This window comes from Rhizobium sp. 01T444 (assembly GCF_056398305.1).
In genome coordinates, this window is record NZ_JBFTPD010000006.1 from 112,562 (window position 1) to 167,105 (window position 54,544).

Annotated in this window: 52 protein-coding genes and 15 pseudogenes (1 of these 67 only partly in view); 25 read left to right on the forward strand and 42 right to left on the reverse strand. The window is 58.9% G+C overall.

Annotated features, from left to right (window positions below; translation table 11 throughout):
* Positions 1-1,116 precede the first annotated feature (1,116 nt).
* A pseudogene (locus AC1DTN_RS12160) lies at positions 1,117-1,309 on the reverse strand (exodeoxyribonuclease III); the annotation flags it as partial.
* A 62-nt stretch (positions 1,310-1,371) separates the two neighbouring features.
* Between AC1DTN_RS12160 and AC1DTN_RS12165 the strand changes: the two are divergent.
* A pseudogene (locus tag AC1DTN_RS12165) lies at positions 1,372-1,443 on the forward strand (class I SAM-dependent methyltransferase); the annotation flags it as partial.
* Between the two features lie 19 nt (positions 1,444-1,462).
* Here the strand turns inward: AC1DTN_RS12165 and AC1DTN_RS12170 are convergent.
* From AC1DTN_RS12170 to AC1DTN_RS12190, 5 genes are all read right to left on the reverse strand, one after another.
* Complete coding sequence (locus AC1DTN_RS12170) at positions 1,463-3,316, reverse strand: glycoside hydrolase family 15 protein (protein WP_477921079.1); 1,854 nt, start codon at positions 3,314-3,316, stop codon at positions 1,463-1,465.
* Between the two features lie 721 nt (positions 3,317-4,037).
* Entirely contained in the window at positions 4,038-4,340 is a 303-nt protein-coding gene (locus AC1DTN_RS12175; RefSeq protein ID WP_477921080.1) for a hypothetical protein, read from the reverse strand.
* Positions 4,341-4,743: 403 nt separating this feature from the next.
* Complete coding sequence (locus AC1DTN_RS12180) at positions 4,744-5,043, reverse strand: hypothetical protein (protein WP_477921081.1); 300 nt, start codon at positions 5,041-5,043, stop codon at positions 4,744-4,746.
* Between the two features lie 60 nt (positions 5,044-5,103).
* Positions 5,104-5,319, reverse strand: a complete 216-nt coding sequence (locus tag AC1DTN_RS12185; RefSeq protein ID WP_477921082.1) for a DUF3072 domain-containing protein — start codon at positions 5,317-5,319, stop codon at positions 5,104-5,106.
* 675 nt (positions 5,320-5,994) lie between these two features.
* Positions 5,995-6,723, reverse strand: a complete 729-nt coding sequence (locus AC1DTN_RS12190; protein WP_477921083.1) for an SDR family NAD(P)-dependent oxidoreductase — start codon at positions 6,721-6,723, stop codon at positions 5,995-5,997.
* 95 nt (positions 6,724-6,818) lie between these two features.
* Between AC1DTN_RS12190 and AC1DTN_RS12195 the strand changes: the two genes are divergently transcribed.
* The gene (locus tag AC1DTN_RS12195) at positions 6,819-7,241 is read left to right on the forward strand and encodes a winged helix-turn-helix transcriptional regulator (protein ID WP_477921084.1); all 423 of its coding nucleotides are present in this window, start codon (positions 6,819-6,821) and stop codon (positions 7,239-7,241) included.
* A gap of 46 nt (positions 7,242-7,287) precedes the next feature.
* Here the strand turns inward: AC1DTN_RS12195 and AC1DTN_RS12200 are convergent.
* From AC1DTN_RS12200 to AC1DTN_RS12225, 6 genes and pseudogenes are all read right to left on the reverse strand, one after another.
* A pseudogene (locus tag AC1DTN_RS12200) lies at positions 7,288-7,694 on the reverse strand (LysR substrate-binding domain-containing protein); the annotation flags it as partial.
* 2 nt (positions 7,695-7,696) lie between these two features.
* A pseudogene (locus tag AC1DTN_RS12205) lies at positions 7,697-8,650 on the reverse strand (type II toxin-antitoxin system HipA family toxin); the annotation flags it as partial.
* On the reverse strand, positions 8,643-8,978 hold the full coding sequence (locus AC1DTN_RS12210; RefSeq protein ID WP_477921085.1) for a helix-turn-helix domain-containing protein: 336 nt from the start codon (positions 8,976-8,978) through the stop codon (positions 8,643-8,645). The pseudogene AC1DTN_RS12205 and the gene AC1DTN_RS12210, both read right to left, overlap by 8 nt.
* Positions 8,979-9,466: 488 nt before the next feature.
* Positions 9,467-10,111 carry an HD domain-containing protein gene (locus tag AC1DTN_RS12215; protein ID WP_477921086.1) on the reverse strand — a complete coding sequence of 215 codons (645 nt, stop codon included), beginning with the start codon at positions 10,109-10,111 and terminating at the stop codon, positions 9,467-9,469.
* A 40-nt stretch (positions 10,112-10,151) separates the two neighbouring features.
* Positions 10,152-10,607 (reverse strand): carboxymuconolactone decarboxylase family protein, encoded by a 456-nt coding sequence (locus AC1DTN_RS12220; protein ID WP_477921087.1) that lies wholly within the window; start codon positions 10,605-10,607, stop codon positions 10,152-10,154.
* 17 nt (positions 10,608-10,624) lie between these two features.
* Positions 10,625-11,044 carry a cupin domain-containing protein gene (locus AC1DTN_RS12225; protein WP_477921089.1) on the reverse strand — a complete coding sequence of 140 codons (420 nt, stop codon included), beginning with the start codon at positions 11,042-11,044 and terminating at the stop codon, positions 10,625-10,627.
* Between the two features lie 92 nt (positions 11,045-11,136).
* Here AC1DTN_RS12225 and pdxR point away from each other — a divergent pair, with 92 nt between their 5' ends.
* From pdxR to AC1DTN_RS12245, 4 genes are all read left to right on the forward strand, one after another.
* Positions 11,137-12,549 (forward strand): MocR-like pyridoxine biosynthesis transcription factor PdxR, encoded by a 1,413-nt coding sequence (gene pdxR, locus AC1DTN_RS12230; RefSeq protein WP_477921205.1) that lies wholly within the window; start codon positions 11,137-11,139, stop codon positions 12,547-12,549.
* 239 nt (positions 12,550-12,788) lie between these two features.
* On the forward strand, positions 12,789-13,217 hold the full coding sequence (locus AC1DTN_RS12235) for an ATP-binding protein (RefSeq protein ID WP_477921207.1): 429 nt from the start codon (positions 12,789-12,791) through the stop codon (positions 13,215-13,217).
* 94 nt (positions 13,218-13,311) lie between these two features.
* A complete protein-coding gene (locus tag AC1DTN_RS12240; RefSeq protein ID WP_477921090.1) occupies positions 13,312-13,572 on the forward strand; it encodes a hypothetical protein in 261 nt (86 codons plus the stop codon).
* Positions 13,573-13,649: 77 nt separating this feature from the next.
* Entirely contained in the window at positions 13,650-14,489 is an 840-nt protein-coding gene (locus tag AC1DTN_RS12245) for an SDR family NAD(P)-dependent oxidoreductase (protein ID WP_477921092.1), read from the forward strand.
* 75 nt (positions 14,490-14,564) lie between these two features.
* Here the strand turns inward: AC1DTN_RS12245 and AC1DTN_RS12250 are convergent, their stop codons facing one another.
* Both AC1DTN_RS12250 and AC1DTN_RS12255 read right to left on the reverse strand, forming a co-directional pair.
* Entirely contained in the window at positions 14,565-14,750 is a 186-nt protein-coding gene (locus tag AC1DTN_RS12250; RefSeq protein ID WP_477921094.1) for a hypothetical protein, read from the reverse strand.
* A 117-nt stretch (positions 14,751-14,867) separates the two neighbouring features.
* Positions 14,868-15,087 (reverse strand): annotated as a pseudogene (locus AC1DTN_RS12255) (glutaredoxin); the annotation flags it as partial.
* On the opposite strand from AC1DTN_RS12255, the pseudogene AC1DTN_RS12260 reads away from it, so the two are divergent.
* The 3 genes and pseudogenes from AC1DTN_RS12260 to AC1DTN_RS12270 all read left to right on the forward strand — a co-directional run.
* Positions 15,085-15,159 (forward strand): annotated as a pseudogene (locus tag AC1DTN_RS12260) (Na+/H+ antiporter NhaA); the annotation flags it as partial. The pseudogenes AC1DTN_RS12255 and AC1DTN_RS12260 sit on opposite strands and share 3 nt — an antisense overlap.
* A gap of 174 nt (positions 15,160-15,333) precedes the next feature.
* Positions 15,334-17,160, forward strand: a complete 1,827-nt coding sequence (locus AC1DTN_RS12265; RefSeq protein ID WP_477921095.1) for a sensor domain-containing phosphodiesterase — start codon at positions 15,334-15,336, stop codon at positions 17,158-17,160.
* A gap of 72 nt (positions 17,161-17,232) precedes the next feature.
* A complete protein-coding gene (locus AC1DTN_RS12270; RefSeq protein WP_477921097.1) occupies positions 17,233-18,189 on the forward strand; it encodes an HD-GYP domain-containing protein in 957 nt (318 codons plus the stop codon).
* A gap of 43 nt (positions 18,190-18,232) precedes the next feature.
* On the opposite strand, the gene AC1DTN_RS12275 is transcribed toward AC1DTN_RS12270, so the two are convergent.
* The 5 genes from AC1DTN_RS12275 to AC1DTN_RS12295 all read right to left on the reverse strand — a co-directional run bounded on the left by AC1DTN_RS12275 (position 18,233) and on the right by AC1DTN_RS12295 (position 21,235).
* A complete protein-coding gene (locus tag AC1DTN_RS12275; RefSeq protein ID WP_477921098.1) occupies positions 18,233-19,075 on the reverse strand; it encodes an ABC transporter ATP-binding protein in 843 nt (280 codons plus the stop codon).
* Positions 19,068-20,225: a hypothetical protein gene (locus AC1DTN_RS12280; protein ID WP_477921099.1), complete on the reverse strand. Its 1,158-nt coding sequence runs from the start codon at positions 20,223-20,225 to the stop codon at positions 19,068-19,070. The genes AC1DTN_RS12275 and AC1DTN_RS12280 overlap by 8 nt, the downstream gene beginning before the upstream one ends.
* An 89-nt stretch (positions 20,226-20,314) precedes the next feature.
* Positions 20,315-20,710, reverse strand: coding sequence for a periplasmic heavy metal sensor (locus AC1DTN_RS12285; RefSeq protein ID WP_477921100.1), 396 nt, complete (start codon positions 20,708-20,710; stop codon positions 20,315-20,317).
* Positions 20,707-20,958, reverse strand: coding sequence for a hypothetical protein (locus AC1DTN_RS12290; protein ID WP_477921101.1), 252 nt, complete (start codon positions 20,956-20,958; stop codon positions 20,707-20,709). The genes AC1DTN_RS12285 and AC1DTN_RS12290 overlap by 4 nt, the downstream gene beginning before the upstream one ends.
* The gene (locus tag AC1DTN_RS12295) at positions 20,915-21,235 is read right to left on the reverse strand and encodes an EF-hand domain-containing protein (RefSeq protein WP_477921103.1); all 321 of its coding nucleotides are present in this window, start codon (positions 21,233-21,235) and stop codon (positions 20,915-20,917) included. Before AC1DTN_RS12295 ends, AC1DTN_RS12290 begins: the two co-directional genes overlap by 44 nt.
* 236 nt (positions 21,236-21,471) lie before the next feature.
* On the opposite strand from AC1DTN_RS12295, the gene AC1DTN_RS12300 reads away from it, so the two are divergent.
* The gene (locus AC1DTN_RS12300; protein WP_477921105.1) at positions 21,472-21,897 is read left to right on the forward strand and encodes an EF-hand domain-containing protein; all 426 of its coding nucleotides are present in this window, start codon (positions 21,472-21,474) and stop codon (positions 21,895-21,897) included.
* Positions 21,898-22,092: 195 nt separating this feature from the next.
* Here AC1DTN_RS12300 and AC1DTN_RS12305 read toward each other — a convergent pair.
* A pseudogene (locus tag AC1DTN_RS12305) lies at positions 22,093-22,218 on the reverse strand (ribonuclease activity regulator RraA); the annotation flags it as partial.
* 4 nt (positions 22,219-22,222) lie between these two features.
* Entirely contained in the window at positions 22,223-23,119 is an 897-nt protein-coding gene (locus AC1DTN_RS12310) for an AraC family transcriptional regulator (RefSeq protein ID WP_477921106.1), read from the reverse strand.
* A gap of 175 nt (positions 23,120-23,294) precedes the next feature.
* Here AC1DTN_RS12310 and AC1DTN_RS12315 point away from each other — a divergent pair, with 175 nt between their 5' ends.
* Positions 23,295-24,143 carry an oxidoreductase gene (locus AC1DTN_RS12315; RefSeq protein WP_477921209.1) on the forward strand — a complete coding sequence of 283 codons (849 nt, stop codon included), beginning with the start codon at positions 23,295-23,297 and terminating at the stop codon, positions 24,141-24,143.
* 68 nt (positions 24,144-24,211) lie between these two features.
* Here AC1DTN_RS12315 and AC1DTN_RS12320 read toward each other — a convergent pair.
* The 7 genes and pseudogenes from AC1DTN_RS12320 to AC1DTN_RS12350 form a co-directional block, all read right to left on the reverse strand.
* A pseudogene (locus AC1DTN_RS12320) lies at positions 24,212-24,517 on the reverse strand (alpha/beta fold hydrolase); the annotation flags it as partial.
* A gap of 331 nt (positions 24,518-24,848) precedes the next feature.
* The gene (gene mug / locus AC1DTN_RS12325; protein ID WP_477921211.1) at positions 24,849-25,361 is read right to left on the reverse strand and encodes a G/U mismatch-specific DNA glycosylase; all 513 of its coding nucleotides are present in this window, start codon (positions 25,359-25,361) and stop codon (positions 24,849-24,851) included.
* A 54-nt stretch (positions 25,362-25,415) separates the two neighbouring features.
* Positions 25,416-26,030, reverse strand: a complete 615-nt coding sequence (locus AC1DTN_RS12330; protein ID WP_477921107.1) for a TetR/AcrR family transcriptional regulator — start codon at positions 26,028-26,030, stop codon at positions 25,416-25,418.
* A 47-nt stretch (positions 26,031-26,077) separates the two neighbouring features.
* A pseudogene (locus AC1DTN_RS12335) lies at positions 26,078-26,451 on the reverse strand (nuclear transport factor 2 family protein).
* A gap of 125 nt (positions 26,452-26,576) precedes the next feature.
* Positions 26,577-27,524, reverse strand: coding sequence for an aldo/keto reductase (locus AC1DTN_RS12340; protein ID WP_477921108.1), 948 nt, complete (start codon positions 27,522-27,524; stop codon positions 26,577-26,579).
* A 200-nt stretch (positions 27,525-27,724) separates the two neighbouring features.
* A complete protein-coding gene (locus AC1DTN_RS12345; protein WP_477921109.1) occupies positions 27,725-29,272 on the reverse strand; it encodes an MFS transporter in 1,548 nt (515 codons plus the stop codon).
* On the reverse strand, positions 29,265-30,227 hold the full coding sequence (locus AC1DTN_RS12350; protein WP_477921110.1) for an HlyD family secretion protein: 963 nt from the start codon (positions 30,225-30,227) through the stop codon (positions 29,265-29,267). Before AC1DTN_RS12350 ends, AC1DTN_RS12345 begins: the two co-directional genes overlap by 8 nt.
* An 879-nt stretch (positions 30,228-31,106) precedes the next feature.
* Here AC1DTN_RS12350 and AC1DTN_RS12355 point away from each other — a divergent pair.
* Positions 31,107-31,334: a hypothetical protein gene (locus AC1DTN_RS12355; RefSeq protein WP_477921111.1), complete on the forward strand. Its 228-nt coding sequence runs from the start codon at positions 31,107-31,109 to the stop codon at positions 31,332-31,334.
* 311 nt (positions 31,335-31,645) lie between these two features.
* On the opposite strand, the gene AC1DTN_RS12360 is transcribed toward AC1DTN_RS12355, so the two are convergent.
* The 5 genes and pseudogenes from AC1DTN_RS12360 to AC1DTN_RS12380 all read right to left on the reverse strand — a co-directional run bounded on the left by AC1DTN_RS12360 (position 31,646) and on the right by AC1DTN_RS12380 (position 35,028).
* Positions 31,646-31,828, reverse strand: coding sequence for a hypothetical protein (locus tag AC1DTN_RS12360; protein WP_477921113.1), 183 nt, complete (start codon positions 31,826-31,828; stop codon positions 31,646-31,648).
* 237 nt (positions 31,829-32,065) lie between these two features.
* Positions 32,066-32,188, reverse strand: coding sequence for a hypothetical protein (locus tag AC1DTN_RS12365; RefSeq protein ID WP_477921114.1), 123 nt, complete (start codon positions 32,186-32,188; stop codon positions 32,066-32,068).
* 157 nt (positions 32,189-32,345) lie between these two features.
* Positions 32,346-32,609, reverse strand: coding sequence for a DUF982 domain-containing protein (locus AC1DTN_RS12370; RefSeq protein ID WP_477921115.1), 264 nt, complete (start codon positions 32,607-32,609; stop codon positions 32,346-32,348).
* Between the two features lie 2,023 nt (positions 32,610-34,632).
* Positions 34,633-34,848: pseudogene (locus AC1DTN_RS12375) on the reverse strand (endonuclease/exonuclease/phosphatase family protein); the annotation flags it as partial.
* A gap of 3 nt (positions 34,849-34,851) precedes the next feature.
* A complete protein-coding gene (locus AC1DTN_RS12380; protein ID WP_477921116.1) occupies positions 34,852-35,028 on the reverse strand; it encodes a hypothetical protein in 177 nt (58 codons plus the stop codon).
* A gap of 198 nt (positions 35,029-35,226) precedes the next feature.
* Between AC1DTN_RS12380 and ku (AC1DTN_RS12385) the strand changes: the two genes are divergently transcribed.
* The 6 genes from ku (AC1DTN_RS12385) to AC1DTN_RS12410 all read left to right on the forward strand — a co-directional run bounded on the left by ku (AC1DTN_RS12385) (position 35,227) and on the right by AC1DTN_RS12410 (position 39,293).
* Positions 35,227-36,129, forward strand: a complete 903-nt coding sequence (gene ku, locus AC1DTN_RS12385) for a non-homologous end joining protein Ku (protein WP_477921117.1) — start codon at positions 35,227-35,229, stop codon at positions 36,127-36,129.
* A 12-nt stretch (positions 36,130-36,141) separates the two neighbouring features.
* Positions 36,142-36,954, forward strand: coding sequence for a non-homologous end joining protein Ku (ku, locus tag AC1DTN_RS12390; RefSeq protein ID WP_477921118.1), 813 nt, complete (start codon positions 36,142-36,144; stop codon positions 36,952-36,954).
* On the forward strand, positions 36,951-37,982 hold the full coding sequence (gene ligD, locus AC1DTN_RS12395; protein WP_477921119.1) for a non-homologous end-joining DNA ligase: 1,032 nt from the start codon (positions 36,951-36,953) through the stop codon (positions 37,980-37,982). The genes ku (AC1DTN_RS12390) and ligD (AC1DTN_RS12395) overlap by 4 nt, the downstream gene beginning before the upstream one ends.
* Before the next feature lie 172 nt (positions 37,983-38,154).
* Complete coding sequence (locus tag AC1DTN_RS12400) at positions 38,155-38,628, forward strand: Hsp20 family protein (protein ID WP_477921121.1); 474 nt, start codon at positions 38,155-38,157, stop codon at positions 38,626-38,628.
* Between the two features lie 77 nt (positions 38,629-38,705).
* On the forward strand, positions 38,706-39,005 hold the full coding sequence (locus AC1DTN_RS12405; protein WP_113321160.1) for a DUF982 domain-containing protein: 300 nt from the start codon (positions 38,706-38,708) through the stop codon (positions 39,003-39,005).
* Positions 39,006-39,014: 9 nt separating this feature from the next.
* On the forward strand, positions 39,015-39,293 hold the full coding sequence (locus AC1DTN_RS12410) for a hypothetical protein (RefSeq protein ID WP_113321161.1): 279 nt from the start codon (positions 39,015-39,017) through the stop codon (positions 39,291-39,293).
* 12 nt (positions 39,294-39,305) lie between these two features.
* Here the strand turns inward: AC1DTN_RS12410 and ligD (AC1DTN_RS12415) are convergent, their stop codons facing one another.
* Both ligD (AC1DTN_RS12415) and AC1DTN_RS12420 read right to left on the reverse strand, forming a co-directional pair.
* Positions 39,306-41,969 carry a DNA ligase D gene (ligD, locus tag AC1DTN_RS12415; RefSeq protein ID WP_477921122.1) on the reverse strand — a complete coding sequence of 888 codons (2,664 nt, stop codon included), beginning with the start codon at positions 41,967-41,969 and terminating at the stop codon, positions 39,306-39,308.
* A gap of 228 nt (positions 41,970-42,197) precedes the next feature.
* Positions 42,198-42,788: an SOS response-associated peptidase gene (locus tag AC1DTN_RS12420; protein ID WP_113184124.1), complete on the reverse strand. Its 591-nt coding sequence runs from the start codon at positions 42,786-42,788 to the stop codon at positions 42,198-42,200.
* 51 nt (positions 42,789-42,839) lie between these two features.
* Here AC1DTN_RS12420 and AC1DTN_RS12425 point away from each other — a divergent pair, with 51 nt between their 5' ends.
* Both AC1DTN_RS12425 and AC1DTN_RS12430 read left to right on the forward strand, forming a co-directional pair.
* Positions 42,840-43,349: an SOS response-associated peptidase family protein gene (locus AC1DTN_RS12425; RefSeq protein ID WP_477921125.1), complete on the forward strand. Its 510-nt coding sequence runs from the start codon at positions 42,840-42,842 to the stop codon at positions 43,347-43,349.
* Positions 43,350-43,381: 32 nt separating this feature from the next.
* Positions 43,382-43,559 (forward strand): annotated as a pseudogene (locus AC1DTN_RS12430) (damage-inducible mutagenesis protein); the annotation flags it as partial.
* 158 nt (positions 43,560-43,717) lie between these two features.
* On the opposite strand, the gene AC1DTN_RS12435 reads toward AC1DTN_RS12430, so the two are convergent.
* The 3 genes from AC1DTN_RS12435 to AC1DTN_RS12445 form a co-directional block, all read right to left on the reverse strand.
* Complete coding sequence (locus AC1DTN_RS12435) at positions 43,718-45,904, reverse strand: ATP-binding protein (protein WP_477921127.1); 2,187 nt, start codon at positions 45,902-45,904, stop codon at positions 43,718-43,720.
* A 231-nt stretch (positions 45,905-46,135) separates the two neighbouring features.
* Positions 46,136-47,824: an ATP-binding protein gene (locus tag AC1DTN_RS12440; protein ID WP_477921213.1), complete on the reverse strand. Its 1,689-nt coding sequence runs from the start codon at positions 47,822-47,824 to the stop codon at positions 46,136-46,138.
* Positions 47,811-49,331: an ATPase domain-containing protein gene (locus AC1DTN_RS12445; protein WP_477921129.1), complete on the reverse strand. Its 1,521-nt coding sequence runs from the start codon at positions 49,329-49,331 to the stop codon at positions 47,811-47,813. The genes AC1DTN_RS12440 and AC1DTN_RS12445 overlap by 14 nt, the downstream gene beginning before the upstream one ends.
* A 255-nt stretch (positions 49,332-49,586) precedes the next feature.
* Here AC1DTN_RS12445 and AC1DTN_RS12450 point away from each other — a divergent pair, with 255 nt between their 5' ends.
* Positions 49,587-50,195 carry a TIGR00730 family Rossman fold protein gene (locus AC1DTN_RS12450; RefSeq protein ID WP_113321168.1) on the forward strand — a complete coding sequence of 203 codons (609 nt, stop codon included), beginning with the start codon at positions 49,587-49,589 and terminating at the stop codon, positions 50,193-50,195.
* Between the two features lie 437 nt (positions 50,196-50,632).
* Here the strand turns inward: AC1DTN_RS12450 and AC1DTN_RS12455 are convergent.
* Positions 50,633-50,895, reverse strand: a pseudogene (locus AC1DTN_RS12455) (DUF3302 domain-containing protein).
* Positions 50,896-51,024: 129 nt separating this feature from the next.
* On the opposite strand from AC1DTN_RS12455, the gene AC1DTN_RS12460 reads away from it, so the two are divergent.
* Both AC1DTN_RS12460 and AC1DTN_RS12465 read left to right on the forward strand, forming a co-directional pair.
* Positions 51,025-51,324, forward strand: coding sequence for a type II toxin-antitoxin system TacA family antitoxin (locus AC1DTN_RS12460; protein WP_113321169.1), 300 nt, complete (start codon positions 51,025-51,027; stop codon positions 51,322-51,324).
* The gene (locus AC1DTN_RS12465; RefSeq protein WP_477921134.1) at positions 51,321-51,824 is read left to right on the forward strand and encodes a GNAT family N-acetyltransferase; all 504 of its coding nucleotides are present in this window, start codon (positions 51,321-51,323) and stop codon (positions 51,822-51,824) included. Before AC1DTN_RS12460 ends, AC1DTN_RS12465 begins: the two co-directional genes overlap by 4 nt.
* Before the next feature lie 131 nt (positions 51,825-51,955).
* On the opposite strand, the pseudogene AC1DTN_RS12470 reads toward AC1DTN_RS12465, so the two are convergent.
* Positions 51,956-52,229, reverse strand: a pseudogene (locus tag AC1DTN_RS12470) (Fic family protein); the annotation flags it as partial.
* Positions 52,230-52,233: 4 nt separating this feature from the next.
* Here AC1DTN_RS12470 and AC1DTN_RS12475 point away from each other — a divergent pair.
* A pseudogene (locus AC1DTN_RS12475) lies at positions 52,234-52,689 on the forward strand (UdgX family uracil-DNA binding protein); the annotation flags it as partial.
* Positions 52,690-52,970: 281 nt separating this feature from the next.
* On the opposite strand, the pseudogene AC1DTN_RS12480 reads toward AC1DTN_RS12475, so the two are convergent.
* Positions 52,971-53,255 (reverse strand): annotated as a pseudogene (locus tag AC1DTN_RS12480) (DUF3175 domain-containing protein); the annotation flags it as partial.
* 61 nt (positions 53,256-53,316) lie between these two features.
* Complete coding sequence (locus AC1DTN_RS12485; protein ID WP_113321173.1) at positions 53,317-53,631, reverse strand: plasmid stabilization protein; 315 nt, start codon at positions 53,629-53,631, stop codon at positions 53,317-53,319.
* A 196-nt stretch (positions 53,632-53,827) separates the two neighbouring features.
* On the opposite strand from AC1DTN_RS12485, the gene AC1DTN_RS12490 reads away from it, so the two are divergent.
* Positions 53,828-54,544, forward strand: partial view of a thiamine pyrophosphate-requiring protein gene (locus AC1DTN_RS12490; RefSeq protein ID WP_477921137.1) — the 5' end (the start) only. It continues 1,071 nt past the right edge of the window; only the first 717 of its 1,788 coding nucleotides appear in the window; its start codon is at positions 53,828-53,830; the stop codon falls past the right edge of the window.

The following is a 54,544-nucleotide window of genomic DNA, read 5'->3' on the forward strand; positions in this document are numbered from 1 at the left end:
AAATGCAGGCTTGGCTGGAGTCCGAGGAGATCACTGCCTTTACACAAGGGCCGTGTTGTTTTCGGGGTGGGAGCGATCGACGAGAAAGTGGCGCAAGAGTTATTGAGTTCGCTGATCGGCAGGTCGGCCTCGTCCTGCTGCAAACAAGGCGCAAGTATCTCGCTCTGAACTCCGGCATGGGCTGCCAGGTCAAACCCTCCAAATCAATGGCGTCGAAGTCGGCGGTGGTCCAGAAGCGGACAGGGTCTCGACCCTCCCACTGGTCCCCGACATTCGTGGACGCGCCAGTCCCGGTCGGTATTTGGTGTCCACTACTCGGTTGCTTCCGAGGCGTGATTTTAGCTTACCCGGCGAAAGATAATTTGCCATCCCCTATTTTGCGGCGCACAATATTTTGCACTGCGAGAAAAGGGCAAGCGATGAGGATTTGCATCTACAAATCAGACGATGAACCTCACTTGACGCTATTTTTGCGGGAGGGAGCGCCCGTCCCTGAGAATGCCAGAAAACACAAGTGGCGGCACTTTAAAGCGGTTACGCGAGATGAAGTCCGTGCGGATCTTCTCAAGAAGATTGAGGTCGCAAACGGCTACCTTTTTGTTCAGCTTGGTTCGTCGCTGTGAGATGACATTTAAGGATGCTCCGAGGTTGAAGTAGTTTTCGCGCACTTCGTCGCTGGTTCTGATTAGAGGAAGCTGCCTCCGTAGTGCTCCGCCGTCGCCGGAATTTTCGGATCATTGGCTCAGGCGAAAACTCGCTCCGTTCCGATCTGGCCGTTTCAATAATCCGGATTGGACGATCATAAAGGTGCATATCGCCCAGCCGGCACTGTCGAATACGGTGCTAGCGCTCGAGGTGAGACACCGATCCCCACTCACCCACCCGACGGACTGACAAACGCCTCTGCCAAGGACGAGCAAAAGCAGCGGCAATGGCGCGCTTTCGTTGAAGGCGTTGCACACAATCCTGGCGATCTGACGAACGTCGTCCTGGAGGTAGCCGCATTCTTGATGCAGCACGCTATCGCCGCTGCGACACTCGGAAAATAAACGGGTTTGTCAACAATAACAATTGCTTGATCCTCGAACTCGTCGACGCCACCCGCTTTCCGCGGAAGGAAGGGCTTAGGAGAAAATGATCGATGCGCAGGCCGGCGTCTCGGGCGAACGCGTTCGGACAATACTTCCAGAACGTGTACCCGGTCGTCCGAATGCAGGAGCGGGGTAGCGTCCGTCGAGCCTATGGCGACGAGTTCGGCGTTGGCCGCGCGTACCTTCGGACGGAACAGAGCATCACGGCGCCACCGTTCCGAAGCATTCGGCGAGGTCAATCGGCATGCTACATCGTCGTAGACTTGCCCGCGCGGTAACGGGCACCAGCGCCACCCAGTCACTGCACCGGATTGAGCCTGCGTCCGTTCGCGCAGAGGTCGAGGCGGCCGGCTCAAGCGCCGCTGGGTTGCTTAAGGTCGCCATTCCTGGGCCCTTTTCCCGGCCAGTTCACGATCGAGATAATACGCAGCACTTATCAACGCCAAGTGCGTGAATGCCTGCGGGAAGTTACCTGACAGATTTGAGCGAGCATCGAACTCCTCGGCGTAAAGGCCGAGATGATTGGCATAGTTGAGAACCGCCTCGAAAACACGCCGGGCCTTCACAACATTGCCGGCTCGCGCCAGACACTCCGCGTACCAGAAAGAACAGGCGGAGAACGCACCTTCCTGTCCATGGAGCCCATCGTCGCTTCGGTAGCGATAAACAAGGCCGTCATCGACGAGTGTCGTGCCGATTGCGTCGAGAGTGGAAAGCCAGCGGGGGTCGGTGGCGCTGACGAACCTTACCAGCGGCATCAACAGTAAGGAAGCGTCAAGGCTTTGCCCGCCCCTCGTCTGTACGAAATGTCCTTTCTGTTCGTTCCAGAAGTTTGCCCAGATGTCCTCGTAGATCAGGTTCCGGACGTCGATCCATCGGCTGAATGGGGCCGCAAGTGACCGTTTGCTGGCCAGCCTGATTGCCCTGTCGACTGCGACCCAGCACATTAAGCGTGAGTGGAGGAAATGCTGAGGTTCGCGGCGCATCTCCCATATTCCCGCGTCCGGTTGTTCCCAATGATCACAGACGTAGTTGATGACGTCACGCACGCCATTCCAGGCGTCATGGGAAATCGCATGGCCATATTTGTTGCTGAGATAAACTGCGTCCATGAGCTCGCCGTAGATATCGAGCTGGACCTGTTCCACCGCATCGTTGCCGATGCGGACCGGACGAGCACCGCCGTAGCCGCGGAGGTGGTCAAGGGCGACTTCGTCGGGCGCCCTTCCTCCGTCGACCGCATACATGATGTCCAGCTTCCCATTCCCTTGGCACTTCGTGGCGCGCTTGCTGATCCATGTTGTGAACTCCTGGGCCTCCTGCTGATAGCCGAGGCGCATGAGGGCATAGACAGTAAAGGACGCGTCCCGAATCCAGGTCGCGCGATAGTCCCAGTTGCGCGTGCCACCGGGCGTTTCCGGCAGGCCGAACGTTCCGGCCGCAACAATGGATCCATGGCGACGGGATGTCATGAGCTTGAGAGTCAACGCCGAGCGCGTAACCATTTCTCTCCAACGGCCTCGGTAAGACGATTGCGCCGCCCAATCTTGCCAATACTCGATTGTCGCCTTCTCAAGCTCCTGAATTTCGGGGAGCTTGATCGGATCATCATCAATACCCGCGAGCAGAAAATCAGCAGTTTCACCGGCTGTCAGGCGAGCGCTGGCACCAACGCCGTCGCTGTCGCTTGTCAGCGGCACGTTTGACGTCAGTCGGACACCCTGTACCTTACCTCGCCGCCACATCGCCTCGTTGCCTTCGACATCAGCGGTTGGGTTTTCCCGTGCGTAATCAAAACGGGGGGCGCAGCGCATCGTGAAGCACACCTCGCCACGAGTGACCTTCAGCCTTCGGACAACCGTTGTCGGCGTATCCGCGCTGCCAGCCGTGACGGCCATGAAGTCAGTTAGCTCAGCGCTTGCGTGCTCGCCCATCCAGCGTGTGAGCAGCACGTTCGTGTCTGGGAGATATTGCTGTACAACCCGTGCGTCGGGAATGTCGGGAGCCAGTTCAAAGACGCCGCCACGGTCTGGATCAAGTAGTGCGGCGAAGATGGTCGGGCTGTCGAAGTTCGGCCAACACAGGAAGTCAATCGCACCGTCCTTGGCGACGAGCGCCAGAGTTGCGAGATCGCCAATTATTCCATGGTCCGCAATGGGACGAGGAATTCCCAGGTCTGTACCCGGAATACTGGTCGAATCACCGACTTCTGTCCGAACATCCATATCACACTCCGTCGAATTGCGTGTTTCTGGAAACGTTAGAAACCTGGTGGCCCGACCGTCCAGCAAGCCTCGGGTTTTGCGATCCTGACGTTCTCGTGCGTGCCATGCCGCACGAGGGCCTTCTGGCGACAGGTGGATCTTCGCCCTCACGCATTCTGCAAACTGATTGTGGTCCGGTCTTCAAGTTCGGCCGATCGGTCCTCGCGAGAGACGTTGCCTGTAAGCATTCCGGCGTGGGCACGAAGTCTCTCCGATATGCCTGAGCCAGAGAGTGTCAATTTTCGTTTGGATCACGGGCCGCCCTTGAAGCACTGAGTTCTACCCACCCCGCCGGAAAGATCGCTCTCGCGACCTTCACTTCGACGGAGCGCCGCGCCGGAAAGACGGTCATTCGCGTTCTCCCGTGAGCACACGGCGAGAATTAGGATATTAGTGGAGTACTTCAACCGCCCTATCTTCCTGGCGGATTGGCCGCCACGTGCACGTGGCATACAAGCTGGGCATCCTAGCGCCTCAGATTCGCTTACTCGGCGAACGAAACGAATATTGCATGCCGCCAGGGCCCACCGAGATATTCCCAGAGATCGAGCCACGTAATGTCAATCGGATGAGCGCGAAAACCTTGGCTCAGATTTCGATAGAGGTCATCCGCCTTAGGTTTCGGAACTTTGTTCTGGACCGTGATATGCGGCTGCCATGCTTGCATGTCCTGTGAGCCAAGTCATGACACGCATTCTGCCTTAAGCGTCGCGCGGATTTCCTGCAGCACCTGGCTGGTGATCGTATATGCGACACCTGCACCGAGATGACGAAGTCCGCTGACCTCGACTGTTATCACTTCAAATCCGCCTGCCACCTGTTCGAGCTTTTCGACGATCCTGCCCAGGTATTCGCCCGGTAAGCGTCGGTCAGAATAAGTGGGTGGCGTGTCTTCAATCGATGGTCCTGCTCTGGAGCGCCTCATGTTCAAACTGTCTTGTTTTGGCAGCTGGGCAAACCAATCGGCATACGGTGTGTTCTTCACCAGACGCCGCCATCTGTCTACCAGACAGGTCCGCGCTCGCCACGAGCTACCTTGGCATTATCCACTCTTAAGCGCGCATCTGTAATGGCGTCAGGATTACCCTTTGCATCCCGACGGCCCGCCGCGTCGACATCAGTTCCTTCACCAAATGCTGTCTCGTCTCCTCTGCAGCGCCGAATTGCTCTTGCGCCAGCGGCGCCGAAAGGTAGGTCTCCGGTAAAGTGGTAGGTGGGATAGGAGACCGGGTAATCTTCGAAAGACACCCCCGAGCGTACGGCCGTTGGCGACCATCTGTTTCCCGACGAAGAGTACTCCTAGACGAGCAATGCCTCCCTGCTATCATGCATCCCAGGTTTCCTTCGGCCAAGCTGATAGCCGCGATTCCTGATAGTTCCGAAGGAATTCATAGGCGCTCGATTGGAGTTGCGCGGATGAGGATTTTCTCCTGACGGAAACGGGCCTCCAGTTCCCTGCGGTAAGAGGACCACCAGGAGCGGTCGATATCGTCAGTCATCACTTCGGCCACGACGATACGGTCGCGCTCGATGTCTCCCCCGTCCTCCCACAGACCCTCGGCGGGAGAGTTGATGTGCAGGGTAACCCCGCCGAACTTCTCGGTGAGTTCGTCGCGAACCAAATCGAGGTTCGTCCGGTTCCGACGGCTATGCGTCACGGGAAGCAAGATTTCGACCAGATAGGGCATGCCCCGAAAACTATCAGAGCAACCGGAAGGTTCCGGTTTATGCACCCAGCACATGCCCGATCAGCTAAGGCCGAGCTCCTGTTTGAGTTCGTCGATCCGTTTGGAGGCTTCGGCCTTCGAGATGTCCTCGGCGTAAGCGTTTGGCTTATGCGCCTGGTCCGACAGCGTCTTCAGGTAAGATCGTTGGGCGCCGGTCATTGGCTCGTCGCCGCTTACCCACTCATCTGGATCTTTCTGGGTGTTGGAAGTCCTGTCTGTCTTCGGGTTGTTGGTCATGGCAAACTCCTCTCTTTGTTCCCTGAACGTTCTGGCTCTCGTCAAGTTCCGGTGCCAAACAGCGATCCCAATGGGATTTCCGAGCGCAACCGATCCTCCTTGGCGCACTCTGCTAAGCCCTGCATCTCGGAAAAGACTTCCCCGCCGGATGATGACCAAATGGAGCGCGATGGGAGCACCAAAAATGCCACAGGCCGTTTATTTGCCAACGACCCGATGGAAAGTTGTGTCGCGGTTCGATATCGATCTTCCTGTCCTTGGAGATGCGGAAACTTTCCTTCGACTGACCCGGCCTTAACCGCCGGGTCTCTTTCGATCGCGGCGTGCGAGGCGCCACCGAGCTGAAGCTTAGCTCGTCGCGACAATGAGACGATCATGCATGAAAGCTCTACTCGCAAGGCTTCGTCTGGAGCCGGATGAGCAGATCGCCTTCGTTTTCTAGAAATCAGTCGTATCGCGCAACTCAGGACAAAGGGTCAGGATTTTTAAAGGGCAGCTTCAACCGACCGCGGGACAGTCCGCGTCGTTCTATGGGCTCGAACCCGTGTTCCGAACCTTCGGGGTCTAGGAGTTCGTTATGGTCAGGCCGCTTCACAACATCATGCGGATATGCGGCAGGGTGATGTGACAGGCTTTAGCGCGAGTGTCCTTTTCGACGCCCGGCGAGAGCGGGCGTCAGACCTGAGCCATACCCCCATCAACGGCTATTTCTGCACCGGTGGTAAAACTGCTCTCGTCGCTCGCAAGGAAGAGTGCAGCTGCCGCCACCTCATCAGGTCTGCCCATACGCCCGAGAGGGATCATACTAGACAGTGCGTCTCGAACCTCCTGTGAGGTCCTTGCCATCATCGCCGTATCGGTCGGTCCAGGGCTGACAACGTTGACGCGAATGCCTTTAGGAGCAAGTTCGTTTGCCCATGTGCGTGTGAACGAACGGACCGCGGCCTTGGTCGCACCATAGACGCCATATCCTCTTGTGCCGATATCGCCCGCGATGGAGCCGATCAGCACAATCGTTGCGCCGGGCTGCATGATGTCGATGGCACCCTGTACCGCGAACACAAGGGATCGGACGTTCAGGCCAAATGTCCGATCAAAATGATCCTCGGAGATCTCATCAAGGGATGCGTATTCGGATAGGCCCGCGTTCACGACAAGCACGTCGATGCGGCCTCGTTCCGATCGTATCTGCTCAAAGACGCGCTGAAGATCGGCGTTGTCGCTGGCATCCGCCTGGATCGTCTGGATGATGCCCACACCCGCTAATTCCGATGTGCTCTCCGCGCCCTTGCGGCTGGTCGCGTAGACCTGCGCTCCCTCGCTGGCGAACCTTTGAGACACGGCTCCGCCGATGCCGCCGACACCGCCGATAACGAGGGAGATCTTGTTTGCTAATCTTGTCATGTTAACTCCACCAACACTGATGAAGGTTAGATATATCCTCTATACCTACGGTCAATTACGCACTAATGGTAAAGCAGATATCAGGGAGTATATCCATGTCCGCAATGAAAGAAGGTCCGCTCATCAAAGCTTGCTCGTCTCATCGCCACAAGGCTGTCTCTGCAGAGGCGTTGCTTGACGTTGAGAAGGCGCGGCCCGTGCTTGAGCAGATCGCCAATAAGTGGTCGGTCCTGATCCTGACCGTCTTGTGCACCCGGCCGTCACGCTTTAACGAGATCATGCGGCGCCTGGACGGGATCACGCACAAAGCGCTCGCCGACGCATTGAAGCGCCTAGAGCGTAATGGACTCATTCGTCGTGAAGTGCTCACGACAACGACACCGGTCGGCGTCGAATATACCATCACCTCGCTCGGCCGCTCTCTTCAGCAGCCTTTCGAGGCGCTCTATGCTTGGTCCATGACCTACGGTCCGGAGCTTGAGCGCGCGCAAGAAGAATACGATCGGGTTCGAGACTAACTCGACTGGCATCGGCCGACATTCGATTGCTTGGCCGGGCCGCCCATCACGCGGCCGCGTTCATCAGATGATCCGAGACGGTCGAGATGAACGCACGAAGACGCTGAAGACGTCGCAGGTCTCGGTGATATCCCATCCAGATGTCTCGCGCCGGCGGCGTCGTGGCAGTTCCAGTCTGCGGATACCGGCGATCTGATTGCCGACTACGCGGGGCAGGACGGCGATCCCGACGCCTTGCCTACACATGCGCCCCTGGACGTTGCGGTTATTTGATCGCAGGACTGGTCTCGCGTTGGGAAAACTCTCTATGAGCCAAGCGATATCGGGGAACTGCCCGGTCGACGTATCGTGAGTGATCAGCCGGAAACCAGTCCCGTCGCCATATTTGGGATCGGGCGACTCCTCGGCGATATAGGCGCCGTATTCCAGCCTGAAGAGCCGCCGCTGAATGATCAGCCCGCTTTGCCGAGCCACAGAAAGCCGTGATTTCTCAGGTGGTCATCGACGTTGGAAATCAGCACATTGAAGGCGACGCGGCGATAAAGCGCGTGCGCATCGGTTTTTCCCTGCGCGCCGTGTTCGGCCAGGGCGTCTACGATCTCCGGATAGCTACCACGCTCGCCCTCCTTTGCGCCCGTCATCGCCATCGCAGACAGGAAGGGGATCCGGACAGCACCATCGCGGTCGAAGCGACGCGAGAGCATGACCTTCTTGCCGGCGACGTCGATGAGCTCGTGGAGGGGCGTGACAATGCCGGCTTGTTCAGCCAGTTGCAGAGCAACCTCTTCCCATGTCTCCATGCTGTAGTCGTCGGTTTCCTTAGGAAACTTGGCGATCGAGAGATGGCCATGTTGATCAATAACAGAAGCCTTCGGACGCGCTCCACCAAGCGAGGAGCCAGGCGCGAAGATAAGTTGGAGGTCTTCGTCGGTTTCCTCATCGCGCAGAATACGTTCGGTGATTTGCAGCAGGCGGCCGAGCTCGATGAGGGCGGGGACGCCGGCGCGGATCGGCGCCTGGAATTCCTCGTCGCCGAGCCAGCGGAAGCGGAGCGCACCGAGCCGTGTCTCGTCGGCGACGCCAAGCAGATAGTCGCTTTCGGCCAGCGTGCGAACAGCCCGACTATCGCGCGCAGCCATGCGCCTTTCCGAGCGTTGCATGAGGCGTCGCCCCCAGGTATCGGGCGCTGAGTCGCCAATAGAGCCAAATGTTGCGAGGCCGGCGGGTGGAGCGAACGCTCCCCGGCTCAGAGTTAGAGCGGGCTCCAGCGAGAAGCGGTCGGGGTCCTCAAGCCAGGCACGGTCATACTCAAACACGATCGTTTCGGCACCACGGACGCGATTGCTCCGCGCCAGTCCGATCGGACGTGTGCGGCCGTCAAGGTCGAGATGAATTTCAAAATCAGCCATCGCGTGACGATCCCGCCGATCGCTTTGGGTGAGCGTGCTTGGGCAACTCCGCACTGGCCAGGGCCTGGCCGACGCTGTCGTTACTGATGTCGGCGACTTGGCTCAGCCCATCTAGCAGGCCGAGTGCCTGGAGGACGCCTGCATAGATGCCGATGCTGACATTGGTGTCGCCGGCCTCGATCTTTTGAAGCGTTGAGCGTGAGGTGAAGGCGCGTGCGGCTACTACCGCCATAGGCAGGCGGCGACGTCGACGCGCGTCGTGGATGTCTGCGCCCAGTTTGCGCAGCGCGCGCCGCACAGCGGCCGGAGGGTTATGAGGTGTCGGCATTTGCCACCTTCGCACTACAGATTGGCGGAATATGTAGCACGAAGCTTACAATCGTTCCAAATAGATGGTCGGGTAGAAAAGCAGATTGTTCATGGTGCCCCTAGCATGACTTTGAGCAGGAGCAGATCACATACAGCAATTTGCGCGCTGAGCCGTCATGGTCGGCAGCTAATGACGGAACCAGAAGCAGCGGATGTTTCAAAGTCGCGATTTTATGCCTCAAAATGTATAAGAATCAGTGGCTTAGACAAGTCAGAATAAAGGAGCGGCGGTTCGATCCCTTTCAAGGCGAACAGGGGAAAACGGCTAGCGCGTCAAGCTCCGCCGGTTCGACACCCATCAAGAGCTCGCCCGGATGATGGAGGCAGCTTGCCACCCGATGTTGACCAATTGCATGGGGAAGCTTCCGAGGACCGGCCTATGTGGGCTCGCCCTGAAAGATGCCTTGGATCAGGGCAGGGTGTTCGCAGCGACTTTGACGGTTGCTCTCAGCTCGCCCATTTCGACCTCAGAATGACGCTGCATATATCGACTCGCTGAAACGCCGGATCCTTGAAAGCCAGAACGTCATCATTGAAAGTGCCGAACGTACTGTGAGGCCGGTGCTTCATGCCTTCGTAGAAGGCATCGATGATCCCGCGCTTGAAATCCTCATCGCGAGGAAAGGCGGAGATGACGGCCTCGCGTTCGACGTCGTTGAACTGATCGTACCCGCGGCCGGCGACGTCCATTCCTGCGCCCGCCTGTACCAGCGCGATCTCCGGTCGCATGAACTCCGGTATGCCGGGCGTCGTATGAAGAGCTACCGCGTTCCACACCGTCTCGACGTTGCTCTCGGAGATACCATGGCCGCGCAGGAAATCCCGCGCTGCATTCGCGCCGTCCACTTCGAAGCGAAGCTGGCTCTCGTGATACCGTGCCGTGAGGCCGACGTCGTGGAACATCGAAGCCGTGTATAGCAGTTCCGGGTCGAAAGTCAGCCCCGTCCGATTTCCTGTCATGGCTCCCCAGAAATAGACCCGCACCGAGTGATGGAAGAGTAGGTCGCTTTCCGTGTCCCGAATAAACTCGGTCACGTCGCGTGCCAGCTTGCTGTCGGGGATTTTGAGCCCGGATATATCATGGGTAATCATAGTCGGTACTCCAGTATTTGCGGTTGGGAACGCTAGCGTTTCAGCTCTCCGCGCCCGCCTGGGGCGGGTTCCGGAAGCTGATGGCCATGCGATTGTAGCTGTTCATCAAGCTAATCGCGATCGTCAGATCAACAAGCTGCTTTTCATCGAAAACCTCACGCGCCGCCTTGTAAGCGCTGTCTGGTACGCCGGTCTCGGCGACACGCGTCACGCTCTCGGCCCAGGCAAGCGCGGCGCGCTCAGCCTCGCTGAAGAGACTTCCGCCTTCCGCCCACGCCTGCACAAGAGCGAGTTTCGCTGTCTTCACGCCACGCTTGAGAAGTTCACGGGTATGCATGTCGAGGCAGTAGGCGCAGTTGTTAATTTGCGATACGCGCAGATACACGAGGTCTACGAGTTCTCCGGGCAAGCCGCTCTGCGTCACATAGCCATAGACGCCGCCCAGCGCCTTCGCGCCGTTGGGGGCGACCTGATTGTAATCGAGCCTTCTGGTCATCGTTCGAATTCCTTCTCTCATTTGACGGGAGTGGTAAGCTTCTTGTCGTCGGTATCGACGATGAAGACGGCAAGCAGCTTCGCGGGAACGGTGTTGCTGGCGTTGCGGCTGATGGAGTGGACCGCACCTGGCGCCTCGAACCAACTTTCTCCTGTCTTGTAGCGATGGGTCTCACCGTCGTTCACCTTAGACTCCACTTCACCGAAGAGTACGTAGGCGTAGATGAAGGCGGACTTCGCGTGGGTGTGCGGAAGGGATGCGGCGCCGGGCGCATAATCGACTTCGACAACACGGATCGACTTGTCAGGGATATTGGCAATCGCCCGCTCAAACTTGGCGGTCACAGTTTCGGCTGTAGCGTCATGCGCCGAGGCCGGAGCGGCGAAGATCGAGGCAACTACGGCCATGACAGCAGGGGCAATAATGCGACGTTTCATTGTTCTTCTCCTTCTGAAACGCCCTTAAGATGCGGCTGTTCTGAGCTAGAAAAAAGAACCAAGAACGAGAAGAAATGATGTACCATGGCGACATGAACAAGTCGCTCAAGCTGAACGTCGATCGATCAGACAAGCTTTCCTTGTCCGAGCAGATCCGAAAGGGAATAGCGAAAGCCATCGAAGATGGCGTGATGGAGGCCGGCGCACGGCTTCCATCGTGGCAAGATCTTGCCATCCAGCTCGGCGTGGCCCGCGGAACGGTGCGGACGGCGTATGAGAAGCTTGCTGCCGCTCAGTTGATCGAGGCCTCGAGGGCGACGGGCACACGCGTCGCACAACGTCCCCGCGCCATCACGAAGAACGAGCCGCCGCCTGACGCGGGCTCGTTCCTCGAGACTTATCTTGAGATGACGCAGGGGCCGGCGTTCTTCCAGATGGGCGTGCCGGCAAGTGAGACCTTTCCGGGCAAACTGTTAGCGCGCATCCGGGCGCAAGCCGTCCGTGCTGAGGCGAGCGCTTCTCCTTTCTACCCCGACCCCCGCGGCGAGCTCGAGCTGAGGCGGGAGATCGCGGCCTATCTGGCCGTGGCCCGCGGCATCAATTGCTCGCCATCGCAGGTGATCATCACCGCCGGGTTCGGCGCTGGGCTCGGTTTGGCGCTCAATGTTCTTGGCCTGGGCGGGCAGGCCGTCTGGTTTGAGAACCCAGGTTTTCCATGGACAAGGAAAGGACTTGAGCTGGCAGGTATGTCGGTCGCCCCAATCCCTGTTGATGCGGATGGGATCGATATCGATCATGGGCTGCGCCATCACCCTAACGCAAAGCTCGTCGTGGTGACCCCAGGACAGCAGGCACCACTCGGTCCCACCTTATCGCTTGAGCGGCGCCTTCATCTGCTGGAATGGGCAGCAGCAAACCAGGCTTGGGTTATTGAAGACGATTATCTAAGCGAGTTGCAACTTACAGGAAGGGCTGCCCCAGCACTCGCCTCGCTCGACCGGGACGGGTGCGTGATCCACATCGGCTCGTTCAGCAAGACGATTAGCCCCACAATTCGACTGGGCTTCGTGGTCGCGCCGGTCGGCCTAGCCTCCCACTTCGCCGAAGTTGCCGCATGTCTCGCGCCGCCGCCCGGGCCCGCGGTGCAAATTGCGGTCGCTGAGTTCATCCATGAGGGCCACTATATGCGCCACCTGCGGCGCACCAAGCGCGCCTATGCGTCCAAGCGACAGGCGATTTTGGATTGTCTCCACGCCTCTGTCGGAATGGACCGTGTTGCGGCTCCCGGTCTGGCAGTGCTGCTTAGACTGCCTCATGGAGCACCGGATGTGGCCATTGCACGCAACGTCCTGATGTTGGGCATGTTTCCTGCGCCGCTGTCGCCTTGGTATGCGTCGCCTGAGCGTGCCGAACCAGGGCTTCTTCTCGGTGTCGCCACGGCGCCAACGAAGCGGCTGGCAAGATCCTGTGGCCAGCTCCTGGAAGCGATCGAGCGCTTTCAGTGACCCGTATTGACGCTTGGCATCGCTTTGGCTTGACGGTAGCGTCGCCTCAACTTTGGTGGGGACAGGATTGTCCACGATGGGGCCGCTTTATGCTGCAGTCGACAGGCTGATGGCGCGCCACGTATTCATCGCGGCGTTTCGTAGTCTGCGATGTTCGGCAGCGCTATTGCGGTCGCGGTGAAGATGGAAGAGGTTGGCGATCGGGCCATGAGCAGAGACGAAGCGCTGGCATCTCCCTGATCCGGTCCGCAGAAAGGGAAAGCAAGAGCACTGAAGCCCGTGCTGTTCCGCGCGATGCCGCCCAACGGGTGGGTGCCATGACCGCCCGACAGCAAACTCTTTACACCGAGAACGATCGCTCCGGCGTTCAAGCCAGCGATTTCGTCAATGCAGTGTGCGATAGCGCCAGCCAGGCATTCTCAAATGAGGTCTCGCGTCACGTCGACCTCGACGCAGGCTTCTTGCCGAACGAGGTCACGATGCCCTTGGCCTTGGTCATCAAGGAGCTTCTGACGAATGCTGCCAAGCACGGCTGTGACGATACCGGAAAATGCGACACCTGGATTTCGTTCACCAGGGATGCCGGTGACTTCGTGCTCACCGTCCGGGACAGCGGCCCTGGTTTCGAGTTCGAGGATACAGGTCGACGGTCGTCAGGAACAGCCTGATTTCGGGTCTTGTCCCGCAGCTGCGCGGGTCGTTCACGGTTGCCCAAGGACCAGGCGCGGAATCCACCATCCGCTTTCCAGTACAATACTCAGATTGAAGATTTCAGACGTCATGAATCGATCCGCAGTAGCCAATACTAACTCAGACAGTCCCAAGGCAGGTACGGCTGATCCAGCCAACAAAGTAACGGACGCGGGAAGGGCCAAACGCATCTTGATCGTTGAAGATGAGTTCCTGATCGCGCTCGAGCCTGAAAATCGGCTGTTCGAGGTGGGTTATGACGTGGTGTGGATTGCTGCGACAGCAGGGGGGCGGGACGGTCAAATGCGTTGCTACGAGTTTAAGAAAAGTTAGGGCGCGGCATTGTCATCAGCCACCGCGCACACATAGTTTTATAACCAGATCATTTTGGCAATGCCATAGGGGTTAGCATGGCCCGCCTTTCGAACACGGTCGCGGTCGTAACTGGCGGCGGCAGGGGGATAGGTCGAGAAATCGCTCTACAGCAGGCGAGGGAGGGAGCAAAGGTGGCCGTTCTGGCGCGAACGGTGACCGAGATTGAGGAAACAGTCTCTCTCATCGAGGGAGAGGGCAGGGAAGCGATCGCTATTTCGACGGACATCATCGACCTTGCCGCTGTTGAAAATGCCTTTACCCGCGTGGCGACCGAATTGGGCCATGTTGACATTCTGATCAATAATCACGGCTCGTTTCAGGGCTTTGGTCCGATTTGGGACTGTGACCCTCTTGTGTGGTGGCGGGATGTCGAGATCAATCTGCGCGGCACTTTCAATGCCTGCCGCTCGGTCGCCCCTATGATGTTAGCGCGGGGTAGGGGCCGGATTGTAAACCTCGTTGGTGGCGGAACGGGCAACAGCTTTCCCCATGGCTCTGGCTACGCGTCCAGCAAAGCCGCCGTCATGCGGCTCACGGAATGCCTGAACGACACCACCATCGGCCACGGGGTGCGCGCATTTGCGGTCGATCCGGGCCTCGTTCGGAGTGCGATGACCGAAATGCAGCTTTTTTCAGAAGCAGGGAAAACCTACCTGCCCGGGATCCAGAAGCTTTTCGATGATGGCGTCAACATCGAACCGTCGCGGGCTGCACTCTTGATTGCCGACATCGCCGCCGGACGTTTCGATACTCTAGCCGGCCGCCTCTTGCGTGGTGTCGATGATCGCGATGCGCTTGCAGAGGAGATGGACGCCATAGTCGCGGCAGACGGCAGAGCGTTGCGCCTCAGCGACGTCCAACAAGCCAAGCTCTAAAGTGGTTGGAGATGAGGCTATCACGACGAGGGCCGATGATATCGATCTTCCAATGCACCCAGCCCGCGATCCGCCTCAGGCTGCGGCCGTGTTTTCTTCGCCGGCCTGAGGCGGTGGCCTGTCCCGCGAGCCGAGAAGACGATCTAGCTCAAGGCGATTGGCGCCGAAACTGTTGATCAGCCTTTTGGCTTCGCCGAGGTCTATCTGGTAGCGGTCGTGGAGGGTGGAGGGCGTATATTCTTTATCTGCTGTGGCTGGCATTTGCGTAGTCGCTCCTTTCAAGGGCAAAACGAGTACAAATCGAGGCCGGTTCCCTCAACGCTTGTCACGATCTGAAACCAGATTTGAAATTCGCAGTTTTGTCGTCAGGAGTGTGGCTTAATGACCGCACAGACCGCCACCCGCGACCATCATCAGGTTCTCCGCGAGGCAGATGAAACCCAGCGGAAGGTTGCTGTCGCCGCCGACGCAGGCGCATTTGAGCTCTGCTTGTCTACGTATACCGCTGGAACCACCGGCGACCCACCAATGGCACCGATAAACAAACCGGCGCGGAAATCCACGTCAAGGCTCCGGCAACCATCATGACACCGGCCATAAACTGGAGCACGGCCTTCACAAGCCGGTAGCCTTCCTGATCGTTCCGATTTTCGGATTTTCCAACGCGGGCGCGCCTCGGTTCCGAGAGATGTTCATTGCTGGCGCGAGCGACGATGGACTGAACTGTACGTCGCCGCCAAATCTGAGGTTTGCAGCAGCCAAATTGATCAATATTTAATCGATACGGTAACTTGATCGGAAACTCCGGCTGTTAAAGAGGGCTTCCCTTTCGAGATGCCCTTTCATGATCCTAGAATTGCAGAATGCCATTCTTGAAATGATTGCCAAAGGCGAGCCGCTGGCGACCACGCTTTCAGCATTGTGCTCAAAGGTTGAAGCAGCGATTCCGGGCATTGCGGCCACAGTCCTCAAGTCCGATGGCGTCCGTTTGTCGACGCTGGCGGCGCCGTCGCTCCCAATATCATATTCCGCCGCGGTGGACGGTCTCAAAATAGGGCTTTACGCAGGTTCTTGCGGGACCGCCGCCTTCCTAGGGTCGCCGGTTGTCGTCACCGATATAGGAACGAACCCAATATGGACCGACTATGCTGCCCTTGCTCTCCCGCTTGGCTTGAAGGCTTGTTGGTCAAGCCCGATCAAGAGCGGCGACCGCGTCATCGGTACCTTTGCGTTCTACTACCGGGAGAACCGGGCACCGAGCGAGCTTGAGCAAACGATTGTGGATGCGTGTCTGCATCTGTGCTCGATCGCAATCGAGCGCGAAGAACGGGTAGCGGAGCGTCAGCGTCTGACATACACGGATGGACTTACAGGGCTCTGTAACCGGGCTGCCTTCGATCTCGCTCTTCGAACTCTGGCGCTGCCTGTAAATCACGGCTGGGGCATTATAACAGCCGATGTCGACAATCTGAAGCTGGTGAACGATACGTTTGGTCACGCGGCTGGCGATGCTCTGATCCGCGTTCTGGCGGAGCGCATCGCGGCAGCCGCGGGCAGGGAAAGGACCTATCGGCTGGGCGGCGACGAATTCGCAATCATCGCTGTCGGCGAAGGCGAACTTGATCTGCAGCGGAAAGCGGTTCAGATCCTGAGGGTACTCGAACCTCCAACAGATTGCGCGGGCCACGTCGTCTTTCCTGCGGCGACACTCGGCGGTGCCTTGGCGACCGAGGATATCGATCCTGAGCAAGTCCGACAAAATGCGGACATTGCTCTCTACCACGCCAAAGAGCATGCCCGTGGACAATTCGTCGAGTACCATTCGGGACTCGGGACAGCGTTGACGCGCCGCTTCAGGGCGGTAAGGGACGTCAGCCTTGCACTGTCGGAGAACCGCATCGAGGCTTACTACCAGCCGATCGTGCGCCTTGATACGCGCGAGGCTGTCGGTCTGGAGGCCTTATGCCGGATGAGGACCAACTCCGGCGACGTCATTGCAGCCGCTCATTTTCATGAGGCGACCAAAGACGCTCACGTTGCTTCAACGCTGACGGAACGGATGTTGGCCAAAGTTGCGAAGGACATGCGGACATGGCTCGACGACGGGCTTCCTCTACAGCACGTTGGCGTCAACCTGTCAGCTGCCGACTTTCGCAAGGGAGGACTGCGTGACAAAATTTGCCGAGCCTTCGAAGATGCGGATGTCCCCCTTGATCACCTGATCCTCGAGGTGACGGAATCTGTTTACCTCGGACAGCGAGACCACGTAGTGGCGGATGAGATCAAAGCCTTGCGCTTAGGGGGCCTGAAAGTAGCTCTCGACGACTTCGGGACCGGCTATGCCTCCTTGACTCATCTTCTGACGGTGCCCGTCGACATCATCAAAATCGACAAATCCTTCATTGACCGAACGAGGGTTGGTGACGCCGGGATGGTCATCGTCGAAGGCGTGCTTTCGATCGCAGATAAGCTTGGCATCCGCGTGGTGGCGGAAGGCATCGAGGACGAAGAACAGGCCCGCCGTCTCGAGGCATTCGGTTGCAGGCTCGGTCAGGGCTATCTCTTCGCCAGAGCGTTGAACGGCGTGAAGGCGGGACAGTTCCTAAGCGCGCACGGCCAGCGGCTCGTGCGCAGCGGCTCCTTCTCGGAGCCACTCAGGTACTCCAACTGAGATAAATCCTTCTTCTGTTTCTCCGGCCTCGTTTCATCAATCGATAATGCAAGACTTTCGGGAAGATCATAAATGCTCAAACGCATCCCATTGAACCAGCTTCGGGTCGGCATGTTCATCAACGATATGGAATTTACAACCCAATTGGATGACGCCCGGTTCAAGCCTTTTCTGCTCTCCAAAAGCGATGATGTCAGAAGGCTTGCCAACGGACATGTAAGAAGCGTGGTCATTGACATCACGAAAGGCGTAGATGTCGAAGGAACGCCCCAATTCAATGCTATGGCAAGCTTTGAGGCGCAATTGCTGACCATCTTTTCAAAGGCTGAGATCAGCCGCGCGAGACAATCCATTCAGGAGGTCGGACCGCATCTTCGTCATGTGCTGGAGGATGCTCGCGCGAACGGTTGTTTTGCAGACGAGGCAGCAAGCAGTGCAGTTGAGCGCATCATGTTGGAAACCCTGGACAACACCGGCGCGCTGATTGCTGTTGCCAAGCTGAAGGAGAAGGATGAAACCACGTTTCTTCATTCGCTCGCGGTCAGCGCCTTGATGATCGCGTTCGGGCGCGTTCTCGGTCATGGGCAAGAAGAAGTGCGTGTTCTTGGCCTAGGCGGTCTCATACACGATCTCGGAAAGATGATAATTCCCGATGAGATCCTGAACAAACCAGGGAAACTAACCGCCGAGGAAATGGATCTTATCCGCGCTCATCCGCAAAAGGGTTACGAGATGGTGGCAAAAGCGGGCTCGTCGCCGCATGAAGTGCTCGATATCTGCCGTTTCCATCATGAGCGGTATGATGGCGGCGGTTATCCCGATCGCCTGTCGGGCAAGAAGATCCCTTATGTTGCTCGCGTTGCTGCCATTTGCGACGTATACGAGGCGCTGACAACCATCCGCCCGTACAAGCCGGCTTTCTCACAGGCTGAGGCAATCAACATGATGATGAACTCTCCCGGACATTTCGACCAGAAGCTCCTGTCAGCGTTCGTCTCCAAGATGGTCATCAGTGGAACGCTGCACTAGCTTTCCTGCTTGGTCTTCTCCTTCTGATCGGAAGCGCAGCCGCTCATGATGGATCTGTGGTTCGTCCTTCAATTGAAACGGATTTGCGAGTTAGGCCGTCTCCGGGCTCCCCAGGGCGCGGGACCTGCAGTTGAGCCCTGAGCGTGCGGATAAGGCATTCTTCGAAAGCGCCAGGTGTTGCCCGCATTTTGGCAAGATCATCACTTTCCCATGATTGCGAGACTTTGCCCTTGGCAAGGAACACGGCTCGATTGCAAAGGCGGGGTATGGTTTCCACGACGTGCGTGGAGATGAGGACGGCATGTCTTCCGCTGGCGGCGAGCTCGATCAACAGCGACTTCATCTCCCAAGCGGCGAGCGGATCGAGGCCATTCAGGGACTCGTCGAAGATCAGCAGCGGTGGCGAGCCGATCAGGGCTGCTGTGATTGCGATCTTTGCGCGTGTGCCAATTGAATATTCAGCGATTGGCCGATCAAGCCAGGCCGTTATACCCAGTCGTGCCGGCAAGTCACGGTCTCGCCAGTTGGTGGGGGCGCATGAACGAAGCGAGGCGACGAGGTCGAGATATTGCCGTCCCGAAAGCGATGCCGGCAAGTCTGTGACGTCGATGGCCAGCCCGAACCGCGCCTTGGCCCGCTCCGGCGTCCGGGCGAGATCGATGCCGTCGATGGCGATGGCCCCGGTCCGCGGACGGAGCTGCCCGGTGATGGACTTGATCAGCGTCGATTTGCCCGACCCGTTGGCGCCGAGAAGTCCGAGGATATCGCCGATCCGCATCGTCAGATCAACGCCGGCGATGACTGCGCGGCCGCCGTAACCCACGCTCAGATTGGATAGGCGCAGAAGCTCCTTCATGTGCGTGAATCCATGGGCGCTGTCATCCATAATAGAACCTCCGACGCGTCCGGTAGAACAGCCATATGACAAGGGCGAGAAACCCGAGAACGACCGTACGGCCGTACTCGGAGAATTCGTAGGTGGCATAGGCGATCGCCGCCAGGAAGCTGAACGCGGCGATCAGAGGTTTCGCCATGAAATAGGCGGCGAAAACCGCATAGGCGCAGTTCAGCATCAACAGCCATACGGCGCTTGCCGCGAGTACCGACCAGGAAGAAGGTTCGGCCGCGAGCGCGGCGCCCGCTGGTAGCAGGAAGAAGGCGACCGAGAACTGCAGCGGAAGCCACAAGAACCGCAGCCATGCCCGCCCGAAGCCAATCGGCGCGGTGCGCAGCACAGGTGAGCCAAGCGGGTGATAGCGCATTGCGAGCATGAAGACGGTGAGCCCACCTACCAGACCGGTGATCGCGCCTGGGGCGGCCCGATGATAGACGAGCCCGCCGACGGCCGAGATCAGAACAGCAAGGCCCATCACTGAGCCGGCTCCGAAAATGCGCCATGACAGCATCACAGTGCCGGCGCGCAGGTTCCAGGCCCAGGCGGCGGCCCAGCTCGGCCGGGCGCGGTCTAAGCGGTTGAGCGTCACTAGCGGTCTGCCCCCGCCGGTTTCATGATCGCCATTGCGCGCTGGCAGAAAAGAGCGGACGCGAAGCTGCGCAGCAACTGCTGCCGCAAAACCGGCGGCAAAAGGAGGCGCGGCGACAACAGCCCACATGAGCGAATCCGACTTGGCGATCAAGACGCAGGCCAACGCGGTAAAGCCGACGACAAGCACTGCCAAACCGGTTCCGATGCAGGCGGCCGCCAAAATCGCCATGCGCCGCCGCTCCCTGTTGGAGACGGGAAGAGCCGCCATGAACGGCGCATAGGCGCGCGACAAAGCGAGATGGATGGCCCCGAGACCGGCGAAAAACCCTAGCAGCAATGCTCCAGCCGGAAGGCCAGCGAACCAAAGCCATGGCGAATTCCGCAGCAACGGGGCTGCTTTATGCAGGGCCACAACGGCATCGGCTGCGGCATAGGCCATAACCGCGCCACCGCCCAGGACAATCCACGCGAGATCGCCGCGGCGCAGCGACCGGAGCGAGCCCAGCACTTCCTGCTGCAGCAAGCTCAGGACGAGCCTGTCGTGCTTCATTGATCATCCTCCCTGCCTGGCCGGCTCGCCGTGCCCTGCCGCACCGGAATTCAGCGGCGGATTGTGTTCGTGTCATGGCTGGGCGGGCTTCAGGACGCGGATTTGCTCTTGCTGCGTTTGACCGCTGTCAGAAGATAATCCTGGATGACGGCCTGCAGATTGTCGGTCGCCTCACGAACGTCCTTCATCGCGGCCTGGACGGCAACCTCGTCGAAGGGCGAAGCGGCGATCCTTGCGGTCAGACTGGTGCGGGCACGACGAAGATCGCGCAACGCCGCGAAGGTACGCGGCCGGTTCTCGCGCATGACGCTGCGAAATTCCTGCCTGACGTCGGGCGGGTAAATGCTGGCGACGTTCTCGACGAGGCTGCGGGCTGACGCTCCCTCGCGCAAGCCGTGAGCGGCATAGCCGATCAGGAAAACGTTGAGCGCGACCGAAAGGCCAAGCAGGATGAGAACTACTGTCCAGATCGATCGCCGCGTCATAGCGCATTCTCCGTGCCGTCATCGGGGGAAAGATCAAGAAGCCCGGTGTCTGCCGGTGAACCCGTGGCCAGCGCCAGTAGCTTCGCGTCGAGGGCATTGCCCTCAGAGGCTGCCAGCTGATAGCCGCCAGCAGCCAGTGCCAGGAACATGCCGTCGCCGTTGCGGTCGGTGAGATCGAAGCGGGACGTGTCTGCTCTGAACTCGTCAGCCGAGACCTTGCCGTCCCCATTGGTGTCCAGACGCCGCATCCCTATTGCCGAGTCGTGCTTCGGCTGTCTCCGCCCGCGCCATGATGGCATCGCGCGCGCCCTCGCTTTCGTCCCTGTCGATTGCGCCGTCGCCATTGCGGTCGAGCTCGGAAAACAGGCGTTGACGGGCAGCAAGGGTCTCGTCCGTTGAGATCACGCCGTCGCCGTTTGTGTCGGCCTTGCGGAAGACGCCGTCGCCGGTCGCGTCCTGCGCATGGGCAACGGAGAGCGAGGCAAGCGCCATGAGCAGCGCCGCAACGATGGTCGAAGTCTTCATGATAACGATCCTTTCGTATCGGTTCGGCCGCACTGTTGGCGACCTTATCTGCCGATACGTCATCCCGTCCGTCCTCCTACGCCGTCGACGAAAAGAAATTCGTAGGTCGTTCGGCGCGGACGGCTTCGGTGCCGGTCAAAGTTTGACATCCCGCGTAGGAGCCGGGCCGTCGGTGCGTAGAGGCCTGCAGAAGGACGGCCCGCGGTGGGCCATCTGTCTTTGGAATGGAGACGAGAATGAAAAGAACGATCGCAATCCTCGGATCAGTGCTGCTTGGGAGCTGCAGCGCTATGGCCTCCGAGCGGGAGCGCGCGGGGGACATGTTTCGCGAGTTGGACACGAATGGCGACAGGAAGCTCGCATTCAGCGAGATCGAAGCGGGCAGAGCGAAACTGTTCAATCGGTTGGATGCCAATCGTAACGGCGTTCTCGATCCGCAGGAGATCAAGGCGGCGGTCGACCGTGCAAAATCCGCAAGGGGCGGCGATGCCGGTGCGCAGATCGCCGACCTGCAGCAGCGCAGGGCCATGATGGACAGGAATGGCGATGGCAAGATCTCGCGCGAGGAGTTCGCCAACTTCATTCCCGACCGGCTGGTCAAGGCGGATATTGATGGCGACCAGGCACTGTCGCTCAGGGAATTGCGGTCGCTGCGCCGGTGACACGCGCGTTTCGTATTGGGACAGGATCAAGACCATGATGAAAATTTCAACGATGATCGGAGCGGGTCTTCTGACGCTCGCGACCACGATACAGCCGGCCGAGGCGATCCCGATGCAGCCGATCTCCGATGCCTTGATCGGCACGGACAATGTGACGGCGGTTTACTTCCGCCGCGGTTTCTATGCGGCGGGCGGGTCTCCCGGGAACACGGCGACGTCGCGGCACGCGATGGGCACGTTGATGTCGATCGCTTCGTGCAGGGTGAGGTTGGTGGGAGCGGACGGTCTCGCGTGATAGGCGGGCATGTCGAGTGCGCCGATACTCCTATAAGTCCGGTGCGGAGCGCGACTTCACACCTCTCAGATGAGCAGTATCTGCTGCAGGCGGACGTCCAAAGAGGCGTTTGTACTCCCGGGTGAACTGTGTCTGGCTGTCGTAACCGACATCAAAGCCGACCCGACGAGCATTCGCCCCGCCAATCAGAAGCCGCCTGCGTGCCTCCTGAAGCCGGATAGCCGTCCTGTATTCAAACGGCGACATCGTCGTCAACACTTTGAAATGACGATGTAGCGAGGTACAGCTCATTCCGGCTCGATCAGCGAGATCCGATATGCTCATCGTTTCAGCGAAGTTGTCTTTGATCCAGGATGTGACCTTGCCGATCTTTGCAAGCATCGCGCCGTTGGTCGCGAAATCCCGCAGCAATGCTCCGTGCTCGCTCTGAAGCAAACGGTAGTACAGTTCAAACCTCACCGCGTGAAGAAGCACGACCTGGTCGTCTGGCCTGTCGAGAAGGCTCAAAAGCCGGAGCGACGCTTCCACCATATCGGTTGATTGATCGCCCACAGTCAGTCCGAAACCCTCAGAAGGCCGCTTGGCGGGGCTGAACCTTTGCAGCACTTCCACGACATCTTCTCGACTGAGTTCAAGGGACCAGGCCAAGTGCGGATTCGCTTCGGACGCAGCGGTAATGCTGGCCGAGACTGGCAGGTCGACCGTGGCAATCAAGTAGTGGCCTGCACGGACGTCGAAAGTTCTGTCTCCGGATGAAATCCTCTTTTGGCCTTGAAGGACCATACAGATCCGCGGCGTATAGACGCTCTCAACGGGCAAGGTCGGCTCCATGACGTTGAAGATCGACAAGCCGTCAATCGATGTCGATTGTCGGGGTGACCTGGCATGCCGACCGATGATCGAAATCACTTCCTGTCGTGCCGTCATTGACGATCTCCCTATGGACGATGCCAAAATTTAGATCCGGATGCCGACTTTGGTAGGATCGTAGGAAACATAGGTAGCTTGGCTCTATCGTCTTGCGCCCGCGCTTTCCATCTCAGTGACGACCGGCCGCGATAATGGCCGCGGCACAAGCCTTCACATAACAAGGAGTTTTGGAATGTCTATCACACCCGTGTGGTTCGTTACGGGCGCATCCGCCGGTTTCGGCCTGCAGATCGCTAAGCTTGTCTTGGAGCGAGGATATCGCGCAGTCCTCACCGCCAGAGATCCGTCGCGGCTTGCCGATATCGTTGAACAACATCCCGGCCGCGCGATTGCGCTAGAGCTCGACGTCACCTCGAAGCCGACGATCAGATCAGCGGTCACGAAGGCTCTGCAAAGCTTTGGCGGGATCGACGTCCTCGTTAACAACGCCGGATACGGCTACCTTGCGGCGATTGAGGAAGGAGAGGAGGACGGCATCCGCAAGCAGTTCGACACGAACCTTTTCGGCCTCATCGATGTGACGAAGGAAGTTTTGCCCGGAATGCGGGCGCGGAAAAACGGTACGATCGTCAATATATCTTCGCTTGGTGGCCTGGTGGCATTCGCGGCGACCGGATACTACCACGCGACTAAATTCGCGGTAGAGGCGATCTCTGAGTCTCTCGCGCAAGAAGTAGCGCCGCTTGGTATCAAAGTGATCATCGTCGAACCGGGAGCATTTCGCACAAACTGGGCCGGGAGCTCTATGGAGGAGTCGCCCGTCGTTATTGCCGATTATGCCGAAACTGCCGGCAAGCGCCGGGAGAGCACAAAAGCAGGTTCAGGCAAGCAGCCGGGCGATCCGGCAAGGGCCGCGCTCGCTATCCTCAACGCTGTCGAAGCTGACGAGCCGCCCCTGCGTTTGCTTTTGGGAGAGCCTGCTTTGGGTCTCGCCCTCAACCGCCTGGAGTTCCTCAAGAACAACTTTGACCAGTGGCGTGAGGCAACGCTGAGCGCGGACTTTCCTGAAGCCGAGCGCTGAGGGATAAGGTTCTGAAAGAGTGATGGCTTGGTCGCCAGGCTGGAAATCGAAGCAAGAGAAGCCGCGATGTCGGCGTCAAGATCGCCTACGGCGGCTTCAAAATGTGTCGTGTAATAACGGTAGTGGTCCCACTGACCGTCCGGAAAAGCATCTTGGGGGTAGATGCCTCGGTCTACCAGAGAGACAAGTGTCTCGAGATCGTTGGAGGTCGGAAAATATGCCCACGACACCAAGGCGGCGGCCAGGCATCGTTGCGCCTCATGGGCGGGCAACGCTCCAACCGCGTTGCTTCCCCAGTCGTGGCCAACCCAAATCGCTGGCTCGCCACCAAGACGGTCGTGAAGTTCCGACAGATCATTGACGATCTCCTCCATTGAATAGGCGGTGCTGTAAGACGGCGTGAACGAGTCCCCGAAACCACGCAAGTCAGGCGCATCGATGGCCCCGACCGTTGCTGTTCCCTGTGAGGGGCAGGGGCGAAATGAATACGTTTCGCTACCTCCTTGACCCCTAGCGCCGCCGCCTCAAACTCCCGAAGTCTCTGGTAACTTCTGGCAAAGCCTTGAGCAGACCCGCCCAATTCTTCGAGGATCGAAAAGACTGGTGCGGTTTCTAGGTCATTCCTATCAGCTGCCACTACAAGTCACATCGTTTTCCAGCTCACAGATCTCCATGCCGGTCGGTGGGCCCAATGTCCGCTCTGAGCTAAAGGTACCGCGCTTTCAGGCGGTCCAGGCTGAAAGCTCTGTTGAGCCCGCTGGGGTTAGGCAGTACCCAGGTTTGTGCTCCGGCAAAAAAGTCGCGTTGCTTGCCCCAGTCGCAGTCGGGCTTGGATGTGATTGCTGAATAGGCAGCCGTACCGAGAAAGGCGAGATTCGCGGGCGCGAACTTCGTCATCTTTGCTTCAAAGAGAGGTGCTGCCTCTTTGTAGTCGCTCGTCGTTATCTCAATAGCACTTCTGGTCGCGCGGGGGACAACGGCGGTAATGCCGCATCCGTGCTGGAGCAGTTCCTGCTCTTCCTCGGCCCGTAGGAGCCGCGGCGTAAACCCCGAAAGATGCAACACCCTCCAGAAGCGATTGCTTGGAGACGAGAGGTTGCGCCCGTCCCGGACAGCCGTCAAGGCGGGGTTCAGGCCGCAGAAAACGACCGAAAGACGGAAGTCAAGAACATCAGACAGCCCGACTGCTGCCTGCTCCGCATTCTGATGACGAACCATATCCGAGGACACGGTGACGTGCTCCTGTCGATTGGTTACGCCGATTAATGCCGATCATTGCTTCGGGCGGCTGGAAAGGCCGGCAATCTGCATCATGATCGGGCTTATAACCTCCTCCCTATGGAGTTCGCCAATCAGCAGTTTGAGCCAGCTGAAGCCGACCCATAACGAAATCTTGTCATCAACCTCGTGCGCCTGCAGTTCACCCCGGTTTGCGGCGTCGGTCAAAATTCGTCTGACGTCGGCCGTCCGTTCGGGAAGGAACCTGTCACGCAAGGCGCTGAGGGCTCCCGGAGTACCTTGCGCCTCGGCGATCAGTCCGCGCAACGCGGCCCCTGCCGGGTGCGTCGCCCAGAAACGCCAGAGGCTTGTGGTATATTGCACGAGATCTGCGATGAGGTTTCCGGTGTCGGGAACAGGCACGGAAGCCGACCGTTCGGTCGTATAGATGGCGATGAAGAGGTCGGCCTTCGTTGGGTACCAGCGATAGATGGTGGTTTTTCCGGCGCCGGCGCGTCGTGCGACCTCATCGACCGAAAATCCCGCATAACCCTTCTCCGAAATCAGGTCTCGGGCGGCGGCAAGCACCGCCGCTTCGGCGTCGGGGCTGCGGCGCGATCCGATCGAGGTTCGTTTCTTTGCTGTCGAGGTCTTTGTCTTCGTGGTCATCGCCAGCACCTATCCCAACTCGCCACTTCCGATCAATGGCGAGTGGTCTATCTTTCAACCAAATGTGCCCGGGAGGGCGAGGGGTCGAACCGCTCAGTGAAGTATTGCGTCTCTTTAGCGACGAGCCTGTCGTGAAATTCCATGATGCTCACCGCATAAGAGGGTTCGCCGTCGTAGTCAGAACGAATTCTGTGACCCATAGCCTACCGCTGCCGGTAATCCGGCGAACGCTAAACCGCTTCTTGTTGGGCTGGGCGAAGCGGCTTTCCTGGATCTTGCGGCGACCATGGATCCGCTCGCCGGACTGCGGGTATTCAAGCAATGCATCGTCCTGATAGATTTCATGCTCAACGTCAAAATCGCCGGCGTCTGATGCGGCCCAATGCTGCTCGAGCGCTAATCTCCCTGTTTGATCCTCCATCTTGGCCTCCTATAAGTGCCGTCGTACGCACTGAAATTGGAGCTCCGAGGGCGATCGAAGCCTGGCGGCGCGCCGGAGAAGCATTGACGGTCGCCTTACCCGTCCGGGAGAACTTAACTTACGGTCTACTTTGGTTTCACCTGAGGGATGAAACCGGGAACGCCTGTCTCGACGACGCTGTTGAACCGAACGTTCGTCGATATGTCGGAACGGATCCGTACCATTTCCTGATCTGGAAGCGCCGAGATTGCGAAATTTTCCTCGATGCGAAGCGGTTTGATCGACGTCGTCAGGAAGCCGGTACCGCGCTGGACGGCCCAGGCAAGGGCCACCTGCGCCGGCGTCTTGTTGACGCGGTCGGCGATCCCAGTGATGACAGGGTCTGCAAGCAAGTTGGGGTCCATCGCGTGGCCCAGTGGCGCAAATGCCAGCAGCACGATCCCATTGGCCTGGCAATAGTCGAGCAGCTCCCATTCGGGTAAGTAGGGATGGGATTCCACCTGTACGATGGCGGGCATGACCCGCGCGTTCGCGACGATCTCCTTCAGCTTGTCCAAGGTGATGTCAGATAAGCCTATCGACCGACAACGACGGCTTTCCACAAGCTCTTCGAGCGCGCGCCAGGTTTCGATCAAGCTGATCCCGGCATCATAGATGACCTGACCGTTCTCGTCTCGTGGATCCAGTTCCTCGCCCGGAAGAAAAGCATAAGGCGTATGGACGAGATAGGCGTCCAGGTAGTCGAGCTTAAGGCGTCGAAGGCTTGCTTCAAACGACGCTTTCACCCGTTCCGGGCGGTGATTTGTATTCCATAGCTTCGTTGTGACGAACAAATCTTCGCGCTGAACCGTCCCATCCGCGATCGCCTCGGCAATTGCCTTTCCGACCGCCTCCTCATTGCGATATCGTTCCGCGCAGTCGAAATGGCGAAACCCAACAGCTAGGGCCTTCGCGACGGCCTGCTCCGTCGTAACAGGGTCAGGGATGAGGGTACCGAACCCGACGGCAGGCATTTCTTTGCCGCCTGTGGCAAGGGGGATTGTCTTGTAGCGCAGCATATAGGGAGCTTCCATCGGCCTACTCCTTCGACTTGAGAACAAAATTAGATGGCTGGGATCATTTGCCGCTCTGCAGGAGCTGATCAAATCGCATGTTGACATCCTTTGACTGGACAGCGATTGGCTATTGGCCAACTGTAGCACGATGGCGACAGGCTTTGCGTCACGTTCGAAAGCGGGGCGCTGCGCGATCGGCACATTGTCGCGACCTTACATCACGCGGTCAGCGGATGCGAAGGGGAGGGCTTCATGAGGGCAACCACGATCAACCCGGCGACCGCGGCCGCGAACGTAATCCAGTACCCGTCGATATAGGCTGCGACATTGGCTTCGCGTTGCACGATCGTGGCTAGAACGCCGATCCCGCGCTTGGCAACGTCTGCTTTCGATTCCATCCCCATGCTGGACGCAAGTTGCGACAGCGTGGTTCCCCATCCGGGCGTCGTCCCGCTGACGTGGAGGCCGATAAGATAGGAATGCAATTGCTCGCGCTGTCTGATCCAGGTCACCATGATCGCGGCAACGGTTTCCGAACAAATCAATCTCATAACCTGCACGTAGGCCGTCAACGATATGGCTCGGGCGGGGTCTACGTTACTGAAGAGGGTTGCGACGGCTGCAAGGAAGACGATTTCTTCTCCGAATGTCTGGAGGATCATGATCAGCCGAAACTCGGGCAGTGACCACTGGCTCGTCAGCTGGGTTCCAATCCAGGCGGACAGCAGGAAACAGGTAAAGCCAATCGTCAGGGCGGCGCGCTGCTTGAGTTTCCTCACGAGCGTCACCGCAGTGAAGGTCGCGCCTGCAAGCAGAAGGATCGCATACGGCGCCTCGAAATCCCCAATCTGCTCAGGCCGCAGTCGCGCCACCGAAGCAAGGAAGTTCGGCTCGATCAACGAACTGCCGAGGCTTGTTGTCATGAAACATGCAATGGCGGCGAACCCGAGCGCTATGTTTCGCGTGCGAAGAACAGAGACATGGGCCCAGGGGTATTCGATCCGAGACTCGTGCCACAGAAACGCGCACATCAGAAAAGCAGCCGCGGCAAGCAAGGATACGATGAGGCCAGACTGAAACCAGTCAAGCCGATTGCCTTGATCAAGCACGAAATACAGCGTCGTGAGCGCCGACCCGAACAGTGCCATACCGCCCCAATCAGCACGCCTGAGAAGGACATGGTCGATTGCAGCCGGTTTGGTCCCATACCAGAAGAGAATGCCGATCATCGGGGAGACAATAGCGCCTTGCCAGTACAGCCATTGCCAGCCGATCGTCTGGGAATAGCTGCCAGCCGTATAGAGGCCGAGATTTTGCGCGAACGGGATTCGCAAGACGTAGAAGGAAAGAGCGATGATCCAATACTTGCGGTCAAGATTGCGGAAAGCAGTCAGCAGCGTCGCGCCGACGAACATGCCAAGGAAAACGGCCTTTAAAGCATGCAGCGCGACCAGGACATTGAATCCGTGGACGAACGGTATGACCACGGAGATGACCGAATAGAGTATGGTCGGACCGACCATGACCCGCTTCACCCCGAACACTGCAATCAGCCACCCGATCGACGGGGCCACAAGGATCTGTGGCGCCGTTGCGAAGGTGCTCAGCCACGCACCCTCATCGAAGCCAAGCCCGAAGGCGCCACGCAGATCCGAGAGCCCAATGCCGGCAGTCCGGACGTCGAACGCTGTCAATATCGATGCCATGATTATCGCCACGGCGATGTAGCCCTGGCGAGGGAGGTCGCGTCGATGCAAGTCAGACATGGTCTTCGTCCTTGGTGGCGATGCGCGTCGTCACCGACATACCGGGCCGCAGCCGATCGAAATTTGGCTGATCCGGGTCGAGTTCGATCCGAACGGTGAGACGCTGCGCGACCTTTGTGAAGTTGCCGGTCGCGTTGTCAGCGGGCAGCAGAGCAAAGGTTGACCCAGTCGCAGGGGATATTTTCGATACCGTCCCATGAAATGCCGCACCCGGCAACAAATCGACAGAGATACCGACCGGCTGCCCCTCGTGAACCATGGACAGCTGGTTCTCCTTGTAATTCGCAAGAATGTAGATCTTCGGAAGCGGGACGATCGAGATCAGGGGCGTGCCCGCAGCAACGTAGTTCCCGACCTGCGCGTTTCGTCTGGCAACGATGCCATCGACTGGCGCCCGTACGTTCGTGTATCCGAGCTCCAGTTCGCGGGTAGCAAGATCTGATCCTGCGGTATCGAGATTTGCTTTCAGTATGTCGCGCTGTCTGGCGAGGATGTCGAGCTTGACCCTCTGAGCGACGACGTTGGCACGCGCTACATCCAGGTTTGCAAGCGCCCGCTCGTGCGCGGCGGTCGCCTTTTCGAAGCTCTGGACCGTACTTACCCTCCCATCGACGCCGAGCCTCGTCTGTCGCTGGAGCTCCTTCTCCGCCGCGACCTCATCGGCGGCAGCCGCCTGTTGCTGGGCAATGGCCACGTCGATCTGCGTCAGCTGAAACGCGCGCTGGGTGTCGTTATCGTCAAGTTGAGCGTTGGCGGCAGCGAGCCTTGCTTTCGCGCCACGAAGCGCGACCTCATAGGGCTTTCGGTCGATGGAGAATATCGGATCGCCCGCCTTGACCTGGGCGTAATCTTCGACCGAGATGGTCTCGACAGTGCCACCGACACGAGCGCTGACGGCGGAGATGTCCGCGTAGACCGCAGCGTCGTCGGTGGATTGAACGCTTCTTGTCGCCACCCATGTATCCCAGCTCGTCGCCGAAGCACTGACCGCAACGAACGCGACGATAATAGCGGTTGCAGGGACAATTAACGCCCGCAAGTTTGCCTTTTGCTGCGCAGCGGACGGCGGTGCGCTCGCTAGCGAGTTGGCCGCTGTCGTCATGGCCCGCTCTTCCGGCCGTTCATCTGCTTGGTTCCTATTCAGCAACCCGATCATATTGTCCACCATACCCCGGCCCATTGTCCGCTATAAAAACATCACTGCATGCTTAGCCGTTGCGCCTCTAGGCGACTGACATGCAAGCGTTATATAAACGATACGTATCGTTTATACAAGGAACCCATCGGATATTGGTGCGGGTAAGAGGTCCAATATAACGCTGATCCGACAAATCGGACCCAGGTCCGTGGCGATCCCATTAATGCCGCAAAAGCGTTTTGTACGCTTGGGGCTGTGGAGCTTCACTGCGAAACGAACTACAGCACGTCGATGATTCTGCCAGGCGACCGTATCTGCCGTCACGCGGAGAAAATCGCTGATAGCAACAGGCGTGAGGTACGCCGCCCTCTCATCATTTGCCTCGCAAAGAGGCGACAGGCTATTAATTGTTGGGAAACAATCGAGCGAAAAAAGCCCCGCGTAGGGCGGGGCTGGAGAGCGGACTGGAAAAACGGGAAAGCGCGCGACATGCGTACCTCCCCACGTCTTCGTGAACGCAAAGTTCAAGGAAAAGTTCCCAAAAAATAAAGAGGTCGCTGCGATCGAAAAAAGAGCCCGCCGAAACGGCCGAGTTTTTGGGGCGGTAAACAGGGATCGGACGCCTGATGGGCAGGTTGACTGGCGATCTGGCCGCGCGATCCTTGCACTCAGCTTTGGGCGACCTGCAAAGTTCCGATGATGGAGCTAATTTTTGTGTCAATCGCCTGGTTCATCCATCATTGCCGGATTGGGAACAAGCGCGAAGACCGTTGGCGCATTACCGTGGATCTCAGGGAACTGATAGATCAACTTCGCGACCTCAGGTTTACCTATCCCGTCCCTGGCGATGGGCCTGTCGCCGATAAGGTTGCCACGCTGTTAGAGCAGGCTATTGCAGGCAAAGGCGCCATTGAGCACGATTGATCCCCAAGGGCGCGGCGGCAAATTTGCTTAGTCCATCGCAGCTCTCAACTAACTGCCCGCGTCAGAGCGTCGGCCCAACCTATCAAAAATTGAGATGGGTGGAGAAGGACCCTGAGTTAGGACGAAGGGAACCTTCTCCGGCTGATGGTGCAGCATCAGCGAGGCCGGACATATAAGCGGTGGATGTCAATGAAATGACAACCAGAGGCTATCCCGCCACCGCACCATCATCGTCTGATGGGCTTTTGTCGTGATAGATTGCCAACAAGTCCAGCGTGGGATGATCATGGCCTCTACGGCGAAGACGCGCTTCACGGACTGAGTGCGGACTTGAGAGCATCCATAGGATTGAAGGGCTCGTCGTCTGGTGCGATATCCACCGGAACGGTGATGCAGGAGACGGTGAAGGCAAGGCCGATCACGCCGGGCACCTCGATGATTTCCTCGTCGCTCAGATGGGATTTCGCCTCCCGCACCAACGCACCATCGGCCACTGCCGGCAGTCCAGCGGCATCGACGAGGGCCAGAATGCTGAGCTGGCGCGGCGAAAAATGTGCGGGGGCATGGCCCGGTTTGTAATGCCTGCATTTGCTCGCTTGTCAGCCCGAATTTTTCTGCGCCATCGTGGTGGTTGTGCAGAATATAGCCGGCGCGGTGCATGAGGGCCATGCGGATGAAGATCAGCTCGCAATCGACTCGGGGAAGCGCCGAGCGCGTCATCTGTACGATGCCTAGTCTGACAAAGGCTTCGGCCCAAGGGGCACATTGAAGATGGCGCGCAGCAGATTGGCGGTCTGCGGAGCACCCAGGATTTCGGTGTAGACCGAGTCTTCCACGTAGTCGGTTCTTGCCATGGGGTCCTTCCGCGGCAGTCCGAGAGCACGTCTAAGACATAAGAGGCGAGCGGGCTCAGCGATATTCGACAACTCGTGACAGTGGCCGATCGGTGTTTTCAACTTGGGCCCGCCAGTCGGGTCCGGCTCGGCCAGCGCCTCAATGCGGTTGCAGATTTCAATGGATGACTGCGACCGCGCCGACACCGGCTTCACTAGCTGCTCGAAGGATCGCACTTCTCAGCTCGTCGCTGCTGGCTTTCCCGATCATAACGTCGAGACACGCTTTCACCGCGGTTAGAAATTCCTCGCCATCATCTGATGGCCACTCCGTGATCAAAGCGTTGGCAGCCTCAAGAGCGGTTCGAACTATCAGCCGGCGGCCTGGATCCTCGAAGATGAGGATGACTTGATCAAATTCGGTCGACATGTCGATTTTCATAACGCAGTAACTCCACAAAACGCCTGGCTAACCCGTTTCGCGCGAAAAGCTAAACGTGAGGATGCAGACTGTCGCGTGAATACCGCGTGACATGTGCCGGCGGTCACAGCGTCGCGCTCTTGGCCTGATCCAGGATCAATGAAATCGTTACGGTCCATCACAGTTGGAACGATGCCGTTCCAGTGGATGAAAATGACAGGCCAATGCGTGCTGTCGAGCTGTACTGGGATATCTTGGACCTGCCTCCTGTTGGCCAGGAGAACAGCACAGCCTTGGCAACAGGTCTAACCACGCCTCTAGGAAACGGTTACGGTACAAAGGAACGCTGCCGCCCAAATATGCGTTTTCGTAGCAAACAACGCGAGCGGAAGTAAATGGCCCACACACCCAAGCCAGCGATACGAGGGATGCTCATCTATCTGGCCGCACTCATTGCACTCGGTTTAGTCGTTGGCGCGATCTATACCGTCTACGGTCGCCCGGCAGACCCTTCCGAACGTTCAGCATCAGAAGCTATCCCAAAGGCACCAGCCACCCCAAATTAGCGGATACATAGCAGGCCCAATGAATGTCCAGGTAGCCCTCGATAGGGATGTTCATGAGGGTGGGTTTCCCAAATGGCCAACGAATTCGGATTGGATGCATGCTTTTCCTGGTCATGGCCCCATGAACCCCGAGCAGCTTGAGATCAAAGGGACGAAAAGAGGTCGCCAAGCTGAAGATTAACTGAGCAGCTATATTTTATCTCTGGTGGGGCCGCGCGCTGGCCCGTAGGGGCCCGGGTCTAAGAGGGCCTAAACCCCTTCCGCGATCCCGCTATGTAGACGTGAAAATATCTCGATTGTTCCGGGAAACGGGGCGTGCATAACTCAACACGTCCCGTGACAACGGCATGACACCCACAGCCGTGATGATGCCGGGTGGTGGATCGCGCGGCACCCCATGGCTTGCAATCTCCCAGTGGTTTCCTCGATCGATAAAACACCACCGTACGAGGTGCTTGTTTGGCAGGCCGATCTCGTCAAAACGTTTCATGTGTTTCTTGGGATGACGTTGTGATCAAGGTTGAGGGCCGCGCAATGCTGCTTGGTATCGAAACAAGGAGGTCACCGCGCGGCCCACTTACCTTGCAAGATGTTCTTATTATGTTCTCATTGTTTCGAGAGTCAACAGTCGCAGGGCGCAGGCTCGGGATGATTTGGGGAACTTAACTCTTCGTCGCGAGTTGCATGCGCGGACCGTGCAGCCGGGGGATTGAAGCCTTGACCCCACTAAAGTCGGATGTGCGGTCCACCCATCCTTATCCAGCCCCGTCCGCGATAAGCTCTAGGGATATCAGCTTCGTCATGGCGCTGCGCAAGCGTCCCAGCCATGTGGCCAAACCCGCCGGCACTTCAGCATTCCCTGCTTCCGTCCGCTTCCACCCCACATTGCGCCAAAAGTGGTCGGGTTACTGGGGACGTTAGGAACGCCGAAGCGATACGGCTTCGTGTTCAGTTTCTTTGCCAATGCTCCTCGCTCACGTTCTCAACGACAAACGCGAGGAGCGGGAGCTGCCGGGGTTGCTTGTCTTATTCAGTTAGTCGCTTCGAGCGTTACGGTGACAGATCCTGGGCGGTCGAAGATGGAGACATCGCCCGTGACCTGCTCCAAGGAGACGATGCCGGGGAGGGAAAGCGACCGCTGCGATAGTAGATTACGAAATGATCGGCACTCCACAGGCCGAGCGTGCCGACCGAGAAGTCTCGCTGCCGTTTGAGCTCAGGGAGGGTGGAGGGCAGGTTGCCAAAAGCGCTTCGGCGGGATCCTGCGGCGGGCAAATCAAGTCCAAATTTCGAGGCAGAATTCGAGGAGGAATGGGGCCTTCGTAGGCCGTGATCGGACTGATTGGCCAATGAAGCACGCGAGCCTTGACCGCCTGGCCGACGATCGTCAATTGCAGCACCGGTTCACCTCGCATCGCATCGCGTCTGACCAGTCCAGGGCCACTCGTCGATCGCCGCTTCGATAACCGCTGTCGCTACCGAGGGGTCGCCTGGACCGCAACGCCATTCCAGGATTTCTGGCCGTGCCAGATAGCACCGTACCCGGCACGCTCGATCTCCCGGCGGGGAAATTTCTCGTCCGGCGCGTTCAGTTCCTGCAGGCAGACGACGTCGGGCTTCGCCTCGTCCAGCCAGCGAAGCAGCACGTCGAGCCGTCCGTTGATGCCGTTGACGTTGTACGTGGCGAGCTTCATCCGTCAGTGCTTGCGATCGCCCTTGTCGCCCTGGCCCGGCTTCGCGTCGTGTTTGGCATCGTGGCGCGCATCGGCTGACAGTGACCTCGAGACGTCGACGCTTTCCTTGAACTTGCCTTCCTTGTCACGACGGACATAGCGTTTGTCGGTACTGGTGTCGATCAGTTCGCGTTTGCTCATGGCAGGACTCCTTCGTGGTTGCTGCACACTAAAACGCGCATGGCGTCCAAAAGATGCATGCGAATCAGGACTCTACGCAGGACTCGCAAAACGGGCGGGCCTAATCGCGCTAAGTCATTGAAAAATGATTCGTTTCGACTCGGAACAATTCCATGCCGATTCGCTTGAATCGCCTAGGTTGTGTAAGGAGACTGCATCATGGGTGCCCCGCGAGCGAATTGGAAAGGTTTCATCAAGTTCGGAGAGGTTGCCTGTCCCGTGGCTCTCTACACCGCCGCATCATCGTCGGGCCGCATTGCCTTCAACACGCTGAACCGCAAGACCGGCAATCGTGTGAGGCGCGAGTTCGTCGACAGCGAAACGGGTGATCCGGTCGAGCGGGACGATCAGGTCAAAGGCTACGAGATCGAAAACGGCCAGTACATTATTCTCGAGCCGGATGAGGTCGCCGCCGCCGTACCCGAGAGCGACAAGACCCTGAAGATCGACGCGTTCATTCCGTGCAACGAAATCGACGACGTCTATTTCGACAAGCCCTATTACCTTGCACCCGACAAGATGGGGACCGATGCCTTTGTGCTGCTGCGCGATGGCATGAAGAAAGCAAAAGTCGCGGCGATCGCGCGCACGGTGCTCTTCCGCCGTATGCGCACGGTACTGATCTTGCCGCATGGCAAGGGCCTGATCGCCACCACGCTGAACTTCGACTACGAAGTCCGCTCATCGGCGGAAGCCTTCCAGGAACTCCCAGACCTCAAGATCGAAGGCGAGATGCTGGAGCTTGCCGAGCACATCATTGGCACCAAGAAGGGAAGCTTCGACGCCCGTACATTTGAAGATCGCTACGAAACAGCCGTTGCCGAGCTGGTGAAGGCCAAGATCGAAGGTCGTTCGCTGCCGAAAAAGAAAGCGCCCGCAATATCGAAGCAGAGCGATCTTCTCCAGGCCTTGCGCGAGAGCGCCGGTCTGGGCGCGAAGAAAGCGGAGCCGAAACGCACCGCCGCCAATGCCAATAAGGGCGCTGGGCGGCAGAAGGCCACCAAGCCTATTGTGGCTGCGAAATCCAAGTCGGCTGCTGCGCCGACGCGACGCGCGAGCTGATCGGAGGAGGAAATGGCTGTCCGCCCGTACTGGAAAGGCTATCTGAAGCTCTCCCTCGTAACCTGTCCCGTGCACATGATGCCGGCGATCTCCGAGAACGAGAAGGTGCGCTTCCATACCCTGAACCGCGAGACCCAGAACCGCGTGGTCAGCCATTACGTCGACTCCGTCACCGGTAAAGAGGTGAAGGACGAAGACGAGGTGAAGGGCTACCAGCGCGGTGAGAACGAATACGTCATTCTGGAAGACGAGGAGTTGGAGAACGTCGCCCTCGAAAGCACCAAGACGATCGACATCTCGACGTTTACGCCGCGCGACAGCGTCGAATGGATTTGGCTCGACACCCCCTACTATCTGTCGCCCAACGACCCGGTCGGGCAGGAAGCGTTTTCGGTCATCCGTGACGCGATGGAAGCCCAGGACATGGTCGGCATCTCCCGGCTGGTCATCTCCCGCCGCGAACGCGCCGTCATGCTGGAACCACGCGGCAGGGGCATTGTGCTTTGGACATTGCGATATGGGGATGAAGTCCGTGACGAGGATACCTATTTTGCAGGCATCGGCGATGAGACGGCGGATTCCGACATGATTCCTTTGGTGCAGCAATTGATCAAAAAGCAGACGCAGCACTGGAATCCGAAGATGGTGATCGATCCGGTGCAGGACCGGCTACTCGATATCATCGCCGAAAAGAAGAAGGCGCTGAAGAAGCCATCGAAGACCAAGGTCAAGACGCTGGCCTCGTCGCCCGCGGCGAGTAACGTTATCAATATCATGGATGCCTTGAAAAAGTCGGTAGCGGCCGAAACCCGGAACGGCAAATGAGCAAACGCGCCAAGCCGTTGCTGCACGACGACAGCTTCACCGCGAAATCCCAGCCGCGCCGTAAGCGCGATCCGGCGCAGCCGAACCTTCCCTTCGATCTAATGCCCGATCGGGTCGAGCCATGCCTCGCACTGTTAAAGTCCGTCCCACCGGCAGGCAACAACTGGGCCTACGAAATTAAATGGGATGGCTATCGCCTGGCAATTCACATCGAGCCAGGCGGTGTTCGGATCATCACCCGCGGCGGTCACGACTGGACACACCGGTTCCCAACAATTGCGGCTGCAGCTAAGGAGCTTGGGGTCGAGACAGCGATCCTCGACGGGGAAGCTGTCGTCCTCAACGGTGAGGGCCGCTCCGACTTCGGAGCGCTGCAGCGATCGCTAGGCGGACGCGGCGGCAAACGGGCCTCGACAGAGTCCATCCTATTCGCCTTCGACCTCCTGTATTTCGATGGGCACGATCTGACGAAGACTGAGCTGTCGCTCCGCCGGCATCTATTGGAAGATCTGCTCGATGGCGCGGTTGGTGCGATACAGCTTTCCGAAGAGCTGCAAGGCGACGGCGCCGAGCTTCTGGAAAACGCCCGCTTGCTTGGGATGGAAGGTATCATCGCCAAACACCGAGACAGCCCGTACCGCTCCGGCCGGACGGGAGACTGGCTGAAAATCAAGTGCGTCCACAGCGAAAGCTTCATGATCGTTGGGTACGAGCAGTCAGCCGCCGCGCGAGGCGGGATTGGCAGCCTTTTGCTTGCGGCTCGCCGCGGCCATGACTGGGTCTACGTCGACGCCGTCGGCACGGGCTTCAAGGAAAAGGACGCGACATACCTGAAGAAGACGCTCGATATGTTGAAGACCAGGACGCCTGTCGTTGCGCTGAAGGGCAAGAACTATATCTTCGCCCAGCCAACGCTGATTGCCGAGATCGAGTTCCGGGGCTGGACCGACGACGGCAATTTGCGGCACGCGTCCTACAAGGGACTTCGGGAAGTTCAGGATAATGCGGCGGTTTACGCGCTAGATTGAGTGGCGGGCCGGCGCACGCAAAAAGGCCAGAATTTTTTCTGGCCGCACTCTTGAATCAAAATATGTCAAAAACCAAATCGATTACGTCAGCCGCTGATGACAGGGCTGGCTTTGCTGGAGGAGTCGTCTTTCGGCCCTCCCGTACCCATGTTGCTTCAAGGAGGATATGGCTATGGCAACATCTTACGACTATGCACCGCTCTTCCGCTCGAGCGTTGGCTTCGACCGGGTCTTCAATCTTCTTGAAAACGCCCAGCGTGCCCGCTCGATCAGCGACTGGCCGCCCTATGACATCGTCAAGACGGGTGACGACAATTACCGCATCTCGATCGCCGTGGCAGGTTTTGTCCAGGACGATCTCGACATCACCTTCCAGTCAAACCTTCTGACCGTGACCGGCAAGAAGCAGGAGACAACTGCGGATGGCTACCTGCATCGCGGCATCGCCGGCCGACCGTTCGAGCATCGGTTCGAACTTGCCGATCATGTCAGGGTGAACGGGGCCGACCTCAGCAATGGTCTCTTGTCGATCGATCTGGTTCGCGAGATCCCCGAGGCACTGAAGCCGCGCAAGATCTCCATCCAGAGCGCTCCCGCACTGACGTCTGTTGCTCCAGCGCAGATCGAAGCGCAAAAGGCCGCGTAAACTGCGTTATCCGCAGGACAGGGCGCCGTCGCGACGGCGTCCATCCATCAACATTCCGGGTTGGGAAGGAGAGAGCGATGAAACCCGATATGTTCAGACAGCCAGTTTTCATTCTTGTCGGCCTCGGCTTTCCGGCAGAGGTTCGTGGCGTGATGGACGCCTACCGGCATCTCGCCGAATGGCCGGCCTCGCTGCGGGACGCGGCGCACTCGGTGGCGCTCAGGGCATGCAGTGCCGCGCTGCGCGGTGAAATCGAAGCGGAGACCGCGCGTGGGCTCTTCGCCGCCTTTGCCGAGAAACATGATCTGCTGGCACCGGAAAATAACGTGATCCCCGCGTCGCGCCTGCGGCGGGACAAAGATCCGCACGTGCGGTGAGGTGGTCCGATGATACACGATATGTTGCAGCAGGCGGCCAGCAACGCTATGGCCCTGGGGCCAGCGATCCTGCTTCAGGGTGCGCAGCTTCGGAGGCCAATCGATGTGGTGAGAGCGCCGTCTCTCTGCGTCGATGACAAGCGAGCAATCCTCGCGGCCTGGGCATCGGATTTTTATGCGGTTGATTCAAAGCCAGCCCTCCGCAAGGTGCCAGGAACACCAGAGCCAATCTCGATCGATGAAGTGCAGTCTGCCCTTAAAGAACTCGACCGGCGCTATGGCATCTGACCGATCGCGCGTTCAGGCGGCGTGCTTCATCGACTTGGCAAGGCGCTTGATCGCCTGTTCGAGCGACCGCTGCCCATCGCAGTAGTCCTGCCAGGCACTCGTCTTCGCCAGGAGTGCCGGCACCGTGCGGATGGTAAATCGCTTCGGATCGAGATCCGTCTTCACCTGGCTCCATGCGAGAGGCATCGACACCGGAGCGCTGGGCCGGGCGCGCGGCGACAGTGGCGCCACGGCAGTCGCCATACGATCGTTGCGCAGATAGTCGAGGAAGATGCGGCCGTTGCGTTGGTTCTTCGCCATCTTGATCAAATAAAGTTCTGGGTTCTCCCGCGCCATCTGCAGGCAGACGTCGTGCGCAAAACCTTTTGCCTCGGGCCATGCCAGTTTCTTGTCCTTCGCCACCGCAAGCGGCGTGACGACATGCAGCCCCTTGCCGCCCGTGGTCTTGCAGAAACTGACAAGGCCGAGTTCCTCCAGCCGGTCACGCAACTCTCGGGCTGCCTCGACGACGGTGGAGAAGGCTACGTCCGGACCGGGATCGAGGTCGAAGACGAGCCGACCCGGGACCTCAGGCTGTTTCGGTTCGCAATTCCAGGGGTGCAGTTCCACGCCGCCGATCTGGGCGATGGCCGCCAAGCCCTCGACGCGGTCGATCTGCAGGTAGGGCTTCTTATCGCCGAAGACGGTCACCAGTTCCAAGAGGTTCGACGTTCCGGGCATGGCATGGCGCTGGAAGAACTGCTCACCGCCGATGCCATCGGGCGTCCGGATGATCGAGCACGGCCGGCCTTTGATGTGGTCGATGAGCCAAGGTCCGACGACTTCGTAGTAGTTCGCAAGCTCAACCTTGGTGACCGGCCTGTCGTCGCCAGCGTCGGGCCACAGCGGTTTCTCGGGATTGGAGATCAACACGCCCATCACATTTGCTTTGCCGCCCTTCCGGAAGGATTTCGCCGGCGCTGGCTTTTCGGCCTCTGCCTCAGGATCAGGCACATCGGCTTCTACGGGTGAGGCAGGCTTCTCGGCGACGACTTCCCCTGCTGGTTTGTCTTCCCGCAGGCCCTTAAACGCCGCCTGGCGGACAAGGCCATCGGCGGTCCAGCCCGCGAACTCGATCTCCGCCACCAGGTCCGGCTTCACCCACACGACGTTGGCATCCTTCTTCGGCGACCCGATACCGGTGAACGGTGACTTGGCCGTTTCCAGCGCGCGCAGCTTGGGTAGCAGAACATCGACTTTGCCGGCGCCATAGCCCGTGCCGACACGGCCGACATAGACGAAATGGCTGCCGCGGTTGACGCCAACCAGCAGCGACCGGAACTTGCCGTTGGTCGTGGCATATGCGCCGATCACCACCTCATGGCCTGCCCGGCACTTCGATTTGATCCAGGTGTCGGTGCGGCCCGATTGATAGGGAGCGTCGGCCTGCTTTGAGACGATCCCTTCGAGCGAGAGCTTGCAAGCAGACTTCAAGACGGCGTCGCCGCCGGTTTCGAAATGCTCGACGAAACGCAGGCGTGGATCGTCGCCTGCATCGCTCAGCAATGTCTGCAGCCGATCCTTGCGCTCCGTCAGCGGCAGCTCTCGAAGATCCTCATTGCCTTCAAACATCAGGTCGAAGGCGAAATATACCAACGCATCCGTCCTGCCTTCCGATAGCGCCGCCTGCAGCGCGGCGAAGTCCGGCGCCCCGTTTTCATCGAGCGCGCAGATCTCCCCGTCGATGATCGCGTCGGGCAGGTTTGCGGCCGAAGCCGCGATGGCCGAATATTTGCCTGTCCAATCGAGGCCCTTGCGGGTCTTGAGCGTCACCTCGCCGTTCTCGATGCGCATCTGGATCCGGTAACCGTCGAACTTGATCTCGTGGATCCAGCCATCCGCCGTAGGTGGACGTTCGCGCGTTTCGCAGAGCTGCGGCGCGATAAACTCCGCCATCGCGGATTTCGTTAGCTTTGTCGGCGTCGGCTTCTTCTTGGGCTTGGTTTCTGCTTTGCGTTCTTCCGCTGCAAGGCCGTGGTTGCTGTCCCACACGGCATCCGCCTGCACGTCGCCACTTTCGATCATGAACGGTTTTGGCTTCTTGCCCTTGCCGGCAGCGATCGCTTCCATCGTCCGGCCGGAGGCAACAGAGGTTGCGTTCTCTTCCAGGACTGCCGCGCCGTTTTCCTCGACGGAGAAATCATCGTGGTGTTTGATCAGCAGCCAGTTGGTGCGTTTGCCGCCGTCACGGTCATTACGCATCCGCACGAGGACGAAGCTGCCATGCAGTCGCTCGCCTTCGAGGGTGAATTTGAAGTCGCCCTTGGCCAGAGCCTGCTCGGGGCTCTTGCTGCCTTCCGGCTCCCAATAGCCGCGATCCCAGAGCATCACCGTGCCGCCGCCATATTGGCCTTTCGGAATCGTGCCTTCAAAGTCGCCGTAGTCGAGCGGATGATCCTCGACCTCGACGGCAAGACGTTTGTCGTGTGGATCGAGAGACGGGCCTTTGGTCACCGCCCAGGACTTGAACACACCATCGAGCTCAAGCCGGAGATCGTAATGCAATCGGGTCGCGTCATGTTTCTGGATGACGAAGCGGCGACGGTTCGACGCCTTCAACTTCGCCTGGCCGCTCGGCTCCTGCGTTTTCTGAAAGTCGCGCTTCTGCTTGTAGGTTGAGAGCTTGTCGCTGGCCATCGCGATCCCCGGTACACTTCCTCCATCCGCGTCGAATGACGACGGAGCTGAGGCGCAGGCCGGACAGGTGGGACGCTCGGCTGCCGTTTCGTTGGCCGCAAGGAGCGCGTTCATCATCCCTGTCACGTCCGGTTTGCACGGCACGCGACCTCGCAACTGAGAAGCCTCCAGCCCGCATTTTGTTCCAATTCGGCCTGTCGAGATGCGGTAATGGAAACAGAAAACGCGTCAGCCGACCTGTTCGACATTGAGGGTGCCGGCGGGAAGCGGCCTAATCAGAGATTTCGCCGAGACAGATGGATCGAGCCAGTCTGCCCAGGCGTTCCGCTCAAGGATGGCGATCTGCCGGTCATGGTAAGGTGCGATATCCGGGCCAGGCTCCGTCGTCAGCATGGTGAAGGCTTGCCCGACGTCATCCGTGTCGCGCCAGATGCCGGCGACGCAGAAGATCGGTTCGTCCTTCTTGGTGAACAGCCACTTGTCCTTGCGCTTTTTGCCCTTTTCCCCTGGATCGGTGAACTCGTAGAAGCCGTCTGCGATGATCAGGCAGCGATTGGAGTTGAACTCGCGTCCGTCCGATCGAAAGTTATACACCGGCCGCTTGTTCTGCCCCGGCCAGCTCCAGCGCCGCTGCACTAGATCGCCTTCACCCCGCTCGCCCTCGATCGTGCGGACGATCGGCGCCATGTCGGTGATCTTGATGTCCTCGCGTGCATCAACGTTCGGTGCACCTTCACCAAAACGGATCTTGATCTTCAGGTGGGCGAAATCCTCGACGATCGAAGCCACGTCCACCATCAGCCGATAATCATTGCACATGTGTTCCTCGCAGTTCTTGTTGTGAAGCTGAGTTCTTGCTATGTTCTACATATGATGAACGCGAAGGTTTTCCAGTCCGACGCCCCGCTCGACGAGCGTCGCGTTATCATAAGACGACGGGACGGCGATGTGGAGATGGTCGAGCTGCCCTGGGGGCTGCGTCCGCTTGATGGTGGGTCGCGCGCGGTCAATGTCGTCCGCTCTGAAGGAAAGACGTTTTCAACCCACCGCTGCCTGGTGCCGGCATCCGAGTTCCGTCATCGCAGTGGGGGCGAGAATTTCATTTTCTCGCTCGCCAACGGCGACTGGTTCTATTTCGCAGGGATCTGGCGGCCGGGCTCTTCAGATTGGCCCGAGGCCTATGCCATCCTGACGATCGAGGCGAATGCCGACATCGCGCCCTATCATGACCGGCAGATGGCGGTCCTGACGCGCGATCAACGGATGGATTGGCTTGACCGGCTTGTACCCGAAGATGAAATCCTGCGGCCACTTCCCGTCGGCACCTTCCGTGTCAAACCTCTTTCAAACGCTTTCTTCCAGCCAAGAGTTGCGGTCTAAATTGCGAGCCGCAACGACGGCGGCAACGGGTTATTTCCGACCTGCGCGAGCGCATCGCCTCGCTGGAGGGCGTGTCGAAAGGCTGGCTATCTTTCCTCTGGCGTGCCGGAAATCGACGCGGTCCTGCCCGGCGGTGGTCTTGCCCATGGCGCCCTGCAGGAATTTGGCGGCGGCGGAGCGGGCACGGTTGATGGCGCGGCTGCAGCGCTCTCTCCGAGCCCCGGTTCAGGTGTCGGTTTCAACCGTGCCAAACACCTCGCTCGGTGCTCCATGTTCCTTGTAAACTGCTGCCCGCATCGCACGGTGGGCAGCAGCTCCGGCAATCACTGGAAAACTTGGCCGAAAGGCCCGGTCGTGAGATCGAGCCATCAGTTACGGTCGAGGACATCCCGGACGCGTACGGCCAGATCCTCGAAGGAGAATGGCTTGGGCAGCAAATGCACGCCCTTGTCGAGCCGGCCATGATGAACGATGGCGTTGCGGGAATAGCCTGTCGTGAACAACGCCTTCAGCGTCGGGTCTGTCTCACGCGCTTTAGCTACCACGTCTGCGCCGCTCATGCCGCCTGGCAACACCACATCCGAAAAGATCAGATCGACTTTACCGTGGGTCGACAGCGCCTGCAGAGCCGCTGGGCCGTCCTTGGCTTCGAGTACATGGTAGCCGAGTTCGCGCAGCGATTCGACCGAATAGGCACGGACGTCCGGATCGTCCTCGACGACAAGAATGACCTCGCCGGGCGCAGCGTCGGGGATAGCAGGTGCCTCTACCACATCTTCATCGGCCCCGTCCGACAAGAGCCGCGGCAGGTAGATCTTGACCGTCGTTCCCTCTCCGACTTCCGAGTAGATCTTCACATGGCCCTTCGATTGCTTGACGAACCCATAAACCTGGCTGAGGCCAAGCCCGGTGCCCTTGCCCTGGTCCTTGGTCGTAAAGAATGGCTCGAACACGTGCGACAGCGTATCGGCGTCCATCCCCGACCCAGTGTCGGAGACACTGATGGCACTATACTGTCCGGGGATCACTTCTGCGTGCGCTGAAGCATAGGCTTCGTCCAGATGAGCGTTGAATGTCTCGATGGTCAGCTTACCGCCTTCAGGCATCGCGTCGCGCGCATTGATTGCGAGATTAAGAAGCGCGCTTTCCAGTTCGTTGGGATCGGCTTCCGCCTTCCAGAGGCCGGCGGCGAGTACAACTTCAATGTTGTAGATCTCGCCGAGCGTCCGGTGCAGGAGCTCGGACATGCCGCGGATCAGGCTGTTGGCATCGATCGGCTTGGGGTCGAGCGGCTGCCGCCGGGCAAAGGCGAGAAGCCGTTGCGTCAGGGCCGCTGCCCGCCTCGCGCCGTTCATCGCCTGCGAGGCTGCCCTTCGCAACCGCCCCGCTTCCGGCGGCAGGTTCCGCGTGAGCGTGTCGAGATTGCCGACAATGATCTGCAGTAGATTGTTGAAATCGTGGGCGACTCCCCCCGTCAACTGCCCGACCGCCTCCATTTTCTGCGCTTGCCGCAGCGCCTCTGCGTTCTGGGTCAGCTCCTCCGTCTTCTGCTTGACGAGATGCTCCAGATTGGCGTTCAGTTCCTTGAGTGCTTCTTCAGCGCGGCGTCTTTCCTGCAGCTCACGTTGTGCGGCATCGTACAGCCGGGCGTTGTCGATGGCGACCGCAGCTTCGCCGGCGAGGCCAGCGAGACCGCTTTCTGACGCCTCGTCGAACACGCCGATGTCAGCATGCCCGAAGAACAGTCCACCAATTACCTCGCCCATTCGCGAGATGACTGGCACGGCCAGATAGCTCCGTACGGGAAGATGACCTTCCGGCATCCCTTTTCGCGGCTCATTCCTGCCGTACCGGCTGTCCTGGGTGATATCGGCGGAACGCACAATCCCCTCTCCGAGAAAGGTCGGTGCAAAGACAGCCGTATTGCGTGGCATGGGAAACTTCGAGAATGCCTCGCGAGGTACACCGGATAGCGTGTAGAGCATGTAGCTCTCGCCCGATGGATTGATGACGTTGTGGAAGAATGCGCCGAACTGCGCTCCGCTAAGCTCGACACCGGCATCCGTTACCAGTTGGACAACCTTCTCCAGGTCATTCTCGCGCGCGAGGTCTGCTCCGGCTCGATTGAGGATCTCGAGTGCGCGGGTACGCTCTCGCAGCGCGATCTCCGTCTCGCGCTGCTCGGTGCGATCACGCAGCACTTTCACGAAACCGACAAGCTTTCTCTCATCATCCATTATCGGCGTTGTCTCACCGACGGCCCAGATGCGGCCACCGCCCCTCTGCAGCCGCCATCCTTCGCCGCTTCCCTTTCCCCTGGTCCTGGCGTCGGTCAGTTCCGCCTCGAGCAGCGCGGCGGCTCCTCCTTCCGGCGGAAAGATCGCCACCAGAGTTTTGCCCAGCATTTCGTCCTGCGACCAGCCGAGGAGAGCTTCAGCGCCCTTGCTCCAGCCGGTGATTATGCCATCGACGTCGAGCATGATGATCCCGGTATCGACTGCGCTGTCGAGGACCTGCTGGATGCGTTCGGCGGGGAAATGGGAAGCAGTGTTCATTCTATGGCCTGCTCGTTGAGGTGCAAATGGCGCGGCGCGATGCAATGCGATGGATTTGCATTGGAGGGATATGGCCAGAAGTTAAGCAATCGGCGAGCGACGGAAGACGGCGCGCGATCGGCGTGCTCCCCATCTGCGCACTCCCACACACATGACTGGCGAAAGGACACACGGTCCTTCTTGGATGAGCAGATACCCGTCGAGCCGCTCTTGCTGTTGTTTGTTGCACCCTCAATTTCCGTCTCCCCCGGCCATGGTTCGCCGAAGGGCCTCTTCGAGCTCCGCCAGTTGATAGGGCTTTCGGAGGATCTTGATCCCCTGTGCCTCAGCGTCCTGTTTTGCCGCCTCGGAATAACCGCTAGTGAGCAGGACGGGCAAATCGCTCCGGCGGAGCCGGATCTCCTTCGCGAGCTCCACACCGTTCATCCCGCCTGGCATCATGATGTCCGAGAACACGAGGTCGACGCTGCGGCCGTTGGCCAAGGCGCCAAGTGCAGCTGCAGCCGATGCTGCCCGCACCACCTCAAATCCGAGCTCGTCGAGCATCTCAGCAACGAGCGCCGCGACTTCGTCGTCGTCTTCGACCAGCAGGACGTTACCGGCAGCTTCCGCTCGCCGCCTTGCGACATGCAGATCGACCAGGTGGTGCTGATCAAACGCTGGACGGTTCGGGGAGCGCGGTAGCAATAGCGAGATCGTGGTTCCTTTCCCAACTTGACTTTCTATCTCGACCGTTCCGCCGGACTGCTCAGCAAAGCCGTGAACCTGCGCGAGACCAAGACCCGATCCCTTGCCGATATCTTTCGTCGTGAAGAAGGGCTCGAATACTCTCGCCTGCACCTCAGGTGTCATTCCGGAGCCATCGTCAGCGACGACGAGGCGAACAAAGTCGCCGTGACCGTCAGCTTCTGCCCCTGCCGCTTTATTCTCGCCGGTAATCTTGATCGTGCCCCCCTTCGGCATCGCGTCGCGCGCGTTGACCGCGAGGTTCAAAACCACGAGTTCGAGTTCGCTGGCATCGACGTCGACCGGCCACAAGTTTGGTGAGAGATCAATGACGACGTGGACGTCGCCCCTCAAGCTACGGTCCAGCAACTCGCGCATGCCGCCGATCTGGCGCGCCAGGTTGATGGTTTGCGGCTTGAGCTCCTGACGCCGGGAGAAAGCCAGCAGCTGGCGTGTCAGGCCCGATCCTCTTTCAGCAGCTTGCCGCATGCCGTCCATCAGCCGCTTGCGCCTCGCCGGGTCCGCCTGCCGATCGAGCATTTCCAGACCACCGGAAATGACCATGAGAAGGTTGTTGAAGTCATGCGCGACGCCACCCGTCAACTGACCGATCGCTTCGATCTTCTGAGCCTGACGAAGTTTCTCCTCGACCTCCGCCCGGACGCGTATCTGGTCCCGCAGAGCCGTGTTAGACGCTTCCAGCTCCTTGGTGCGAGCAACCACCTGACGTTCCAATTCCTGCGCGGCTTGCTCGCGTTCCTCAAGCAGCGCGCGCAGCTGCAACTGCCGTTTCCTTGCACGAAGTGCTGATTGCAAGCTGCTGACGAGCGTGAGCGCCTGGACCGGCCGCTCCAGAAGCGCGACATTGCGCAGCTTGGCGATCACGTCCTGCCGCCACCCTTCGATGCCCATCTGCTCCTGGCGGCTGGTGAGCAAAATAAAGGGAAGGTCCGACCACGGTGGCTGGTCGGCGACCCATTTGTATAACGAGCTGGCATTTGTTCCAAACAGCGCTTCCTCGGCAAGAAACGCTGCTGATGCGCCGGTTTCAAGTTCTCTCACAAACGCGTAAAGATCACGGCATGCTTTGGCAGCGATCCCGTTGCGCACGAGCAGCTCGACCGACGCGGCCGCATCCCTGCCCACCGGAGCAAAGACGAGAACGGGTTCGGGCTCGAATTCACTTAACGCCATCACGTCCGTCAACTGAATTTATTGCTGGAGCTGCGGTAAAATAGGGCGATCCCGCCAGCACGCCAATGAAGCCGGCCGTCGGTGGCCCAAGCCGAATGCCCTTATCCGACAGGCTGAATTCGCGAACGCTATGCTCGTGCTGGCCGCTTCGCTTTTTGACGACCGAGATCGCGCGGCGAACCGTGCCGTGCACCTCGAAATAACGCAACATCACAACGGCATCGCTGAGGTAGCTCAGGTCAAGCGGCGCTTCGAGAGGACCGACGAGCCCGTGTTGAGCGAGAACGAGAATTGTTATCACGCCGCGCTGGCCGAGGTAGGTCAGGAGTTCGTGCATCTGCAGGATCAGGAAACGCTCGTCCGGCATTGCATTCATGTAGCCGTTCAAGCTGTCGATGACGATGACGCGGGCACCGTCGTTCTCGACGCTTCTCTGGACGTTGGCGGTGAACTCTCCCGGCGACATTTCCGCCGGATCGATCTGCTGCAAGCGGATCATCCCGCTTTGCAAATGTTTCTGCAAATCGAAGCCGAGAGTCCTGGCTCGCGCCTGCAGGGTTCCCCGCCCTTCGTCGAAAGCGTAGATGACGGCATGCTCGCCGCGGTCGGCGGCCGCCAGAGCATAGGTCAGGGCGAGCGACGATTTTCCCACCCCGGCCGCGCCGAGGAACAAGGCGTTCGTCCCGCGCTCGAGCCCGCCACCCAGCATCTGATCGAGTTCTGCGATGCCGCTCGAGGTAAACTCCTCCTCAAACGCAAGATGGTGATCTGCTGCGATCAGCCGGGGGAAGACGTGGAGCCCGCCCTTCTCGATGATAAAATCATGGTAGCCCCCGCGAAACTTGATCCCGCGCATCTTTACGACGCGAAGGCGGCGACGTTCCGCGCCATAGTCGATCGCGGTCTGCTCCAGCAAGACGACACCATGCGCAATGGAATGGAGCTGAAGGTCGTTTTGCTGAGACGATAAATCGTCGAGAAGAATGACCGTACACTGTCGGCTGGTGAAATAGTGCTTCAGCGCGAGCACCTGCCGCCGGTAACGCAGAGGACTATGGGCCAGCAGACGCAACTCGGACAGGCTGTCGATGACGACCCGCTTTGGGTTGAGCTCGGACACCCGGTCGAGGATGAGCTTCGTCGTCTCGTTCAGTTCCATCTCCGCCGGATGAAACACCGTCAGCTCGCGATCCGGATCGAGCGTCGTTTCCGGGGGAACAAGTTCGAAGAGGCTGACGCCGTCGAGCGACCAGCCGTGGCGTTTGGCGACGAGCTGCAGTTCGCGTTCCGTCTCCGACAGCGTTATATACAGCACCTGCTCCCCTTGCCGAGCGCCTTCGAGAAGAAATTGCAAGGCTATCGTGGTTTTGCCTGTGCCGGGGCGGCCCTCGTAGAGGTAAAGCCGGTTTTCGTCCAAGCCACCTTCAAGGATCACATCAAGGCCCGCGACCCCGGTGGAAATGCGCGGCGTGTCGATCGTCTCCACTTCATCTGATGTTTCAGACATGTCCTACCTATGCAGCATGAATAAGCGGTGAGATGCATATAGATCAGCGTTGTTGGGGCTCAAGTGGCCGAATAGCGAGCTTTGGCTGTGACGGTCGGTCCCGGGACGCTGCATAAGAACGGTCTCGTCGTCGCTCCCTTCGCTCTAGTGTTCCGAGGGTCTCAGCGCTCGCCGAGTGACGAGGGGAGGGCGGACGCAACGCGGCGGAACATCCCGTCTCTTGACTAGAGCTTCTGCCTTACCGTTTATGATGCAATGACAAACATTCATTCGATTTGCGTATATTGTGGTTCTTCACCGGGCAACGATCCTGCGTTCGTTGAAGCCGGTGAAAAATTAGGTGCTGCCATCGCCAAGGCGGGGCTGGAACTGATCTACGGCGGTGGCACCAACGGCGTGATGGGCGCCGTCGGCCTCTCAGCGCTGAAAAACGGCGGCAAGGTCGGCGCTATCATCCCCAAGTTTCTGACAAATCGCGAATCGACCGCTGATGCGCTCAGGATTTTCGATGATTTGACCATTACCGAGACGATGCATGAGCGTAAACACGCCATGTTCCAACGTTCCGACGCTTTTGTCGCGTTGCCGGGTGGGATAGGCACTGTCGAAGAGATCGTTGAAATCATGACCTGGGCGCAGCTAGGACAGCATCGGAAGCCTATGGTCTTCGCCAATATATTGGGCTTCTGGAATCCGATGCTCTCCATGATCGAACACATGGAAAAAGTTGGATTTTTGCATAGCCGCCATCTGATCCAGCCAATCGTTGTCGATCGGGTGGAGGACATTATACCGGCCATCCAAAATGCCGCACGACCTCCCGAGGTCTTCGAAGGTGTGCCGTCGATCATCGACAATATGTAAAGCGGTATCGACCAATCGATTTTGTGACGGTTGGCGCATGACCTTGCCCCGTTGAAGTAATGTATTTTGAAGTAAGCTCTGGCCTATTGAAACGACCAGGGAATGAAGGGCAGGGGCGAGGCGGACCATCCCATTAGTGGTGAGCCAAGCAAGGTAAGCCCGCAACGCTGATGATGGAGAACCGTGACCGACAATTCGAGGAGTGGGCATACCGCATCCTTGATACTGCGGAAGACTGGGGTACTTTCACATCAAGAAAGTCTTACCGGTCTGCTTCGACCCCACAAACCCTTGTTATGACGAAATGATCACCGCCAATATTGGCCGCTCGTCGGTTCACCTCTCCTCAAGAGCTCGGACCGTCTGGCGGTAATCCATCCTTTAGTGAACATCCCTCGATGACGAGGACCGTGGCAAAGGGATACCGTCGATCCCAGCTAGGATGTGCCGGACAAGTTACGGAGAGCGGTCACGACATCGCCATCAAGCCATCCGACATAGGCCCAGATGAGCACCAGGGGCCAGAGCGCACAGCCCAGGAACAGCGTGACCCATCCTCCGACGGTCACTGCCTGCGCCCATGGATGGTTCCGAGTGTGGCGATCATGCCTGGAAGCATGGCGAGGAAGACAGCGACTGCGACCGTGCTGAGGACGAGCACGACGAGAACGATCCAGGCGGGGATGTACAGCACACCGATGTCGTCACCTTACCTGAGCTGGACCTCGACCCCGAAACACGAAGGCGGAACTTGTAACGACATCATCTTTACGGCGCTTGTGAAGATGATGTCGTTACGCTATATGATTGGTGGAGACAGGAGATTTCTATGCCCACCCCCTCGCGTACAAGTAAAAGCCAGGACGCCAGCGTGCCGTTGAATATGCGTATCAAGCCTGCGACCCGCAACTTGATCGACCGCGCGGCCGAATTGCTCGGCAAGACGCGCACGGATTTCATGCTGGAGGCTTCAGAGCGCCGTGCCGAGGAGGTGCTGCTCGACCGTACCATATTCACGGTTAGCCCCGAAATTTATGCCGAATACCTTGCCCGACTGGACGCACCCGCAAAGCCCAATGAGCGTCTGAAACGCACGATGTCCACCAAAGCGCCGTGGGATGAGGCGTGACTCTCAGTGTACCCATCCCACTGGCCGATCATCACGAGCTGTCAGAATTCAATTCCCGTGTCCCCGAATTGGACGACTGGCTGCGTCGCCGCGCCCGCGCCAATCAGGCAGGCGGCGCATCGCGCACCTTTGTCGTGTGTGAAGAAAATCGCGTCATCGCCTATTACGCACTCGCTTCCGGGGCAGTGAAACAGCCGGAAGCGCCAGGCCGTTTTCGGCGCAACATGCCCGATCCAATTCCGGTTGCCGTGCTTGGTCGTCTCGCCATTGATCAGTCCTATCAAAGGCGCGGGATCGGCAGAGCATTGGTGCGCGACGCAGGCCTACGCTTGCTCAATGCCGCTGACATCCTCGGCATCCGCGGCCTGCTTGTGCATGCGATTTCCGATGATGCGCGAACCTTTTATGAGGCGGTCGGCTTTCTGCCTTCGCCATCTGATCCCATGATGCTGATGGTCGGGCTGAATGATCTCAACAGCGCGCTGAACTCCCAACCGTAGTTTATCGGCATTGAGCTCAGCGCGTTTGCAGCCGTTTCTAACTTGCTGAAGCCAGTGTTGAAGCCATGCCGTGTCGTCGGTCCGGCTCCCATCAAGACGAACGATGCGCATAGAGGCTGCGCCGCTGAGATGCGGGCAAATTCCAGCAGAGGCGCGACGCTGCGCGCAGGGCTGCGACGTAGCGAGCGCGCAGTTCACCGCATCGGCCAGACGGCGCCCAACTGAAACGCCGGAGCCAAGGCGTCCGATCAGAAGATCGGCCGCCAAACGAGCGTGACGGCCGTTTCCGTTTGGAGACGGGTGGATCGCGACCAGGCGATGATGAAATCTGATCGCAATTTCATCCGGCGGAAATGTCTGGTGCTCAACCCAATAGCGGACGTCGCCTAACAGGCTCGCGGGCTCCGCTCAGCCGGGAGATCATGAGGACATCGCCGGCAAGCCTTCATCCGCCCCGCCGGAAGGCTGCTCGACAAATGTCTGCCGGAAGCCGGCGTCGATCGTTCGCTTGTTACGTGACCAATGCGGTTAAGCACTTCAAGTTCGAACAGCGCGGCAAGCAGCGTCTTCACACGAAGCCGAACGCCGGCGAGATACAACTTTGCATGTGGTGGCTGGACGGCGAACTGGATCTTCTCCGGCCTGATCCGGCGCTCGGCGCGACAGCCGCTTACGTTTTGATGGGTCGATCGGTCGGACTGAAAAAGGAGCGGGGCCATGTCCTGCAAGCGGCAAACATCATCCAAATCCTTGTCACGATCCATGCTTCCTACCTTCTTCGAATTCGCGATCACGATGATCACGAAAGCCGCGGCAGCGCTTTATCGGCGACCTCAAGCGCATTGGCGACCATCTGAATCCCTAACTGATTAGGGCAAGGCGAAACCCCTATGGATCGAAACGGCCGACCCCCGGGAGTTCCGCCCGCGGTCCGAACTGCTCTTCATCGGTCCAAAGGTTATCGGCGAGATCGCCGAGCGATTGAAGCACCAAACGACGGGGCCAGCCGGCAGCGGCTTCCTCAATGATCGACAAAAGGACGGTTCCAAAGCCTGCTGGCGTTTGAGATCGTCGTCGCGCGGATTGTCATTCGGCCGTTTTATCAGCGGCACGAATAATGTCCTCCCGCATCCGATAAATGGCGCGTCAGCGCTTCGGTTGCTTGCCGAAGTCCTTGCGCAATTCGTCCTTGGCGCGATTGAGCGTCGCCAGGCGTGATTGCGACAGCTGCTTGCCGGCGCGATTTATGTAAAAGGTGAGCATCGACATCGCAGACTGGAAAGGGCTGGCTTTTCGCCGCGGGCTCTCCTCCGCTGAATGCTTGAGCGAATCCGCGATCTTCTTGGCGCTGCGCTGCTTAAAGATCCCGCCTTCGAGGTCCATCGCATCGCTGTTGTCGGTCACGTCCTGCGACCATTTCTGTTTTGATTTTTTTTCGGCATAGGCGGCTCCTCAGGGGAAAGGCGCCATCGGTCATGGCGCCATCGTCAGGCTAGTGATGAGCGTGGTGCTCGTTTCGCTTTCGGGTGGCCGCCGCCTTTTTGGCGGAAGCCGAACGCTCCTCCTTAGTTCGCGATGCAGCCGAAGCGCCGCCCTTGCGTCCACCTTTTTCGGAGGAGGCATGGTTCTCGGCATGGCCGCGGCCGGAGCCGGACTTCTTGCCACCCCCGCTTTCCTTGTTGACGGTGGCCCAAGCTCGGCGCTGGGCTTCCTTCTCGGAAACGCCATGGTCTTCGTAGCCTTCCTCGATGTGCTCAGCCTTGCGCTTTTGCTTGTCGGTATAGGCGGACTTGTCACCTTGGGGCATGGAACATCTCCTTAGCTGATGTGAAGCAAGGAAAACTGCGGTTTAGCGGCAAAGTTCCGGTGACGGTCCACAGGGCGGGCGCAGCCGATGTCACCGCCTTGCGTTTTGACCAGCTCCTGTTCGCGAGCGGAACCAACATGGCCAGGCAAGGGTTTGTTGACACAGACCCTGACCATGACATCGAAAGGCATTTTCCATGGCTCAGACAGTGGGTGATTTTATTGTTTCTCGCCTTCACCTTTGGGGCGTCAGGCGCATGTTCGGGTACCCCGGCGACGGTATAAACGGCGTCTTCGGAGCGTTGAACCGGGCAAGCGACAAAATCGAATTCATCCAGGCACGTCACGAGGAAATGGCTGCCTTCATGGCCTCTGCCTACGCAAAGTTTTCCGGCGAACTCGGCGTCTGCATCGCGACCTCAGGCCCAGGGGCGGCACATCTCGTCACCGGCATGTACGATGCCCGGGCCGACCATCAGCCGCTTCTGGCGATCGTCGGACAACAGGCGCGCGGCGCGCTTGGCGGACACTATCAGCAAGAGGTCGATCTTGCCGCCCTGTTCAAGGATGTCGCTGGGGATTTCGTCCATCAGGCTTCAACGCCTGCGCAGGTCCGACATCTTGTCGATCGCGCCGTTCGCATCGCATTGTCGAACCGCACAGTGACAGCACTGATCCTCCCCAACGATTTGCAGGAACTGCCCTACGAGGAGCCGGAGCGCGTTCACGGGACCGTTCATTCCGGCTTTGGCTATCGAGCCCCCAGAATCGTGCCATATCAGGAGGACCTGCAGGCCGCGGCCGATATCCTCAATGCTGGTGAGAAAGTTGCTATCCTGGTGGGTGCCGGCGCGCTTGGCGCAACCGAAGAAGTGATCGCCATCGCCGATCGGCTTTGCGCAGGGGCCGCGAAA

Excerpts from the sequence above, each read along its gene's own strand:
- AC1DTN_RS12170 (WP_477921079.1), bottom strand. The coding sequence starts at position 3,316 with ATGGATGTTCGGACAGAAGTCGGTGATTCGACCAGTATTCCGGGTACA.
- AC1DTN_RS12180 (WP_477921081.1), bottom strand. The coding sequence starts at position 5,043 with ATGCCCTATCTGGTCGAAATCTTGCTTCCCGTGACGCATAGCCGTCGG.
- AC1DTN_RS12185 (WP_477921082.1), bottom strand. The coding sequence starts at position 5,319 with ATGACCAACAACCCGAAGACAGACAGGACTTCCAACACCCAGAAAGAT.
- AC1DTN_RS12190 (WP_477921083.1), bottom strand. The coding sequence starts at position 6,723 with ATGACAAGATTAGCAAACAAGATCTCCCTCGTTATCGGCGGTGTCGGC.
- AC1DTN_RS12195 (WP_477921084.1), top strand. The coding sequence starts at position 6,819 with ATGTCCGCAATGAAAGAAGGTCCGCTCATCAAAGCTTGCTCGTCTCAT.
- AC1DTN_RS12210 (WP_477921085.1), bottom strand. The coding sequence starts at position 8,978 with ATGCCGACACCTCATAACCCTCCGGCCGCTGTGCGGCGCGCGCTGCGC.
- AC1DTN_RS12215 (WP_477921086.1), bottom strand. The coding sequence starts at position 10,111 with ATGATTACCCATGATATATCCGGGCTCAAAATCCCCGACAGCAAGCTG.
- AC1DTN_RS12220 (WP_477921087.1), bottom strand. The coding sequence starts at position 10,607 with ATGACCAGAAGGCTCGATTACAATCAGGTCGCCCCCAACGGCGCGAAG.
- AC1DTN_RS12225 (WP_477921089.1), bottom strand. The coding sequence starts at position 11,044 with ATGAAACGTCGCATTATTGCCCCTGCTGTCATGGCCGTAGTTGCCTCG.
- pdxR (WP_477921205.1), top strand. The coding sequence starts at position 11,137 with ATGAACAAGTCGCTCAAGCTGAACGTCGATCGATCAGACAAGCTTTCC.
- AC1DTN_RS12245 (WP_477921092.1), top strand. The coding sequence starts at position 13,650 with ATGGCCCGCCTTTCGAACACGGTCGCGGTCGTAACTGGCGGCGGCAGG.
- AC1DTN_RS12250 (WP_477921094.1), bottom strand. The coding sequence starts at position 14,750 with ATGCCAGCCACAGCAGATAAAGAATATACGCCCTCCACCCTCCACGAC.
- AC1DTN_RS12265 (WP_477921095.1), top strand. The coding sequence starts at position 15,334 with ATGATCCTAGAATTGCAGAATGCCATTCTTGAAATGATTGCCAAAGGC.
- AC1DTN_RS12270 (WP_477921097.1), top strand. The coding sequence starts at position 17,233 with ATGCTCAAACGCATCCCATTGAACCAGCTTCGGGTCGGCATGTTCATC.
- AC1DTN_RS12275 (WP_477921098.1), bottom strand. The coding sequence starts at position 19,075 with ATGGATGACAGCGCCCATGGATTCACGCACATGAAGGAGCTTCTGCGC.
- AC1DTN_RS12280 (WP_477921099.1), bottom strand. The coding sequence starts at position 20,225 with ATGAAGCACGACAGGCTCGTCCTGAGCTTGCTGCAGCAGGAAGTGCTG.
- AC1DTN_RS12285 (WP_477921100.1), bottom strand. The coding sequence starts at position 20,710 with ATGACGCGGCGATCGATCTGGACAGTAGTTCTCATCCTGCTTGGCCTT.
- AC1DTN_RS12290 (WP_477921101.1), bottom strand. The coding sequence starts at position 20,958 with ATGCGGCGTCTGGACACCAATGGGGACGGCAAGGTCTCGGCTGACGAG.
- AC1DTN_RS12295 (WP_477921103.1), bottom strand. The coding sequence starts at position 21,235 with ATGAAGACTTCGACCATCGTTGCGGCGCTGCTCATGGCGCTTGCCTCG.
- AC1DTN_RS12300 (WP_477921105.1), top strand. The coding sequence starts at position 21,472 with ATGAAAAGAACGATCGCAATCCTCGGATCAGTGCTGCTTGGGAGCTGC.
- AC1DTN_RS12310 (WP_477921106.1), bottom strand. The coding sequence starts at position 23,119 with ATGACGGCACGACAGGAAGTGATTTCGATCATCGGTCGGCATGCCAGG.
- AC1DTN_RS12315 (WP_477921209.1), top strand. The coding sequence starts at position 23,295 with ATGTCTATCACACCCGTGTGGTTCGTTACGGGCGCATCCGCCGGTTTC.
- mug (WP_477921211.1), bottom strand. The coding sequence starts at position 25,361 with ATGGTTCGTCATCAGAATGCGGAGCAGGCAGCAGTCGGGCTGTCTGAT.
- AC1DTN_RS12330 (WP_477921107.1), bottom strand. The coding sequence starts at position 26,030 with ATGACCACGAAGACAAAGACCTCGACAGCAAAGAAACGAACCTCGATC.
- AC1DTN_RS12340 (WP_477921108.1), bottom strand. The coding sequence starts at position 27,524 with ATGGAAGCTCCCTATATGCTGCGCTACAAGACAATCCCCCTTGCCACA.
- AC1DTN_RS12345 (WP_477921109.1), bottom strand. The coding sequence starts at position 29,272 with ATGTCTGACTTGCATCGACGCGACCTCCCTCGCCAGGGCTACATCGCC.
- AC1DTN_RS12355 (WP_477921111.1), top strand. The coding sequence starts at position 31,107 with ATGATGGAGCTAATTTTTGTGTCAATCGCCTGGTTCATCCATCATTGC.
- AC1DTN_RS12365 (WP_477921114.1), bottom strand. The coding sequence starts at position 32,188 with ATGGCAAGAACCGACTACGTGGAAGACTCGGTCTACACCGAAATCCTG.
- AC1DTN_RS12370 (WP_477921115.1), bottom strand. The coding sequence starts at position 32,609 with ATGAAAATCGACATGTCGACCGAATTTGATCAAGTCATCCTCATCTTC.
- AC1DTN_RS12380 (WP_477921116.1), bottom strand. The coding sequence starts at position 35,028 with ATGAGCAAACGCGAACTGATCGACACCAGTACCGACAAACGCTATGTC.
- ku (WP_477921117.1), top strand. The coding sequence starts at position 35,227 with ATGGGTGCCCCGCGAGCGAATTGGAAAGGTTTCATCAAGTTCGGAGAG.
- ku (WP_477921118.1), top strand. The coding sequence starts at position 36,142 with ATGGCTGTCCGCCCGTACTGGAAAGGCTATCTGAAGCTCTCCCTCGTA.
- ligD (WP_477921119.1), top strand. The coding sequence starts at position 36,951 with ATGAGCAAACGCGCCAAGCCGTTGCTGCACGACGACAGCTTCACCGCG.
- AC1DTN_RS12400 (WP_477921121.1), top strand. The coding sequence starts at position 38,155 with ATGGCAACATCTTACGACTATGCACCGCTCTTCCGCTCGAGCGTTGGC.
- AC1DTN_RS12405 (WP_113321160.1), top strand. The coding sequence starts at position 38,706 with ATGAAACCCGATATGTTCAGACAGCCAGTTTTCATTCTTGTCGGCCTC.
- AC1DTN_RS12410 (WP_113321161.1), top strand. The coding sequence starts at position 39,015 with ATGATACACGATATGTTGCAGCAGGCGGCCAGCAACGCTATGGCCCTG.
- ligD (WP_477921122.1), bottom strand. The coding sequence starts at position 41,969 with ATGGCCAGCGACAAGCTCTCAACCTACAAGCAGAAGCGCGACTTTCAG.
- AC1DTN_RS12420 (WP_113184124.1), bottom strand. The coding sequence starts at position 42,788 with ATGTGCAATGATTATCGGCTGATGGTGGACGTGGCTTCGATCGTCGAG.
- AC1DTN_RS12425 (WP_477921125.1), top strand. The coding sequence starts at position 42,840 with ATGATGAACGCGAAGGTTTTCCAGTCCGACGCCCCGCTCGACGAGCGT.
- AC1DTN_RS12435 (WP_477921127.1), bottom strand. The coding sequence starts at position 45,904 with ATGAACACTGCTTCCCATTTCCCCGCCGAACGCATCCAGCAGGTCCTC.
- AC1DTN_RS12440 (WP_477921213.1), bottom strand. The coding sequence starts at position 47,824 with ATGGCGTTAAGTGAATTCGAGCCCGAACCCGTTCTCGTCTTTGCTCCG.
- AC1DTN_RS12445 (WP_477921129.1), bottom strand. The coding sequence starts at position 49,331 with ATGTCTGAAACATCAGATGAAGTGGAGACGATCGACACGCCGCGCATT.
- AC1DTN_RS12450 (WP_113321168.1), top strand. The coding sequence starts at position 49,587 with ATGACAAACATTCATTCGATTTGCGTATATTGTGGTTCTTCACCGGGC.
- AC1DTN_RS12460 (WP_113321169.1), top strand. The coding sequence starts at position 51,025 with ATGCCCACCCCCTCGCGTACAAGTAAAAGCCAGGACGCCAGCGTGCCG.
- AC1DTN_RS12485 (WP_113321173.1), bottom strand. The coding sequence starts at position 53,631 with ATGCCCCAAGGTGACAAGTCCGCCTATACCGACAAGCAAAAGCGCAAG.